Genomic DNA, 55,855 nt, shown 5'->3' on the forward strand with positions numbered 1-55,855 from the left:
CGGACGCCGCCGCCGAGGGAGGCGATCAGTCCCTCGGCGAGGACGATGGCGAGCATCGCCCAGATGGGCAGGCCGGGCAGTGCGAGGGCGGCGGTGGCGGCGGCGAAGGCCAGGGAGAGCGCCGCCAGCGTGGTGCGCGGGGCGAGCCGGTCGGCGCCGGAGAGGAACAGGGTGGCGCCCAGCACCTGGGCCAGTGCCGGGCCGAACATGCTCACCGCGGACAGCAGCGGCGAACCCGTCGCGCGGAACACCAAGGTGCCGAGCGCCAGGCCGCTCACCGTCTGGGCGGCGATGTTGGCCGAGGAGGAGAGGAAGAGGGGGCTGAACTCCGGGGTGCGGAAGAGGTCCGCGTAGCTCGTGCGGCGGGTGTCCGGCATGCGGGGAGTCTGGGCCGCCGCGGGGACCGGTCGTTATTCTTTCGCGTCCGTGCGAAACTCCGGCGGCGGGAACAGCCGGTGGGAGAGGCCGGCCGGATGGAGGGGAGGGTCCGGATGGAGGGAGGGGCCGGATGGGCTGGTGGCAGATCAACGCCGACACCCTCGCGCGCAGCCGTTTCGTCGTCTCGCCCTTGGCCGAGACCTTCGCGTGCCTGAAGCTGCTGCACGCCGGGGTGGCCGCGCACCCGGGCGAACGGACCTGGCTCGACGCCCGGCTGCCCGCGTACCGGCGCCGGCTCGCGGACGATCCTGTGACGGCGCTGCTGGTCCGCTCGGGCCTCGGCCGGGAGTGGATCGCCGACTTCCTCACGCCCACCCCGCGCGAGCGCGAGAGCTTCGAGGAGGGCGTCGCGCGCGTCCGGGCGACCGGCCCCGCCGTGGCCCGCGCCGACCTGGCCGTCTCCCTCGGCGGTGTGCTGCCCGCCGCCCTGGACCGGGACGACCTGCCCGAGCGCGCCGCCGCGCTGCTGGAGCACGTCTGGGCCGAGGCCGTACGGCCCGACTGGGAGCGGCGCCGTCGTGTCCTGGAGGCGGATGTCGTCGCGCGGACGGCGCGGGTCAGCCGGGGCGGCTGGGCGGCGGTGCTCGACGCGCTGCGGCCCGGCACCCGCTGGCTGGGGGACAGCCGCCTCCAGATCAACCTGAACCCGTACCCGCCGCGCGACCTGTCCGGGGCCGAGCTGGTCCTGGTGCCCGTCACCCCGCAGCGGCAGGGCTGGGTGGCGTGGGAGGAACCGGAGCGGTACGCGGTGGTCTACCCGTGCACGGGTGCCCTCGCGGACGACGGTGCGCGGACCGTGCCCGCGGCACTGGGCGCGCTGCTCGGTCCGGCCCGCGCGGGTGTGCTGGTCCTGCTGGGCTCCCCGATGAGCACCAGCCAGCTGGTGGGGGTGACCGGGCAGGCCCTCGGCTCGGTCGGACGGCATCTGCGGGTGCTGCTGGACGCCGGCCTGGTGGAGCGGCGCCGGGCGGGGCGCTCGGTGCTGTACTCACGGACGGCGGCCGGGGATGTGCTGGTCGAGGCGGCGACCGGGGAGGCGCCCGCCAAGACAGCGGCCGGAGACGTGCCCGCCAAGACAGCGGCCAAAGAGGCGCCCGCCAAGACAGCGGCCGGAGACGTGCCCGCCAAGACAGCGGCCGAAGAGACGCCCGCCAAAACAGCGGCCGAAGAGACGCCCGCCAAGACAGCGGCCGAAGACGTGCCCGCCAAGACAGCGGCCGGAGACGTGCCCGCCAAGACAGCGGCCGAAGAAGCGCCCGCCAAAACAGCGGCCGAAGAAGCAGCCGCCGAACAGCCACCGGGCGAACGCCCGCCGAAGCGGACACCGGGAGGGTGGCCGGCGAGGCCGAAGCCGGGGAGGCGGCCGGGGGAGCTGTCACCCGGCGGGGCTAGCATCCGGGCATGACGACCTCAGAGAACGCGCGCAGCAGCGAAAGCCTCCCCCTCGACGTCGGGATCGACGCCCTCCAGGGCGGGTCCGCCGACCTCTCCCAGTACGCGGGCCGGGTCGTACTGGTGGTCAACGTGGCCTCCAAGTGCGGGCTCACCCCGCAGTACGCCGGTCTGGAGCGGCTGCACGAGCGGTACGCGGAGCAGGGCTTCACCGTCCTCGGCGTGCCCTGCAACCAGTTCATGGGCCAGGAGCCCGGCAGCTCGGAGGAGATCGCCGAGTTCTGCTCGGCGACGTACGGCGTCACCTTCCCGATGACCGAGAAGGTCGACGTCAACGGCGATGACCGCCACCCGCTCTACGACCGCCTGACCGGCTTCGCCGACGCCGAGGGGCACAGCGGGGACATCCGCTGGAATTTCGAGAAGTTCCTGATCGGGCGGGACGGCAAGGTCGCCGCCCGGTTCGCGCCGCAGACCGAGCCGGAGGCGGCCGAGGTCGTGACGGCGGTGGAGGCCCGGCTGGCGGGCTGAACGACCGGACCGGACCGGCCGGCGGGCCGGTTGACCTTCCCCCTGGGTCAGGCCCGAGCGTCGTCGTCGCCGGGCGGAGCAGCCGTCCGGCGACGGAGGATGACGACGTGGACGACGCGCGCGACGACGGGTGGCTGACCATCGGGGCGTTCGCCGAGAGGGCCCGCCTGTCGGCCAAGGCCCTCAGGCTGTACGACCGGATGGGCCTGCTGGCGCCCGCCCGGGTGGACGAGGCCACCGGCTACCGCTACTACCGCGCCGGCCAGGCGGAACGCGCCCGGCTGGTGGCGCTGCTGCGCCAGTTGGACATGCCGCTCGCGCAGGTCGCGGAGGTGGTCCACGCGGACGGGCCTCGGGCCGCCGCCCTGCTCGACGCCTACTGGGCGGGAGTGGAGGCCCGGGTGGCCGGGCAGCGCACGCTCACCGAGCACCTCCGTGGACGACTGTCGGGGAGGAGCTCCGAGATGTACGCGAGGTTCGAGGTCGAGACGGTGGACGTGCCCGAGCAGGTGGTGATCAGCGAGAGCCGGCACACGCTGGCGGCGGAACTGCCGGCGTGGATCGGCGCCTCGCTGGGGCGGCTGGAGGAGGCGGCCCGCGGCTGCGGAGGGGTGACGGCGGCGCCGTACGTCGTCTACCACGCCGAGGTGTCCGTGGAGAGCGACGGCCCGGCGGAGTCGTGCGTCCCGGTGGCCGACGAGGAGGCGGCCCGCGCGTGGTGCGAGGAGCGCGGACGGGCCTGGCGGACGCGGGTGCGGGTGGAGCCGGCCGGGCGGCTGGCCTACACCCGGATCACCAAGGCGCAGGTGGCGCATCCGCAGATCCTGACCGCGTTCGAGGCGGTGGAGGCGTGGATCGCCGATCAGGGACTGACGGCGGCGGGACCGTGCCGCGAGGTGTACTTCGCCGACTGGGAGGCGGCGGGTCCCGAGGACCCGGTGTGCGACATCGCCTTCCCCGTGAGGTGAGGTGAGGTGAGACAGAGCCCTCTCGGCAAGGTCGGCGAACTGGTCGAGAGGGCTCCGCCGTCGATGCTGCCGGGCGGTGCGTGGAGTCGTTCCTCGGGGGCCTTGGGGGTTACTCCTTGACCGACCCCACGAACGCGTTCCACGCGTCGGCGGGGAAGGCGAGGACCGGGCCCTCCTGGACCTTGGAGTCACGGACGGCGAGCGCCGCCACGACGGGTGACCGGACCTCGACGCACGCGCCGTTTCCTCCGGAGTAGGAGGACTTGGTCCACGATTCCTGGGCGCCCTGACGAATTGCCATGTCTGCTCCGATGGCGAGTTGCTGAGTGCGGTTTACGCCAATGACGTGTGATCTTTGGCGTGATCGACGCTACTCGCTGACCTTCCCGTACGGAGCAGCCATTCACTCGACCGGATGGCATATTCCAGGTGAGTCTTCCAGTACCGCCAGCCAGGGGTGTAACATCCGCCCCTTCTCAGCGCGCGTACTCCTTCGCCACATCCTCGATGCGCTGGCGGGACTGCTCCACGTTGAGCGCCTGCGCCCGCAGATGCTCGTACATCACCGTGTACTTCTGCACATCCAGCGCCTTCTCCAGGTACAGGTCGCTGGTCACGCCCTCGATGTAGACCACGCTGGAGTCGGCCGCGTCGGCGAACTCCAGGATCGAGTACTGCCCGTTGATGCCGGGGTGCGCCCCGACGTCGAACGGCAGCACCTGCACGGTGATGTGCGGCAGCTGCGACATCTCGGCGACGTGCTCCAACTGCTCCCGCATCACCTGCCTGCCGCCCACCACGCGGCGCAGGCTGGCCTCGTCGAGCACCACCCACAGCCGCAGCGGGTTGTTCTGGGCGGAGATGCGCTCCTGGCGCCGTATGCGGACCTGCACCCGTTTCTCGATGTCGGCGACCGACGTCTCCGGCAGGGCGCCCTGGATGAGCGCCTCGGCGTACGCCCGGGTCTGCAACAGCCCGGTGATGATCTGCGGTTCATAGGTCCGCAGCGACTCCGCGTCGGTCTCCAGGCCGATGTAGACGCTGTACGGGATGTCCCCGAAGGCGTGCCACCAGCCCTGCTGGCGCGAGTCCTTGGCCATCTGCATCAGCGAGTCGACGATCCGCTGGTCCTCGACCTCGTAGACCCCGCACAGGTCGCGGACGTCGCGCTGGCTGATGCTGCGCCTGCCGTTCTCCAGGCGGCTGATCTTCGACTGCGAGACCAGCAGCCGCTCCGCCACCTCCTCGGCCGTCATGCCCTTGAGCTCACGGAGCCTGCGCAGCTCCTGGCCCAGCCGACGCCGCCTTACGGTGGGATTGACACTCGACGCCACGGAACGTGCACCTCCGGCTGCGTGACTCATACTTGCCACTTTGCGTATCTGCTGCTGAGCAGACTGCCACCAAGGTGGTTTCTACCGCTGGCAAACGGTCCATATGCGCCGCGTACACGCCCGTTCGGGACGCCACCCGTACACATGGCCGCGCGGGGCGGCGGGCCGGGCCGCCGTCCGGGCATGCCGGACGTACGGTCGGTCCCGCCGCCCCGCGCGGACCTGCGGCTCCCGTGACCGGGCTTGGGGACTGGCGGTGCGGCGGTGCGGTACTGCGTGTGCGTCACTGCGGTGCGGTGCGGCTCAGTGGGCCACCGCACGCGCCATGGATCCGTGGCGTGGTTGCGCCGGAACACCGCGGGCGGGTTCCGGAGCGGGCCTGCCACCGGGTCCGGCGGCCTGGCGGCCGGCCGGGGCGGCCGGAGCGCGGCGTGGCTGCGCCCCCGCGCCGTTCTGAACGTCCATCACCGCGTGCGCCACCAGGCCGCCCATGGGGTCGTGCCTGATGAGGTCCCGCAGGCGGGACCGCGACGAACGTCCTTCGTTGCCCGGGTAGAGGTGCTTGCCGAGACCGACCGCGTGGGCCAGCGCGGCGAGCGCCGCGGTCCGCGGGTCCGGCGGAACGCCGGTGCGGATCGCCGAGTCGAGGCGGGCCTTGATCTCCCTGCTGATCGCCGTGTCCGTCGCCTGATAGCGAGTCGTCGGCAGCACCCCGCACATCTGGCCCTCCACGGCATGCACCATGCCGCATCGCTCCAGATGCGAGAGATAGGTCTGGCGCAGCCCCAGGCGGGGCCCGCCAATCCAGTTGACCGCCCGTACGGGAGCGCCACGCCTTCGCAGCAACTCCAACGCGCAGTCCAGTGTTGGATCTCCTGTCGGCCGTGGTGCCACCACGGCGATACGATCCCCGTCTGGGGCTATCCGTCCGGCCAGCGCCAGCTCGACCAGCTGCGCTCCGGCCAGACCCAGGTCGAGCGACTGCGGCTGTGCGGTGGTACCCGTGGTCGGGTCCAACGCCAGCAGCAGAAGCTCCTCCGGAAGTGTTCTGCGGCTCCTGCCCATCCATGCCTCCCCGCGTGGATGAGAGACAGGGTGACCCCTCTCACATTGGTCTGTCGAGGGTGCGTGACCTGTTTGTAGTGGAACCAGTAGGTATGTCGTTCTCGTCTTCCGCGTGGGTTCCCCCCGTACACAGGACACTGGTAAATGGTTTCGGTACGGGATCGGCAGCGCGCACGGCACGTGCGGCGCATGGAGGAGGCATCGGTGGCGGGCGAGTCCCCCGACAGGTCGAAGCAGCGCGAGTCGTCGGAAGAACCGACGTCGGGGAGCGCGGGTCCGGTTCCCGAGGCCAGGACCGAGGCGAGCGAGGCACGCGATCCGCGGCTGGCGGTGTCGCGGGAGGACGCGAGGTCCTCGGCGTCCGCCGGGTCCGACGACACGGAGCGCCCCCGCGGGGGCGTGGACACGGCGACCCGGGTGCTGTCGGTCCGCGAAACGGAAACGGAAACGGAGACGGACGAGGCGGGGTCCGCCGAGGAGGAGACGGACGAGGTGGCCGCGGAGGCGGGGTCCGTCGACGAGGACGAAGAGAGCGACGAGGGCGAAGCCTCCGAAGCCTCCGACGGCTCCGACGGCTCCGACGGCTCCGACGGCTCCGAGGAAGTGGATACGCCGGACAAGTCCGAGAAGCCGGATACGTCCGCCACGTCCGAGGCCAAGGGCGACACCGAGGACGACGCCACCCCCAGCGACGGGCGCCTGCGGGACGCCGTCGCGGCCTGGGTGGCGACCGCGGACGAGCGGGCCGCCGCCAACGCGCGCCTGGAGTCCCGGGGCGCCGCCGAGGACCCCGAGGCCCCCAAGGAAGCCGAGGACGCCGAGAAGGGCACCGAGGCGCCCGAGAAGGACGCGGAGGACGACGGCGCCCCCTCGGACTCGGACGCCGGGACGGACGCGGACAGTGAGCGTCCGGTCGATCAGCCCACCGCCGTGTTCCAGACGCGACCCGCCAAGCCCTCCGTCGACCAGCCCACGACGATGCTGAAGCTGGGCGACGCCGCCCCCGCACCCAAGAAGTCCGACAAGAACAACAAGGACGAAAAGGACGACAAGGGCAGCGAGGGCGACAAGAGCGACGAGCCCGGCGAAGCCGAGCGGACCAGCAAGTTCGTGGCGCTGCGGCACCTGGACGACCCGTCGACGCGCCGGCCGCCGGAGCGCCCGAAGGCCCCGACCGCCCCGAAGGCCCCGTCCGAGCCCTCCAAGGCGCCGCAGGCCCCCCGCAACGCCCCCACCGCCAACGTGCAGCAGGTCGGCCCCGAGCGGACGACACAGCAGCCACTGCCGCCGAAGCCTCCGCTGGACCTGCTGGCGGAGCTGACCAACACCCCGCCGCCCCCGGAGACCCCGCTGCGGACGACGGTGCGCCGGGTCAAGATCTGGACGCCGTTGGTCGTCCTGCTGCTGATCGTCTTCGCGGTGGCGCAGTCGATGCGCCCGCTGCCCGCACCCACCCTGGACCTCACGGCCGAGGACAGCTTCACGTTCGAGGGCGGCAAGCCGGACATCCCCTGGCCGTCCAGCGGGCAGGCCGCGCTGGACGTGCAGGGCATCGGCACCTTCGGCTCGTCCGGCGACCAGAAACCCGTACCGATCGCGAGCGTCGCCAAGGTCATGACCGCGTACGTCATCCTGCGCGACCACCCGCTCAAGAGCGGCGCCGAGGGTCCGAAGATCAAGATCGACCAGGCCGCCGAGGACCAGTCGCAGGCGGGCCAGGAGTCGACGGTCAACGTGTTCGCGGGCGACTCGATCTCGCAGCGCGAGGCCCTGGAAAGCATCCTCATCGCGTCCGCGAACAACGTGGCGCGGCTGCTCGCCCGCTGGGACGCGGGGTCCGAGAAGGCGTTCGTCGAGAAGATGAACGCCGCCGCCGAGGACCTCGGCATGACCAACACCACGTACACCGACCCGTCGGGCCTGAACAACACCACCGTGAGCACCGCCGTGGACCAGGTGAAGCTGGCCAAGGCGGCGATGACGGAGCCCGCGTTCCGCGAGGTCGCCGCGATGATGTCCTACGACGACTACAAGGGCGTCAACCACTCCAACTGGAACCACCTGGTCGGCCACAACGACGTCGTCGGCATCAAGACCGGCACCACCACCTCCGCGCTCGGCAACCTCGTCTTCGCGGCCAAGAAGGACGTCGACGGCGAGACCCGGACCATCGTCGGTGCCGTGGTGCGGCAGCCGGCGGGCGGCGCGGACAACACCATCCTCGGTGCCGCGCTGGACTCCAGCGACAAGCTGATCCGGGCCGCGCAGGACACCCTGGAGTCGTCGACGATCGTGAAGAAGGGCAGCGTCGTCGGGTACGTCGACGACGGTCTCGGCGGCCGCACCCCGGTCGTCGCCACCCAGGACGTCAAGGCGGTCGGCTGGGCCGGGCTGACCGTGAAACTGACGTTCAAGGCGGACGAGGTGCCGCACACGGCGAAGGCCGGGACGAAGGTCGGCACCCTCGCGGTCGGCGACGGCGGCAGCAGCGGCGCGGTGAAGGTGCCGGTCGCCCTCCAGGACGACCTCGCCGAGCCCGGCTTCACGGACAAGCTCACCCGCGTGGGCTGACGTCGGGCCGGGCCCGGGCCCGGCCCGACGCCTCCACGCCCCCGTGGCCGACCGGCCGCGGGGGCGTTCGCGTGGGGCGCCGAAAGTGAGGAGGCCACGGTGCGGGCGTGCGTGCTAGCGTCACGAAACGGGGCAGGTCGCCGGTCGCCGGAACGGGACACGGCCCAAAGCAGAAGACGGGACACGGGGAGTGCCTTCAGGTGGCCACTGCGGAGCCGACACGCGCCGACGACGCCGATTCGGGCCCGGGAGCCGGCCCGCGACCACGCGTACCCGCGCCGCGCGCGGAGGGCGACGGCCGTGACCCCGGACACACGGACGCGCAGGGTCCCGACGAGGACCGCCCGCAGGCGCCGTCCCCGATGAACGCCGCCTTCCACGCCGTCCGCGAGCGCATGCTGCGCCACCCTGTGCTGTCCGTGACCGTCCTGGCCGGCATCCTCCACGTCGTCTGGTTCTTCACGTTCGCGAACAGCGGCGGCGACCTCGCGGCACAGGACGCGTGGTCGGAGTTCGTCGGCCGGCACCCGGACTCGGCGTACAACCTCGCCTGGTACGGCGGCATGCACCCGGTGTCGTACAGCGTGGTCTCGCCGTACCTGATGTCGGTGCTCGGCGTGCGGACCACGATGATGATCGCGGGCACGGTGTCGGCGGGTCTGCTGACGATGATCCTGATCCGCAGCCGCGTGGTGCGCAATCCGCTGTGGGCCTCGCTGGCGGGGCTGTTCGGGCTGCTGGGCAACGCCGCGTCGGGCCGGGTGACCTTCGGCCTCGGCATGATGTTCGGTCTCGGCGCGGTCGCCGCGGTCTTCTGCTGGCCCTACCGCTGGCGGTACGAGCGCTGGGCCAAGGGGCTGTGCGCGGCGCCGCTGGCCGCGCTGTCCACGATGGCGTCGCCGGTCTCGGGCCTGTTCGTGGGCCTGGTGGCGGTCTCGCTGTTCCTCCAGAAGCGGCGGCCGGGCGCCTGGTCGCTGGGGCTGGCCCCCTCGGCGGTCGTGGCACTGTCGGCCTGGCTGTTCCCCTTCTCCGGCACGCAGCCGATGTCCTTCGGTTCGGCGGTCCTGCCGGTCCTGTACGCGGGCCTGGTCTACGCGTTCGTGCCGCGCACGTGGACGACCGTGCGGATCACGTCGGCGGTCTACGGCCTGTCCGTGCTGCTGGTCTGGGTGATCAGCTCGCAGATCGGCTCCAACATCACGCGGCTGGCGATGCTCTTCGCCGGGGTGGCACTGGTGGCGGCGCTGCCGTTCACGGTGCCGAAGTCGCGCAAGTGGTACGCGCTGGTGGTCTCGCTCGTCGGCTTCGTGGTCTGGATCGGCTTCAAGTCGGCCGACGACGTCGTTCACACCACACCGGCCGCCTCGTGGGCGCGGGAGCTGGCGCCGCTCATCAACGAGTTGAACGAAGTCGGTGCGGAGAAGGGCCGGGTGGAGGCCGTACCCGCGCGCTCCCACCGGGAGGCCTCGGCGCTCGCGCCGTACGTGAACCTGGCCCGCGGCTGGACCCGCCAGGCCGACATGGAGCGCAACCCGCTCTTCTACGACGACACGCTCAACTCGGCGAACTACCACGACTGGCTGAAGCGATGGGCCGTGCACTATGTGGTGCTGCCCAAGGACGAACCGGACGGCGACGGCGGCAAACGCGAGCGGGAGCTGCTGCAGCGGGGTCTGCCGTACCTGAAGCAGGTCTGGGGAGACGCCAACTGGCAGTTGTTCCAGGTGATCGACCCGACGCCGCTGGCCGAGCCCGACGCGGTCGTCCAGCGGGCCGAGCAGGACGAGTGGGTGATCGACGTGCAGCGGCCCGGCCGCGTCCTGATCCGGATGCCGTACTCGCCGTGGCTGAGCCTCGTCGACGCCGAGGGCAAGAAGCTCGAACCGCCCCAGGAGACGGAGGCCTCCAAGAACGGTCCGGAGGGCACGCCGAAGACGTACGACAACGTCAACGGCTGTCTGACGGAGACGGAGGAGACCGCCGAGGGCGACGTGTGGACGACGCTCATCGCCCCCGAGGCAGGCACGTACCGGCTGTCGTCGCCGTACGGGCTCAAGCGGGGCACACCGTGCCCGGAGGAGCTGCGGTGAGCCCCCGGCGGAGAGATTCCGCGTCGTTCATGTAGGTGAACCGAGGTCAGCAAGCCGAACATTTTTACTCCCTCTTGACCTTCCCCTTCCTTGTCGTGCCCGCGTCGGCGCAACCACGATGAGCGGGCACTTCGCGCCCTGCCTCGCCCCTACCCGCCCCTACCCCGCTCGTGCGAAGTGCCAACCAGCTGAGCGGAGTTCACAAGGCGGACCCCGGAAGGGGGCACATGAACGGTCTCGACTGGTCCGTGCTCATCGGCTACTTCGCCGTCATGGTGGCGATCGGCGTGTGGTCGCACAAACGCGTGGACGACGTGAGCGACTTCTTCACGGCCGGGGGCAAGATGCCCTGGTGGCTGTCCGGCATCTCGCACCACATGTCCGGCTACAGCGCGGTGATGTTCACCGGCTATGCCGGCATCGCCTACACCTACGGGGTCACCTCGTTCGTGACGTGGTCGTTCCCCATCGCACTCGGCATCGCCATCGGCTCCAAGCTGTTCGCGCCGCGCATCAACCGGCTGCGCTCACGGCTGCACGTGGCCTCGCCGCTGGAGTACCTGAAGAACCGGTACAACCTGCCCACCCAGCAGGCGCTGGCCTGGTCCGGCATGCTGCTGAAGATCGTGGACGTGGCCGCGAAGTGGGCGGCCATCGCCACCCTGCTGTCCGTCTTCACCGGCATCAGCCTCAACCAGGGCATCCTGATCACCGGCGTCATCACGGGCATCTACTGCACGATCGGCGGCCTGTGGGCGGACGCGCTGACCGAGCTGGGCCAGTTCATCATCCAGCTGCTGGCCGGCGTGGCGATGTTCGTGGCCGTGGTGATGAAGCTCGGCGACTACGGCGGCTTCTTCGGCGTCTGGGACGAGCCCGCCCTCCAGGGCCACGGAAAGCCGCTGGTCGGCCCGTACGGAACGGTGTTCCTGCTGGCCTTCCTCTTCATCAAGCTCTTCGAGTACAACGGCGGCATGCTCAACCAGGCCCAGCGCTACATGGCCACGTCCAACGCCCGCGAGGCCTCCCGCTCCGCGCGGCTGTCGGCGGTGCTCTGGCTGGTCTGGCCGCTGGTGCTGTTCTTCCCGATGTGGATGTCGCCGCTGCTGGTGGAGTCGCAGAAGCCGGACGGTTCCGACTCGTACGCCCTGATGACCGAGCAGTTGCTGCCGCACGGGCTGCTCGGCCTGGTCATCGTCGGCTTCTTCTCGCACACCATGGCCATGTGCTCCTCGGACGCCAACGCCATCGCGGCCGTGTTCACCCGGGACGTGGCACCGGTGCTGTCGTCGCGGGCGCGGGAGTGGGGGCAGCGCGCCGGGCTGCTGGCGGCGCGGCTGACGACGGTGGTCTTCCTCGGGCTGTCTATGGCGGTGGCGACCCAGGTCGACTCGCCGACCTTCAAGGACATCATCACGGTGGTCATCAAGTGGGTCGCCGGACTGATGGGCCCGATCGCGATCCCGATGATGCTCGGTCTGCTGCGGCCCTTCCGCCGCTCCGGCCCGACGGCCGCGCTCACCAGCTGGGGGCTCGGGCTGCTCGCCTTCTGGCTGGTCAACTACCCGATCAGCTGGAACGTGGAGGGCGGGGTGCCGCTGGAGTACCAGGTCTCCATCCCGCTGGCGGTCTCCCTGGTCCTGTACATCGTGGTCGGCTACCTCAAGCCGGAGGACACTCCGGAGCGGCTGGCGATCATCGAGCGCGTCAACACCGACGACGACGGCGACGTGTCCGCCGCGACGGCCGCGATCCCGAAGCCGGCGCCCGGGGTCGGCGACGCGAAGGCGGGCAGCAGGGTGGGCGACTAGCCCGGCGCGTGCGTCTGCGGCCGGCGCCCGCGACCACGGGCGCCGGCCGGGGGCGTCGGGCTCAGTGAACTTCCTGGATGCGGATCTGGTTTCCGGCCGGGTCGCGGAAGGCGCAGTCGCGGATGCCGTACGGCTGCTCGGTCGGCTCCTGCACGATCTCGGCGTTCCCGGCGCGCAGCTTCTCGAAGGTCCCGTCGAGGTCCTTGGTGGCCAGCAGCAGCCACCCGTAGGTGCCCTTGGCCATCATCTCGGCGACGGTCCGCCGCTCCGCCTCGGTGATCCCGGGGTCGGCGGCGGGCGGCGCCAGCAGCAGCGAGATGTCCGGCTGACCGGCGGGCCCGACGGTGATCCAGCGCATCGCGCCCTGCCCCACGTCCTGCCGGACCTCGAACCCGAGGACGTCGCGGTAGAACACCAGCGACGCGTCCGGGTCGTCGTGCGGGAGGACGGTGGTGTGAATGCTGATACCCATGCGGGCCACGCTAGCGGGGCGGGCCTGCCGAATCCTTCACTGAAACATGTCGCTGCCGCAGAGCGCGTGACTTAGGTCACTCTACGGTGGCATCCGTGCTCGGAGCGTATGACTTTCATGGCTCGACCGCGCCTGTTTCTGCGCCGGTTTGTTATGTCCTCGCCGCATGGAATTACGCATTCCGGTCACGTTGCGTGAACGGGACGCAGACCCGGATTACACCTAAATCCGTTTACCACCGGATCACGCGTGCCTATGGTCGGTGTCGATCAGGCGGGGGCCTCAGGGGTACTCCGCAGCCCTGGAGTGAAAAGAGATCCTGATGATCAAATCGTTGGTCCGCACAGCTGCCGCCGGTGCGGTCCTGGCCACGACGCTTGCAGGTACCGCGTCGACGGCCCAGGCGAGCGAATCTGCCGTTCTGGTCAGCAACAAGACCATCTCGCTTCCGGGCGGACGGGGCACCATGACCTTCATAGACGACGGGGACATGTTCCAGGTCTGCGACACGAAGGCAGATGGATACGGCGTATCGGGCCGCTTGATCGACAACAACTACAACCAAAAGCTCTACATTACCGATGGTGGCGACTCTGGCTGCGACAAGGCCGGCTACAACGTCGGCCAAACTGGCTCGTTCCAAATGCAGCTGTCGTGGGACGGCGACGGCTACGACGTGAAATCCGAGTGGTTCAACGAATAACCCGGATCTCTGTCCCGGTTCGAATGGCCCTAGCCACGCGGATAGCGGGCCAGCCAGCCCGGGGACGAGCCCGCCGGGCCGTGCAGGGCCGGGCCCTGGGTCATCTCCATCGCGAAGTCGTCGGCCAGTTCGAGGAGCGTGGCCCTGCCCTCCAGCTCGGCCAGCCAGGCCGGGGGCAGGGCCGTCTCGCCGTGCAGTGCGCCGAGCAGGCCGCCGGTGAGGGCGCCGGTCGCGGCGGAGGGGCCGTCGTGGTTGACGGCGAGCCGCAGTCCGTGCCGTACGTCCTCGCCGACCAGGGCGCAGTACACAGCCGCGGCGACCAGTCCCTCCGCCGCGCCCTCGCCGATCAGCTCGGTGACCCGCGCCGGGGTCGGCAGTCCCTGCCGTACCGCGCCGAGCGCGTGCTGGAGGGCCTCCGTCACGGCCTGGTGGCCCGGCCGGGCGACGAGCAGCGCGAGCGCGCGCTGCACCGCCGCGTCCAGGCTCTCCCCGCGCGCCAGCCCGTGCACGATCACGGCGTACGCGCCCGCCGCCAGGTACGCGGTGGCGTGACCGTGGGTCTGCGCCGCGCACTCCACGGCCAGCTGGGCGACCAGCTGCGGCTCCCAGCCGACCAGGAGGCCGAAGGGCGCCGATCGGGCGGCCGCCTCGGCCCCGCGCTCACCCGGGTTCTTGGGCGCCTCCGGCGTGCCCATGGTCTCGTCGCCGAGCCCGAGCAGCAGCGCCTTGGGAGCGTCCCGGCGGACGTACAGCCACTCCTCGTGGGCCAGCCAGCCGTCGTCCTTGCGCCGCAGGTCGGGACCCCAGTCGCGCTGGGTGGCGGCCCAGCGCCGGTAGGCCCGGTGCAGGTCGGTCGGGGGATGCCAGGCGCCGGTGTCCCGCCGCACCTGGGCCCGTATCAGCCCGTCCACGGAGAACAGGGTGAGCTGGGTGAGGTGGGTGACCGCGCCGCGCCTGCCGTACGCGGGGGCCAGGTCGCTCAGCCCCTCCGCGCCGTGCTCCTCCCGGATCCCGTCGAGGTCCAGCCCGTCGACGGGTGCGCCGAACGCGTCCCCGACGGCCACACCGAGCAGCGTCCCGCGCACCCGGCTGCGGAAGTCCTGCTGCTCGGCACGCCCCCAGACGGCACCGGCTGTCGCGCCCACCAGGACCTCCCTTCGGCATCGACTTGGTCCGTACGTACGACGCCCAGCACTGTATTCGAAGGGAGAGGGTCGGTTCAGGGGCGGAACGGTGTGGAAACGTTCACGTCACCCCGCACGTCTCCCGGCAGCAGCGCACGAAGTCCTGGACGACGGGGTTGTCGTCGTCGGCGGGGGCCCAGGCGACCCCGACCGTGCTGGGACTCACCGAGCCGACGGGACGGTAGACGACGCCGGGGCGGGTGTAGAAGCGGGCCGCCGACTCGGGGGCGAGGGCGATGCCGTATCCGCTGGCGATCGCGGTGAGCCAGTCGTCCGGCTGCTCGGTGACGGCCCCGATGCGCACCGGGTGACCGTCGCGCTCGTCGGCGGCCAGCCAGTGCTCGCGCCAGGGACCCGTCCCCGGCGGGGCCGCCACGAAGGGCTCGTCCCACAGCTCGCGGAACTCGATCGTCTCGCGTCCGGCCAGGGGGTGTGACTCGGGCAGCGCCACGCACCGGGGCTCGCTGAACAGCTCCACCACCCGCAGCGCTTCCTGCCCCGGGAACGGCAGCCGCACCAGGGCGACGTCGACGTCCGCGTCGGCGAGTCCGGCGGACGGGTTCGACCACGCGGCCTGCCGCATCTCGGCCCGCCAGCCCGGCCGGCGCAGGGCGAAGGCCGCGATGATCGGCTGCGTCGCCTCGTTGGCGGCGCTGGCGAGGAAGCCGACCCGCAGCACGCGCGCCGCCCGGCTCGCCGTGGACCTCGTCTCCCGCAGTGCCCCTTCCCACCCGGCCAGCAGGGCGGGCACCCGCTCGGCCAGCGCCCGCCCCGGCGCGGTGAGCGTCATACCGGTCCGCGACCGCGTGAACAGCTCCACGCCGAGCCCAGCCTCCAACTGCCGGATCTGCTTGGTCAACGCGGGCTGGGACACGTACAGCCGCTCGGCGGCCCTGGTCAGGGTCCCTTCCTCCGCCACGGCCGCGAAGTACCGCAGCAAGCGGGTGTCGACATCCATGCCACCAGGTTATAGACGCAGGTATTGGACGTCGCGACGAGCGGTGGTGAGGCTGGATCCAGAGGGGGACGAGGAAGGAATTCGACTCGACCGGAAGGAGCGCCCGTGTTCACCGCCTACGTGGCCGTCACCGTCGTCGCGCTCGTCGCCAACGCCGGGATCGCCGTCGCGGACCTGCTGCGGGCCCGTTTCGTCCTCGCCAACTCGGCCGAGGTGGGGGTCCCCGCGGCATGGCTCCCGTGGCTGGCCGGCCTCAAGCTCGCCGGAGCCGCCGGGCTTCTCCTCGGCCTGTTCGGCGCCCGGCCCCTCGGCATCGCCGCGGGAATCGGCCTCGCCCTCTTCTTCGTCGGCGCGGTCGCCGCGCACGTCCGGGCGCGGGTCTTCCACAACATCGCGTTCCCGCTCGCCTACCTGGCGCTGAACAGCGTGGCGCTCGGCCTGACGTTGGCCGTGTGACCCGGTCTCACACCGGGCGGGCTCGCTGTCGAAGGGCCACGCGCTACGCCACCGCGTATCCCCCGGCACGGCCCTCACGGCAATCACGGCACCGCCCCGGTCGCTGGGCGCGGAAGGCGCGTTCGCAGCCGTCGCAGGTCTGGAGGGGGTCGGGGTGGCGTGGGCCGGGGGCCTGAGGGCGGGGTGCGGGGAGGGTCGGGGGGAGGTCGGCGGTGAGGCGGCGTTCCAGGAAGGCCGCCGGGTGGCGGATCGGCTCCTGGGGCAGGCCGGCCGCCAGGGTCCGCTCCACGGCGGTCGCGGGGACGCCGCGCTCCAGCCAGACGGTCACGGACGGGGCGAGGCGGCGTACGTCCCGCTCGGTGAGGAGCAGCCGGGAGTCGTGTAGGCGCAGACGGGCGAGCAGGTCGGTCGCGGGGGTGCGATCGGTCCCCGGGGCCGGGGTGGGACGTGCTTGCGCGGCGGCCGGAATCGCGGGCCCGGACGCGGGCGGCTCGGCGGCTGGCAGTGCGGCCGCCAGGAACGCGCGGGGCTTGTTGCGGGAGACCGTCCGGGTCACGACTCGGCCCGATGGAAGACGCTCCTTGGTGCGTGCGAGGTAGCCGTGCTCCTCCAACTCCCGCAGGGCCGCGGCGATCCTGATCTCACCCTCCGGGAACTTGCCCGCCAGCGTCTTGATCCCGACCGGCGCCCCGGCGGGCAGCGACTGGATGTGGACGGCCAGGCCGATCGCGGTCAGGGACAGCACGGGGTGCTGGAGGAGGTGGTTGCCGACCACGGTGAAGTTGTCGTGGTGCGGGTGGTTCTCGTGCTCGACGCCACCGGCGCGACGGCCGGACGCTGGGCGCGCGTGCGCGCTAGGGTTCTGCTCAGTCATCGGGAAGCTCTTCTCTTCCTTGGTGATCAGGCCCTCGCAGTGGGATGGCAGTCCCGGCGGGGGCCGAATCATGTCTGGTGTCGTTGCGGCAGACGCTGCACCATGAACGGCCCTCCGCGCCAGCCGAGTTGGTGATGTTCACTCCGGAGGGTGAGCGACGGGGACGGCAGGGGTGGGTTCGGTTCTTTCCCCGGTTCTTTGGTCTTTGGCGTCGCGTCCGGCCGGGTCGCGTCCGGGCACGATCCGGTGGGCGGGCGGGCCCAGTTGGCTCCAGAGGGCCCTCCCCCTCGACCGGGTCGTGGACATGCGAGATCCGGGGGCGCCAGAGAACCGATTCCCGGATCACGTGACCCAGCGTGGTCACCCGTCCCTACTCTGAACGGTGACGATCTCGACACCGAGGGTGACCACCCGGGAGGGCAAGACATGGAGGACGAGGAGTCCGAGGCCGTGCTCAGGACGGTCGGGCGGCAGGTCAGGATGTGGCGTGAGGCGGCCGGGATGACCCAGCCGGAGCTGGGCGCCGCGATCGGGTACGGCGAGGACCTGGTGTCCTCGGTCGAGCGCGGGCGGCGCATCCCCAAGCCGGACTTCCTGGACAACGCCGACGAGGCCCTCGGCGCGGGCGGCAAGCTCGCCTCGATGAAGGAGGACGTGGAGAAGGCCCGGTACCCGAAGAAGGTGCGGGACCTGGCCAGACTGGAGGACGAGGCGGTCGAGCTGGGGGCGTACGCCGGTCATCACATCCACGGGCTGCTGCAAACACCCGAGTACGCCCGCGCGTTGTACGCGATGCGCCGTCCGGCGTTCACGGAGGAGGAGGTCGACCGGTACGTCTCCGCCCGCATGGCGCGGAAGGCGGTCTTCGATCGCGTCCCCCGGGCCCAGCTCACCTTTGTCCAGGAAGAGGTGACGCTGCGGCGCCCGCTCGGCGGCAGAATGGTCCTCCGCCAGCAGCTCGAACACCTGCTGGAGGTCGGCGCGTTGAGGCACGTCGAGATCCAGGTGATGCCGACGGCGCGGGAGGATCACGCGGGGATGGCCGGGTCGCTTCAGCTGTTGAAGCTGCGAGGCGGCAAGGCGTTCGGGCACGCGGAGGGCCAACTGCACAACCGGGTCATCAGCGAGCCACACGAGATCCAGACCCTGGACTTGCGCTATGGGATCATCCGGTCGCAGGCACTCACGCCCCGTGAGTCACTGGCCTTCATCGAGAAAGTCATGGGAGAAGAGACATGACCCCTGCGCTGAAGTGGTTCAAGAGCAGTTACAGCAGCAATGATGGTCCCGAGTGCGTCGAGATCGCGATACCCCCCACCGCCACCACCATCCACGTCCGCGACTCCAAGGCCCCCGCCGCCGCCCGCCTCACCTTCACCGGCGCCTCCTGGACCGCGTTCGTGCACACCGTCACGACGGCCACCCGACGGGCGTAGTTCATGATCCGTTAGCGGCGCGACCGTCCGGGCGTTGAACGATCCCGGCCATGACGACGAAGACACGTGTCAGCATGGCCTGCGTCCTGTCGGCCGCCGCGCTCCTCGCCGGTGTCGCCGCCCCGGCCGCCACGGCCGCGCCCGCCGCCCACCACACGCACCCCGGCCACTCCGCGCGGCAGATACCGTTCACGGCCGCCGAGGTGACCGCGCGGGACGACGGCACGTACGAGATCACCTGGAAGGCGCCGGGGGTCCGCAAGGTCGCCGTCCGGGCGAACGGCCGTACCGTCGCCGTGGGCGGCGCCAGCGGCCGGGTCACCGTGCGGGGGCTGCCCGGCGCCGACCGGCAGTGGTTCGACCTGGTTCCGGACCGGGGGCAGCGGCTGCGGCTGGCCGACCGGCTGATCCGGCTGGAGGGCACGGTCAACTTCCGCGACGCGGGCGGCTACCGCACCGGCGACGGGCAGTGGGTGCGGATGGGCGCGGTGTACCGCACCGACTCGCTCGACAAGCTCACCGACGCCGACCTGGCGAAGCTGAAGCGGCTCGGCATCCGCGTCGACTACGACCTGCGCACCGCCTCCGAGCGCAGCTCCGCGCCCGACCGCCTCCCCAAGGGCGTCCGGTACGTGGTGGCGGACGTGCTCGGCGACGACTCGCCCGTGTTCTCCATGCCGGAGACGGCCGCCGAGGCCGAGCAGATGATGATCGACGGCGAGAAGGCGATGGTCAGCGGGGAGAGCGCGAAGGGCGCGTACTCCACCGTTTTCGCCGGGCTGGCCCGGGACGCCGACGGCACCCTGTACCACTGCACCGCGGGCAAGGACCGCACCGGCTGGGCGAGCGCCGCCCTGCTCACCGCGCTCGGTGTACCGCGCGAGACGGTCATGGCGGACTACCTCGCCTCCAACGAGTACCGCGCCGAGGCGAACGCCGCCGCCCTGGCCGCGATGCCCGCCGAGCAGGCCGCGGTCTACAAGCCGATGCTCGACGTGCGCGCTGCGTACCTGAACTCCGGTTTCGCCGAAGTCGAGGCCGCCTACGGCTCGTTCGCCGGGTACGAGAAGAAGGCGCTGGGTCTGGACGCGCACGAGCTGCGCCGGCTCAAGGATGACCTCCTGGTCGGCTGAGCACGAGCGGCATGGGGAAGGGTGGGGTCATGACCACCACCAGACACCCCCTTCCCCTGCGCCTCGCCGCCACCGTCCTCACCGGCGTCCTCGCCCTCTACATCGCTCTCGTCGCCTTCGGCAACATCACCGACTTCGGGACGAACCGGGACTTCGTGCGCCATGTCCTCGCGATGGACACCACGTTCAAGGACGACGACCTGATGTGGCGGGCGATCACCAGCAAGGGGCTTCAGGACGCCGCGTACGTCGCGATCATCGTGTGGGAGACGGTCGCCGCGCTCGTACTGATCGGCGCGACCTGGCTGTGGATACGCCGGGACCAGGCCACCGCGCGGCGACTGACCACCTACGGCACCCTCATGCTGATGCTGCTCTTCGGAGCCGGGTTCATCGGGATCGGCGGCGAGTGGTTCGCCATGTGGCAGTCCGCGGACTGGAACGGGCTGGACGCCGCGACCCGGGTCTTCCTGATCAGCGGCGTCGTGCTGATCGTCGCCCACCTGCCCTCCGGCGGCGGCGAGGCTAGCCGACGACCGTGACCTTCGTGCCGGTCGTCGCGAAACTCCAGACGGCCGTACCGTCGGGCTTGTGGAGCCGTATGCCGCCCGTCTTCGTAGCGGAGTCGGGCGGGGGCGGCGAGGAGCCGTCGACGGCGTTGGAGAAGGCGACCGAGACGCCGTCCTCCTGGGCGAAGTAGACGATCTGCTCGATCTGCACCCCGTCGGAGCCGGTCGTGGCGCCCTCGACCCGGCTGCTGACGGTGTAGGTGCCCGGGTCGGGGTCGACCGTGCCGGGCCACACCGTGAACGTCCGCCGGGTGGCGTCGCTGGCGTCGATCAGCCAGACCCGCTTCTGGTCGAGCGAGTACACGACCCGTCGCCCGGTGCCGGAGCCGTCCGGTACCCGGGCCGGCGCGGTCTCCTTCGGCGACGGGTCCTTGCCCGCGGAGGCCGTGGGGGCGGGCTCGGTCGCCGCGGCGGTGGGATGGGGCCCCTGGTCCGCCTGCACGGCCAGGAAGGTCACCGCCGCGATCGCGCCCACGGTCAGACCGGAGACCCACGCCCATGAGGGAAGTCGGGCAGGCACGGGCACGCATCTCCTCAGCGATCATCTACGGGACCCCGGCACACCTGGGGCCAGATCATCGTACTGCGCGCCCGCCCAGCCCCCGTCCGCCCGCCCGCGCCTCAGTCCAGCACCGGCAGCAGCTGGGGCAGGTGCCCGTCCGAGTCCCGCGCCGCCCGCTGCCGCTCCTCGGGCACCGGCCCGTACAGCGTGGTCCGGGGCTTGGCCGGGCGGCCCGCCGCGTCCGCGACCGCGATCAGGTCCTTGACCGACTTGTACGAGCCGTAGGACGAGCCCGCCATGCGGGAGATCGTCTCCTCCATGAGGGTGCCGCCGAGGTCGTTGGCGCCGGAGCGGAGCATCTCCGCCGCACCCTCCGTGCCCAGTTTGACCCAGCTTGTCTGGATGTTGGGGATGTGCGGGTGGAGGAGGAGGCGGGCCATCGCCGTCACCGCGCGGTTGTCGCGGACCGTCGGGCCGGGCCGCGCGATGCCCGCCAGGTACACCGGCGCGTTGGTGTGGATGAAGGGGAGCGTCACGAACTCCGTGAAGCCGCCCGTGCGCTGCTGGATGCCGGCCAGCGTGCGCAGGTGGCCCAGCCAGTGGCGGGGCTGGTCGACGTGGCCGTACATCATGGTCGAGGAGGAGCGCAGGCCCAGTTCGTGAGCCGTCTCGATCACCTCGATCCAGGTGGCCGCCGGCAGCTTGCCCTTGGTCAGGATCCAGCGGACCTCGTCGTCGAGGATCTCCGCCGCCGTGCCCGGGATCGAGTCCAGGCCCGCCTCCTTGGCCGCGCTCAGCCACTCGCGGATCGACATGCCGGTGCGGGTCGCGCCGTTGACGACCTCCATCGGCGAGAAGGCGTGCACGTGCATGCCGGGGACCCGGGCCTTCACCGCCCTCGCGATGTCGAAGTACGCGGTGCCCGGCAGGTCCGGGTGGATGCCGCCCTGCATGCAGACCTCGACCGCGCCCACGTCCCACGCCTGCTCGGCGCGGTCGGCGACCTGGTCCAGGGAGAGCGTGTAGGCGTCGGCGTCGGTGCGGCGCTGGGCGAAGGCGCAGAAGCGGCAGCCGGTGTAGCAGACGTTGGTGAAGTTGATGTTGCGGGTGACGATGTACGTCACCTCGTCGCCCACCATCGACTTCCGGACGTCGTCGGCCACCTTGCACAGGGCGTCCAGCGCCGGGCCGTCCGCGTGCAGCAGGGCCAGCGCCTCGTCGTCCGTCAGCCGCGTCGGGTCGTCGGCCGCCGTGGCGAGCGCGGCGCGCACGTCGGTGTCGATGCGCTCGGGGACCATGCCGGGCACGGCGGCCTCGCGCAGGGCCCCCCAGTCGCCGTACACCTCGTCGAAGTCGTCGCGGCGGTCCGAGGTGCGGCCCTCGGTGTCGATGGCGGTGTGCAGGTCGGTGCGGCCCGAGGCGGTGAACGCCTCGTCCGGTTCCTGCCAGGGGCGCCCCTCGACCGGCGCGTCCGGCAGCGCGAGCCCCGTCGCCGGGTCGGCGAGGGCCGCCACGTGCGGGCGCAGCCGCGGGTCCAGCCAGGGCTCGCCGCGCTGGACGAACTCCGGGTAGACGCAGAGACGTTCCCGCAGCTCGAAGCCGACCGCCCGGGACTTCGCGGCGAGTTCATCGATCTGCGGCCACGGGCGCTCGGGGTTGACGTGGTCGATGGTGAGCGGGGAGACCCCGCCCCAGTCGTCGATGCCGGCGCCGATCAGCCGCTCGTACTCGGCGTCCACCAGGTTGGGGGGCGCCTGGAGGCAGGCGGACGGGCCCATGATGTGCCGGGCGACGGCCACCGTGGCGACCAGCTCGTCCAGCTCCGCGTCCGGCATGCCGCGCATCGCCGTGTCCGGCTTGGCGCGGAAGTTCTGGATGATCAGTTCCTGGATGCCGTGGTAGGCGCGGGAGACCCTGCGCAGCGCGAACAGGGACTCCGCGCGCTCCTCGTAGGTCTCGCCGATGCCGATGAGCAGGCCCGAGGTGAAGGGGACGGAGGAACGGCCGGCGTCCTCCAGGACGCGCAGCCGCACGGCCGGCTCCTTGTCCGGGGAGCCGTGGTGCGGGCCGCCGGGCTCGGACCACAGGCGGGTCGCCGTCGTCTCCAGCATCATGCCCATGGACGGCGCCACCGGCTTGAGCCGCTGGAAGTCCGTCCAGGACATCACGCCGGGGTTGAGGTGCGGCAGCAGGCCCGTCTCCTCCAGGATGCGGACCGAGATGGCGCGGACGTACGCGATCGTGTCGTCGTACCCGTGCGCGTCCAGCCATTCGCGGGCCTCGGGCCAGCGGTCCTCGGGCTTGTCGCCGAGGGTGATGAGGGCTTCCTTGCAGCCGAGGGCGGCGCCCTTGCGCGCGATGTCGAGCACCTCGTCCGGCGACATGAACATCCCGTGCCCCGCCCGGCGCAGCTTGCCGGGGACGGTGACGAAGGTGCAGTAGTGGCACTTGTCCCGGCACAGCCGGGTCAGCGGGACGAAGACGCTCTTCGAGTACGTGATGACACCGGGCCGCCCGGCCGCCTCCAGGCCCGCGTCACGGACCCGGGCGGCGGACGCGGTCAGGTCGTCGAGGTGCTCGCCGCGCGCCTGGAGCAGCACGGCGGCCTCGGACACGTCCAGGGCGACGCCGTCCCGGGCGCGTTTGAGGGCGCGACGCAGGGAGTTCTCGGTGGGGCCGGCCTGGTCGGCGGGTCCGGTTCCGGAGGTCGCGGAAGTCGTCATCCTTCGAGCATACGAGCGCCGTGATCAGGGCGGGTTTCCCGTCGCTTTCCCGTCCCGCCGGCCCACCGCGCGGTTCCCGGCCCTCAATGCCCCGAACCCCTTTCCTTGCCCGGGAGTTCACGGCTCAATACGAGGGTTGCACGCACCACCCCTGCACCACCGATGTCATGACCGTGACGACACAGGGAGCAGCAGCATGTGCGAGGACGACAACGCCGGGATCGGCAGGCGCGCGGTGTTCGTGACGGGAGCCGCCGCCGCGCTTACGTTGGGAAGCGTGAGCTTCGCCACAGCGGCACCGCGGGAAGAGCGGAGGAGAACCGTGCGCGGCACCCTGCCGCCCGGCTCCCCCGACTTCGTCTACGTCCCCTTCGAAGTCCCGGCCGGAGTGCGCGAGATACACGTCGCCTACTCCTACGACCGCCCCGCCGTCCCGGCCGGCACCCAGGGCAACGCCCTCGACATCGGCCTCTTCGACGAGCGCGGCACCGAGCTGGGCGGCCGGGGGTTCCGCGGCTGGTCGGGCGGGGCGCGCACGGAGTTCTTCGTCCGGGCGGACGACGCGACACCCGGGTACCTCCCGGGGCGGATCCGGCCGGGCACCTGGCACGTCGCCCTCGGCCCGTACACGGTCGCCCCGCAGGGCCTGGCGTACGAGATCACCATCACGCTGACGTACGGCGAGCAGGTGGAGACCCCCCGAGCGGTGTACCCGCCCGAGCGGGCCCGGGGGCGGGGCCGTGCCTGGTACCGGGGCGACTGCCACCTGCACTCCGAGTACTCCGACGGCCGCTACACCCTCGCCGAGATCGCGGAGCTGGCCCGTGCGGCGGGCCTGGACTTCATCAACTCCTCCGAGCACAACACCCAGTCGGCACACGCGCACTGGGCCGGCCTCGCCGGGGACGACCTGCTGATCCTGCTCGGCGAGGAGGTGACGACCCGCAACGGCCACGTCGTCGCCCTCGGCACCGACCCCGGCACCTTCGTCGACTGGCGCTACCGGGCCCGGGACAACCGCTTCGGCCGTTTCGCCCGGCAGATCCGCCGCGCGGGCGGCCTGGTCGTCCCGGCCCACCCGCACGCCACCTGCATCGGCTGCAACTGGAAGTTCGGCTTCGGCGAGGCCGACGCGGTCGAGGTGTGGAACGGCGCCTACACGCCCGACGACGAGGTGGCGCTGGCCGACTGGGACGGCATGCTGGTCGCCTCGGTGCGGGACGGCGGCCGGAGCTGGATCCCGGCGATGGGCAGCAGCGACTCCCACCGCTCCCCCGACGTCGTCGGACGCCCGCAGACCGTCGTCCTCGCCGACGACCTGACGCGGGAGGCGATCCAGGAGGGCATCAGGGCCGGCCGGTCCTACGTCGCCGAGTCGTCGCGGCTGTCGCTGGCCCTCACCGCCTCCGGCGGCCGGGGCGAGCACGCCGGGATCGGTGAGCGGCTGCGCGTGGACCGCGACACCCCGGTCACCGTCCGCCTGGAGGTGACCGGCGCCCCGCGCTGCACGGTGCGCCTCGTCACCGACCAGGGGGTGCTGTTCACCGGCGACCCGCTGCCGGTGTCCGGTGCGGGCGTCGTGGAGTGGCGGACGACCGCCTCGTACGCGGCGTATGTACGGGCGGAGGTACGGCACGAGGCGGCGGCCGGTCCGCTGCCGGGGGCGCTGGCGGCGTTCACGAACCCGGCGTTCCTGGGGCGGTAGGCGTCCCGGGTGTTCCTGGGGCGGTAGGCGTTTCCGGTGTTCCTGGGGCGGTCGCCTCCCCCCGGCCCTCCTGCGGCGGGGACCGCCCCTCCGTCGTCGAGGTCGGCGACGACCGCGCGTGGTCGGAGGGACCGCACCCGACGTACGCACGGACCGGGACACGCTCCCGCTGCCCGGGGCCCTGACGGCCCTCACCAGCCCGGCGTCCCCGGGACGGTGGCTGCCCCTCCGTCGTCGAGATCGGCGACGACCGCCGCGTGGTCGGAGGGGCGGACGCCGTCGACGGGGTGGTCGCCGGCCCGCCGTACCGCCCTGACCCGGCCGAGACCGCCGGGTCCGGGCGGGCCGACGTACACGTGGTCGATCCGCGCGGACAGCCCGCCCGGCCCGTCGGGGTCCCCCGGGCCCCAGGTGCCGGAGGGCACGCCGGGCCCGGCGTGCAGCCAGGCGTCGTGGAGCCGCGCCGTCCGCAGCGGGCGCACCTCCGGGGAGTCGGGGCGGGCGTTGAAGTCACCGGTGACGACGGCCGGGAAGCCGGTGCCGTGCCGGTGCGCGGCGACGAAGTCCACCAGGGCCGCGACCTGTGCGCGCCGCGCCTCGGACGCGCCGGCACCGGAGTTGAGGTGGACGGTGCAGAAGGGCACCTGGTGACCGGGCGCGTCCAGCCGGACGTGGAACGCCAGCCGCCCGTCGTCGACCTCGTCGGGCGCCGGCAGCCGCAGCACCGCGCGCTCCACGACGGGCCAGCGGCTGAGCACCGCGGTGCCGATGCCGACCGAGCCGTCCCCGATCCGCCGCTGCCACCGCTCGGGCGCGGGCGAGGGCGCCCAGGCCCAGTGCAGGCCGAGTTCCCGCGCAAGCCACCCGGCGAGGTTCTCCCCGTCGTCGGCGGCCCACACCTCCTGGAGCCCGACGACATCGGGCCGCAGCTCCCGCAGCACGGCGAGGATCGCCTTCTGCCGGTCGGCCCACGCCCCGAACCGCCACCACAGATTCCACGTCACCACGCGCACACCCGCACCACCCGTCCGTCCGCCACGCCCGCCCCGCCCGTCCCCCAGAGGTTTTCCGGGAACATGGCGACACAAGAGACGGGAGAGTGAACGAATGATGTCGATGCCGTCCGACTCCGGGAAGCCGCCCCAGGCCGAGACACCCGGAGCCGAGAAGAAGTACCGGACCGTCACGGCCTTCCAGCGCCGCCTCAACACCGTCGTACGCAGACTGCCCGGCCAGACCCTCCTCGAGACCACCGGCCGCGTCTCCGGCCTCCCCCGCCGCACACCGGTCGGCGGACGCCGGGTCGGCGACGACTTCTGGCTGGTCTCGGAATTCGGCGAACGGTCCCAGTACGTCCGCAACATCCGCGCCGACCCGCGCGTCCGGGTACGCATCCGGGGCCGCTGGCACCAGGGCACGGCCCACCTCCTCCCCGACGACGACCCCCTCGCCCGCCTGCGCCGGCTCCCCCGTCTCAACAGCCTGGCGGTACGGGCGATGGGCGTCGGGACCGGGCTGCTCACGGTGCGGGTGGAGCTGAAGGGGTAGCGCCAGGTGAGGAAGGTGTGATCGCCGCCTCCCACAGCTGACGCAGTCGGCATGAACAAGGCAAACTGGCCTGGTTGCTCAGGATGTCTAGGGGGACGACGGCATGGACGGTGGACCGCGGGTTCCGGAGCAGCGGCGTCCCGGAACCCCGGCGGAACCGGACGGGTCGGCCGCGCTCCGGTTCGGCGTGCTCGGACCGGTGCGGGCCTGGCGGGGCGAGGGGGCGCTGGCCACCGGCTCCCCGCAGCAGCGCGCCCTGCTGGCCGCGCTGCTGCTCCGCGAGGGCCGCACGGCGACGGCGGCCGAACTGATCGACGCCCTGTGGGGCGAGGAGCCGCCGTCGCAGGCGCTGGCGGCGGTGCGGACGTACGCGTCCCGGCTGCGGAAGATCCTGGACCCCGGGGTCCTGGTGACTGAGTCCGGCGGGTACGCCGTGCGGGGTCTCGCCGAAGGGGCGCTGGACCTCGCGGCGGCCCAGGACCTGGCCACCGGCGCCGAGAAGGCGCGGACCGCGGGGGACCTGTGCCACGCCCGTGACGCGCTCCGCCGCGCGCTGGCGCTGTGGGACGGCGAGGTGCTGGCGGGCGTTCCGGGACCCTATGCGGAGGCGCAGCGCGTCCGGCTGGAGGAGTGGCGGCTGCAACTCCTCGAAACATGCCTGGACATGGACCTGGAGCAGGGCTGCCACGCGGAGGCGGTGTCGGAGCTGACGGCGCTCACGGCGGAGCACCCGCTGCGGGAGCGCCTGCGCGAGCTGCTGATGCTGGCCCTGTACCGCAGCGGCCGCCAGGCAGAGGCCCTCGCGGTCTACGCGGACACGCGGCGGCTGCTCGCCGACGAACTCGGCGTCGACCCCCGCCCCGGCCTCCAGGAGCTCCAGCAGCGCATCCTCCGGGCCGACCCCGGCCTCGCCGAACCGTCGGCCCCGGCCGCGGAGACCGTGTCGTCCCCGGTGCGTCCGGCGCAACTCCCGGCCACGGTGCCCGACTTCACGGGCCGGGCCTCCTTCGTGCGCGAGCTGAGCGACGTACTGTCCGCCGCGTCCGGGGACGGGAGCGGGAAGTCCGGCCGCGTCATGGCGGTCTCCGCGCTGGCGGGCATCGGCGGCGTCGGCAAGACCACCCTCGCCGTGCACGTCGCCCACCAGGCGCGGGCCGCCTTCCCGGACGGGCAGCTGTACGTCGACCTCCAGGGCGCGGGCGCGCGGGCGGCGGAGCCGGAGACGGTGCTGGGCTCGTTCCTCCGCGCCCTCGGTACGCCCGACTCGGCCATCCCCGACTCCCTGGAGGAGCGCGCCGCCCTCTACCGCTCCGTGCTGGACGGGCGCCGCGTCCTCGTCCTCCTCGACAACGCCCGTGACGCCGCGCAGGTACGGCCGTTGCTGCCCGGCACGGAGGGCTGTGCGGCGCTGGTGACGGCGCGGGTGCGGATGGTGGATCTCGCCGGGGCGCAGCTGGTCGACCTGGACGTGATGTCTCCCGAGGAGGCGCTGGCCCTCTTCACGAAGATCGTGGGCGAGGAGCGGGTGGCCTCGGAGCGGGAGGCGGCCCTCGACGTGGTCGGCGCGTGCGGCTTCCTGCCGCTGGCGATCCGCATCGCGGCGTCCCGGCTCGCGGCCCGCCGCACCTGGACGGTCTCGGTCCTCGCGGCGAAGCTGGCGGACGAGCGCCGCCGCCTTGACGAACTCCAGGCCGGTGACCTGGCCGTCAAGGCCACCTTCGAGCTGGGCTACGGCCAGCTGGAGCGCGCCCAGGCCCGCGCCTTCCGCCTCCTCGGCCTGGCCGACGGCCCGGACATCTCCCTGGCGGCCGCGGCGGCGGTGCTGGACCTCCCCGTGGAGGACACGGAGGACCTCCTGGAGACCCTGGTCGACACGTCCCTCCTGGAATCGGCGGCCCCGGGCCGCTACCGCTTCCACGACCTGGTCCGCCTCTACGCGCGTGCGTGCGCGGAGCGGGACGAGCATCCGCCGAGCGAGCGGGGGGCGGCGCTGTCGCGGTTGCTGGACTTCTATCTGGCGACGGCGGCGGGCATCTACGCGATGGAGCGCCCGGGCGACCGGTTGGTGGATCACCTCGAACCGACCCGGAGCGGCGGGCTGACGTTCACCGAGGGCGCCAAGGCCCTGGACTGGCTGTACACCGAGGGCGAGTCCCTGCTGGCCTCGGTGCGGCAGTCGGTCGGCACGGACCGGCTGCGGGTCGGCGTGGATCTTCTCTGGGCCGCCAAGGACCTGGCCGAGTCGGGCGCCAACTCACGCCAGTACGAGGCCACGGCCAACGCGGTGTGCGGGGCGGCCCAGGCCGTCGGGGACCGCCGTACGGAGGGACGGGCGCGGGCGACGCTCACCAACGTCCTCCTGGTGTCCGGCCGAATCCGGCAGGCAGAGGAGGAGGCGCGGCGCGCGATGGAACAGGCCGCCTCGGCACGGGACGTCGCCGCGGGCAGCTGGGCCGCCAACGACCGCGGGCTCATCTGCCTGCACCAGCACCGGTACGCGGACGGCAAGGTCTTCTTCGACGAGGCCATCCGAGGATTCAGCGCGGCGGGCAACAGGGCCGGTGAGGCGACGACCTCGTTCAACCTGTCGCGTGCCCATCTCGCCATGGGCAACATCGGCAAGGCGGTGGACATCGCCCGGGACGGCCTCACCCTGCTGGCGAAGCTGGGCAGGACGGTGCGCGTGGCCAACGGCCACTACGCGCTGGGCATGGCGCTCACCCAGGCGGGGCGGCACACCGAGGCCCTCGGCCAGTTCAACGACGCGCTGACCGTCTTCGTGGACCATCGCCAGCGGCTGTGGGAAGGGACCACGCACTTCCGGATCGCCGAGGCGCACGTGGCCGCCCACCGCGCTGCCCAAGCGGCGCAGCACGCCGAACAAGCCCTCGCCATCGGGTGCATCGGGGGCGACCGGATGCGTGGCAACGTCCTCACCCTCCTCGGACGTTCCCTCTCCGCGCTGGGCCAGGTGGACCGGGCGAGGGCCTGCTGGCGCGAGGCCCTGAAGCTCTACGAGGAGAACAGCGCGCCGGAAGCCGACGACGTGCGCGCCCTGTTGGCGCCCGCCGACGCGGCCTGAGACCGGCGCAACGGCAGCGTTCAGCGTTCGTTTATCTCCCTCCGCGATGCTTCCAATCGCCAGACCGTCGCGTCGGGGGGCAGACGGTCACTGGGGGAGCCGGCCGGTTAGTGTTCGGCTCCGAACGCCCGTCCGGTGGCCCTCGGGGGAGCTTCCGGACGGGCGTTCCGCATCCGACCTCGTCGTTGCAGAGGAGCACGAATCGATGAGCGAGCAGAAGGCCACGCCCGCGAAGCCGCTGGACAATCAGATGCCCACGCCGCCGGCCAAGGACGAAGCCATCACCACGATGGACAACCAGATGCCCACCCCGCCGGCCAAGGACGAAGCCATCACCACGATGGACAACCAAATGCCCACCCCGCCCGCCCTGGACCGGGACGGCAAGTAGACCTACTTCCCTCACCGGGGGGACGGCCGCGGCGGCGCGGAGGGGAGCCGCCGCGGCCGTGGTCGTGGTCGTTTAAATGCGTCGACAGCGCGCGCCGCGACCCGGCAGAGTGGCCGCCCGTGACGAGCAGTGAGCTGTGGAGCCGCGCGACCGCCGACCGCTACGACGCCGAGGAGGCCGAGAACTCCTCGGCCGCCGCCCTCGCACCGGCCCTCGATTTCCTCGCCGGGCTCGCCGGAGACGGCCGCGCCCTCGAATTCGCCATCGGAACCGGCCGCGTGGGGGTCCCGCTCAGGGAACGCGGCGTCCCGGTGGCGGGCATCGAACTGTCCGAGCACATGGCCGCCGTGCTGCGGCGGAAGGCCGACGAGGACACCCTCCCGGTGACCATCGGGGACATGGCGAAGACCGTCGTCCCCGGCGAATTCGCCCTGGTCTACCTCGTCTACAACACGATCTCCAACCTGCTCACCCAGGACGAGCAGGTCGAGTGCTTCCGCAACGCCGCACGCCATCTGCGCCCCGGCGGCCGGTTCGTCATCGAGCTGGAGGTGCCCCCGCTGCGGCGCCTGCCGCCCGGTCAGGTCGCGGTGCCGTTCGACGTGTCCGACCGGCACCTCGGTTTCGACACCTTCGACCTGGTCGAGCAGATCCTCGTCTCGAACCACTTCACCCGCGACGAGCACACCGGTCAGTACCGCCGCGACAACTCCCGGCACCGGTACGCCTGGCCGGCCGAACTGGACCTGATGGCCCGGATCGCGGGGCTCGAACTGGAGCGCCGGGTCGCGGACTGGGACGGGTCGCCGTTCGTCCAGGACTCCGGCAAGCACATCTCCGTCTGGCGCAAGCCGGCCTGAGCGCGCCCCGGATCAGGTGGTCCGGGCGGTCCCCGTCCCCTTCTCCGCGTCGAGGGCGTACACGCAGCGGTCCTTGCTGCACGCGTAGACGATGCCGTCGCGGACGACCGGGGAGCCGGTGATCTCGCCGCCGGTCGCCAGCTTCCAGCGGAGGCGGCCGTCGTCGGCCTTCAGGGTGTACAGCAGGTGGTCCGTGGACCCGAAGTGGATACGGCCCTCGGCGACCGCGGGGGCGCCCACGATGTCGCCGCCCGCCTGGAAGCGCCACTTGGGGGTGCCGGTGACCGCGTCCAGGGTGTAGAGGCCCTTGCCACTGCCGACGTGGACGTGGCCCGCGGCGACCAGGACCGGGTCGGTGGAGGAGCGGGCCTCGGTCGCGATGCGCCAGCGGTCGCGGCCGTCGGTGGCGTCCAGGGCGTACACCGTGCCGAGGTAGTCGGCGAGGTAGACGCCGCCGCCGGTCACCGCGGGGCCGGGGACGAAGGCGGGCGGGGCGAGGAAGACCGCGGGGGCCTCGAAGTGCCAGCGGACGTGGCCGGAGGCGACCTCCAGGGCGAGGACCCGGGTGCCGGCCGCGACGTAGACGTAGCCGTCGGGTGCCTGGGTGACGCGGACCGGGACGCCGCCGCAGGAGGCCGCGTCGCCGATGGGGTACGACCATCTCTCGTCGCCGGTGCGCGCGTCCAGGGCGCGCAGGCGGGCGTCCTGCCAGACGTACACCGTGCCGTCGTGGAGGACCGCTCCGGCCTCGGGGGACTCGAAGTCGGTCTGGGCGCCGGTGATCTCCCAGAGCTTCTGGCCGCCGGAGGTCTCCCACCCCTGGACGCCGCCGCCGCGGGTGGCGGTGACGACGGTGCCGCGGTCGGCCTGGAGGGAGTACACCCAGGCGTCGGTCTGGACGCGCCAGAGGTCGCCGCCCTCGCGGGCGTCCAGGGCGAACAGGGTCGGGCCGTCGGAGGCGTGGATACGGCCGTCCGCGACCGCCATCGACCAGGCGACGTCCCGGGTCTTGAAGCGGCGGCGTCCGGTGGCCACGTCCAGCGCGTGCACCTCGAAGGAGGTGACGTAGACGAGGTCCTCGGCGACGCGGGGGGTGCCCCAGACGTCGTTGGACATGCGGAAGCGCCAGGGGCGCCAGCCGGCCGGTGACGCCTCGGGCGGCGCGGTGGGCACGGGCGGGGCGGCCGGCAGCGCGGGGTCGACGCCGTTGACGCCGGGGCGCACCCGGGACCAGGAGGCGGTGAGGGCGGACTCCGGCGGGGGTGCCGCGACGGCGGCGGCGCGCATGTCGGCGACGCGCGGTCCGGGGCCGATGGGCACCTGCCCGCCGGCCAGCCGGACCGGTCCGGCGTCGGGCGCGCCGACTGGCGCCGGGACGGACGGTCCGCGCGTGGGCGGCGCCGGTACGACGGGGTCGTGCGCGGGCGGCGGCGGCAGTTGGGGCGACGGAACGGCCGGGCGTCCGCCGGACGGGCCCGGGCCGCGTCCGGCGGACGGAGCGGGCCGGCCACCGCGGCGGCCACCGCGGCGGCTCTCGATGAGACCCACCGCCCGCTCGGGCAGCCACGCCGACGCCGTACCGCTGTCGTCGGAGCCGGAGCCGAAGAGGTGCGGGGCGAGCTGGGCCTGGAGGTCGGCGGGGTTGGGGCGGCCGGCGGCCTCCATCTGCATGCAGGACTCGATGAGCGGACGCAGCTCGTCCGGGAGTCCTTCGAGATCGGGGCCCTCGCGCAGCAGCATGAAGACGGTCTCGACCGGATTGGCCCCGTGGAAGGGCGGGTGCCCGGTGGCGGCGAAGACCAGCATCGAGCCGAGCGAGAACACGTCACTGGCGCCGGTGACGCTGCGGGAGTCCTTCGCCTGCTCCGGGGACATGTAGGCGGGCGTGCCGACGGCGACGTTCGTCATGGTCAGACGGGTGTTCGAGACGCCGGACGCGATGCCGAAGTCGATCACGCGGGGGCCGTCCTCGACGACGAGGACGTTGGAGGGCTTGAGGTCGCGGTGGACCAGGCCCGCGCCGTGGATGGACTGGAGCGCCTCCGCGACGCCCGCCGCCAGCCAGCGCACCGCCTGGGCCGGGAGCGGGCCGCACTCGTTCACTATCTCCTCGAGGGAGGGCGCGGGAACGTACGCGGTGGCCAGCCACGGCACCGCGGCGCGCGGGTCGGCGTCGACCACGGCCGCCGTGTAGAAGCCCGAGACCGCGCGGGCCGCCTCCACCTCGCGCGTGAAGCGGACGCGGAACAGCTGGTCCTCCGCCAGCTCCGTGCGCACCGTCTTGATCGCCACGCGCCGCCCGGACGCCGAGCGCGCGAGGAAGACCAGCCCCATGCCGCCGGCCCCGAGCCGGCCCAGCACCTCGAACGGCCCGATCCGCCGCGGATCGTGCTGCATCAGCTGATCCACCACTTGCCTGCCCACCTCCCCGTACGGGCCGCGCCACCCACTTATGTACGCGACCGAAGTGCAGCGTCTCACCACCGCACCTGCGTGGCGCCACGCACCCTGATTCTTCCTGTCCGAGGCGCTGGTGGCGAACCTGGGGACAATCGGGGTGTCTCATCACATCCCGGGCGCCGGGGCTCCGCCGCCCGGTCCCGGTTCAGCGCTGGAGCAGCGCGAACGACGCCCCCTGGCCGTCCGAGACCACCGCCGCCCTCCCGTACGACGTCTCGAAGGGCGGGACCCGCACCCGGCCGCCGAGCCGGGCCACCGTCCCGAGGGCGGCCTCGACATCCCGGACCAGGAAGTGGACGAGGAAGTGCGGCGGCATCTCGGCGGGGAAGACGCCCGAGACCGGGGCGCGGCCGAAGTCGGGGTCGGCGTCCGGGCCGAAGAGGGCGTCGCGGAACAGGTCGCCGTAGAAGGCGTTCGCGGCGTCGGTGTCGCGGGCGTACAGCTCGGCCCAGGCGAAGGTGCCGGGCTCGTGCCGGCGCCCGAAGCCGGGGTGGCCGTCCGGCTCCCAGAGCGCGAAGACGGCGCCCTCGGGGTCGGCGGCGAGGGCGCTGGTGCCGAGGTCGCCGACCTCGTGGGGCGGGGTGACGACCTGACCGCCGGCCTCCCGGATCCGCCCGGCGAGCGCGCGGGCGTCCGGGGTGTGGAAGTACACGGTCCACACGGTGGGCATCCGGCCGTCCGTCTTGCGGACGAGACCGGCGACCGGCTCACCGTCCAGGGAGGCCCGCAGTGACTCCGTCGTCTCCTCGAAGGTCCAGCCGAACAGCTCGCCGTAGAAGCGTCTGCCCGCCTCGACGTCGGAGAGCTGGGCCTCCACCCAGCAGGGGGTGCCCTCCGGGCGGCCTGTGCCCTCCGGGCGGTCGGTGCCCTCCGGGCGGTCGGTGCCCTCCGGGCGGTCGGACGGACGGGCTGTCGCCCTCTTCTCGGATGCCCCGTTTTCAGCCATGCCGTCAACGTAGCCGCGTCGCCCGCACCGCGCAGACCGGCGCACCAGCGTCTCTCCGCGCGAAGGGCCTCTCAGGTCTCCGCGCAAAGGGCCTCTCGGGCCCTCGCACCCCATTTGCAGTCGGCCGAATCGCGCTCGGAACGCCCGTCGGTAAGCTGACGGCATGACAGGACAAGTGCGTACCGTCGACGGCCGCGTGGCCGGTCGACGTGGGCAGGCGACCCGGCAGAAACTGCTCGACTGCCTCAGCGAAATGCTCAGCTCCTCCCCCTATCGCGATGTCAAAGTCATCGATGTCGCCCGCAAGGCCGGCACCTCGCCCGCGACCTTCTACCAGTACTTCCCGGACGTCGAGGGCGCCGTGCTGGAGATCGCCGAGACCATGGCCGCCGAGAGCGCGTCGCTGGCCGGACTGACGGCGGGCCGTTCATGGGTCGGCAAGGCCGGCTGGCAGACGGCACAGGAACTCGTCGACGGATTCATGGAGTTCTGGCGGAAGAACGACGCGATTCTCCGCGTGATCGACCTCGGTGCGGCCGAAGGGGATAAACGTTTCTCCAAGATCCGCATGAAGATCCTCAACTCGGTGAACTCCTCCCTCGCGGACTCCGTCGCCGACCTCCAGGCCAAGGGCAAGGTCGACAAGGACGTGAACCCCGCGGCGATCGCGGGTTCCCTGGTCGTGATGCTCGCGGCCGTCGCCTCCCACCAGAAGGGTTTCTCCTCCTGGGGCGTCAAGCAGACCGAACTCAAGCCAAATCTGGCCCTGTTGATGTACCTGGGCGTCACCGGCAAGAAGCCCACGAAGTAGAAGCAGCACGAAGCGGTACCCGGGCAGTACGCCAGGCACCAAGCCCGTCAGCTCCCCCGCTTCCCCGCTCCACCACTTCGCCGCGCCTCCGGCACCACCTCACCTGCCCCGCCCGCCGACCGCCCGCCCGAACTCGGCGACCGTGTCCCGCGCCAGGCGTTCTCCGCACCAGGCCGCACCGACACGACGAACGACGCCTCGAAGTTCGGCCCCGCGACGGCCAGGATCGGGGAACAGCCCCGCACCCGGCCGGTGTTGTGCTCAACGCCGACGCCCGTAACCGCTGGAGGAGACCACGATGGCCCTGACCCGCGAAGAGCGTGAGAAGTTCCTGGCCGAACCGCACGTCGCCGCGTTCGCGGTCGACGCGGAAGCCGGCCGCGCTCCGCTGACCGTGCCGATCTGGTACCAGTACGAACCCGGCGGCGACGTGTGGATCATGACCGGCCTCGACAGCCGCAAGAACCAGCGGATCCGCGCCGCGGGCCGGTTCTCGCTGATGGTCGACCGGCTGGAGCCCACCATCCGGTACGTGTCCGTGGAGGGGCCGGTCGTGGACACGGTCCCCGCCACCGAGGAGAAGCTGCGGGAGCTCTCCGCCCGCTACCTCCCCGCCGAGAAGGTCGACGGGTACGTCGCCTTCGCCCTGGCGAACCACGGCGAGCAGGTCATCGTGCGGATGCGGCCCGAGCGCTGGGTCTCCTCCGACCTCGGCACGGTGTGAAGAGCGTCCACGAGCTGCTGCGGTCGCTGCGGGTGTGGGACCCCGCGGTCACCGAGCTGCCGCCCTTCGACCCGTCCGGCGCCCCGGGCGACCCGGTGGACCTGTTCACGCGCTGGTTCGCGGAGGCGGTGGCCGCCGGCCAGACCGAGCCGCACACCGTGTCGCTGGCGACGTCCGACGCCGACGGGCTGCCCGACGTACGCATCGTGATGCTGCACGGCGCGGACGCGGGCGGCTGGTCCTTCGCCACGCACGCCGACAGCCGCAAGGGCCGCCAGCTGGCCGGGCGCCCGTATGCCGCGCTCGCCTTCTACTGGCCGGTGCTGGGCCGCCAGGTGCGGGTGCGCGGCCCGGTCACCGCGGCGCCGGCCGAGGAGGCGATGGCCGACCTGCACGCGCGGTCGACGGGCGCGCTGGCCGCGGCCCTCACCGGCAGGCAGAGCGCGGAGCTGGACTCGCCGGACGAGCTGACCCGCGCCTCGGAGGCGGCCTGGCAGCGCGCCGCCCGCGAACCGACGGCACCCGCCCCGACCTGGACCCTGTACCGCCTCCGCCCGCACGAGGTGGAGTTCTTCCAGGGCGAGCCCCACAGACGCCACGTACGCCTCGCCTACCGGCGGACGGAGCACGAGACGGGCTGGCATCAGCGGCTGCTGTGGCCGTGAGCGGCGGGGCGTCGGGTCGGGCACGAGACTCCGGGACGCCGGGTCGGCGCGTCCGGCGTCCGTCAGCGTGCCGCCGGTGTCGGCGGTTCCGCGTCCGTGGCGATGCGGGCGTGGAGGTGTACGTCGCGGAAGCGGTCGTGGCGGCCGGTCTGGAACATGGCCTCGCGCAGCGTGCCCTCGCCGGGGTAGCCGCACTTCTCCGCGATGCGGCAGGAGGCGTCGTGGCCCACCGCGTGGCCCAGTTCCAGGCGGTGCAGGCCGAGTTCGGCGAAGGCCCAGCGCGAGGCGAGCAGCAGGGAGCGGACGGCGACGCCCCGGCCGCGGGCCTCGGGGAGCACCCAGTAGCCGACCCGGGCCACCTTCATCGGGCGGCTGATCTCGTTGACGCCCATGTGCCCCAGCGTCGCCCCGCTCTCCGCGTCCGTGACGCGGAAGGACACGGATCTGCCGCCGGCCTCGTCCCGGGCCCGGGCGCGCAGCGCCTCGCGGGCCCCCGCGAGGTCGGTCCACAGCTTGAGCGGGGTGTTCCAGCGCTGGAACTCGGGGTCCAGGCAGCCGCGGAGCCACGCCTCCACGTCGGCGTCGGAGTCCGGGTCCCAGGAGCGCAGGCGCAGACCGTGTCCGCGGGGTTCGGTCGGGGAGGGGTCGAGGGCGTGCGTACGTGTGTGGGCCATCCGGCCATTGAAGCGGACCCGCGCCGGTCGTGACCGATCCGCAACCGATTCCGGTCTTGACCGAGACCCATCAACCCGGAGCGCGATTACGCTCGCCGCATGGCCGACTCCACAGCGTCCGCTGAACCGCAGCCCGCACACCCCGCGGACCGCCCCGTGTACGTCATAGGCGCGGGTCCCGGCGGTCTCGCCGTCGCCCAGGCGCTGCGCGCCCGCGGCCTGCGGGCGGTGGTCCTGGAGCGCGCCGAACACGTCGGCGACTCGTGGCGGCGCCACTACGACCGGCTGCGGCTGCACACCACCCGGCGGCTGTCCGCGCTGCCCGGCCTCGCGATGCCGCGCAGGTTCGGGCGGTGGGTGTCCCGCGACGACGTCGTGCGCTACCTGGAGAAGTACGTCGAGTACCACCAGCTGGAGATCGTCACCGGCGTGGAGGTCTTCCGCGTCGAGCGGGCGTCCGGCGGCGGCTGGCTGCTGCACGCCTCCGGGGGGCGCGAGCTGACCGGGGCCGCGGTCGTGGTCGCCACCGGCTTCAACCACACCCCGCGCGTGCCGGACTGGCCCGGCCGGGACACGTACACCGGCGAGTTCCGGCACGCCGCCGAGTACCGCGACGCGGCCCCGTACGCGGGCCGGGACGTCCTGGTCGTCGGGGTCGGCAACACCGGTGCCGAGATCGCCGTGGACCTGGTGGAGGGCGGCGCCTCCCGGGTCCGGCTCGCCGTGCGCACGGCGCCGCACATCGTCCGCCGCTCGACCGCCGGGTGGGCGGCCCAGTACACCGGCATCCTGTGCCGGCGGCTGCCGGTCGCGCTGGTGGACCGGCTGGCCCGGCCGCTGGCCCGGATCAGCGTGCCCGACCTGTCGGCGCGGGGGCTGCCGCGGCCCGGCACCGGGCTCTACAGCCGGGTGGCCGAGGGTGCCATCCCGGTGCAGGACGTGGGTCTGATCGACGCGGTGCGCGGCGGCCGGGTGGAGGTCGTCGCCGCGGTGGACGGCTTCGAGGACGGCAAGATCCTCCTGGCCGACGGCACCCGTCTCGCCCCCGACGCGGTGATCGCGGCCACGGGGTACCGGCGGGGCCTGGAGGGCCTGGTCGGCCACCTCGACGTCCTCGACGACCGCGGCAGACCGCTCGCACGCGGCGCCGCCACCCCGCCCGACGCCCCCGGCCTGTACTTCACCGGCTTCACCAACCCCATCAGCGGCATGCTCCGCGAACTGGCGCTCGACGCGGAGCGGATCGCCAAGGCGGTGACGAAGCGGGAGGCAGGCCGGGTGTCCCGCCTGCCCGGCTAGTCCCTGGTGAGAATGCGCAGCTCACCGGCGTCCGGGTCGCCGAACAGCACGAACAGTTCGGGAGCCTGCTCGCTCCCACTGATCGTCCAGTGGGTCTCCTCCCCGCACCCCCCGTCGAGCCGGACCACGACGCCCTCGCGCTCGCCGTACGGGCCGCGGACCCAGGTGCCCGTACCGCTGCACCTGGTGTGGCCCCGGTACGTGTCGAAGTCGGGCCGGGCCGGGACCCGGGTCAGCTCGGCCCGACCGCCCGGGGCCAGTCTCAGTACCGCCCCGTGGTCTCCGCGCCAGTCTCCGACGAGCTGCCTGTCGGAGAGGGCGGGGGGCTCGTACTCGTCGGCCAGGGCCGCCACGCTCAGCCCGCCGACAACGAAGAGAACGAAGCAGACACCGGCCGCACGGAACCAGACGCTCCATCCGCCCCACGCCCGCTCGCGCAGTGGGGCGAGGAACAGGACGGGCAGAATCCCGGCGCCGGCGAACCACGGGAGCGTGTCCCGCAGCGGCCAGTCCCACACCATGTGTCCCAGCCCGGCCCAACCGGCTCCGACCAGCGCGGACGTCACCATGTGCCAGGCCCACTCGGGACCGCGCAGGCGGCGTCGGAGGAGACGGGCCGCGGTCGCGGCGGGCATGATCTGCGCGCTGGAGTGCAGGACTCCGAGGAGCGGCAGGATCAGCGGCACGCAGAGGATGCCGAAAAGGCCCTCGCCACGCCCGTAGTCGTCGTGCCCGGCGCTCACGAGGAACCACCACGCCAGCCAGACGAGCGGCAGCTGCGTCGCACACAGCGCCGCCGCCACGTTCCACTCGTCGTTCGACCACGTCAGGCGCCCGCGCCCGGCCATCCCCTGCCCCCACCCCATGCCCGCACCCTAAGACCCGCTCAGACCCCCGCGGCCACCGCGGTCGGCCGGCGGCGGATCACCAGGGCCATCAGGGCCGCCGCCGCGCACAGCGCGCCCGAGGCGTACCAGACCACGTCGTAGGAGCCGAAGGTGTCGCGGGCCACGCCGCCGAGGAAGGCGACGAGGGCGGCGCCCACCTGGTGGGAGGCGAGCACCCAGCCGAAGACGATCGCGCTGTCCTCGCCGTAGTGCTCGCGGCACAGGGCGAGGGTGGGCGGGACGGTGGCGACCCAGTCGAGGCCGTAGAAGACGATGAAGAAGATCATCGGGGGGTGCACGGTGGGCGCCAGCAGGATCGGGAGGAAGAGGAGGGAGACGCCGCGCAGGGCGTAGTACACGGCCAGCAGACGGCGCGGCTCGAAGCGGTCGGTGAACCAGCCGGAGGCGATCGTGCCGGCCACGTCGAACACCCCGATGACCGCGAGCAGCGAGGCGGCGGCCGTCAGCGGCATGCCGTGGTCGTGCGCGGCGGGCACGAAGTGGGTCTGGATCAGGCCGTTGGTGGAGGCGCCGCAGATCGCGAAGGTCCCGGCGAGCAGCCAGAAGGGCCCGGTGCGGACGGCGGAGAACAGCACCGTGAGCGCACGGCGGGCGGCGCCGGGGACGGGCGCGGGCTTCTCGACGAACTCCTCGGATCCGTACGGCTTCTGCCCGACGTCGGCCGGGTGGTCGTGCAGGAGGAGCCAGACGAAGGGGATGACGGCGAGCGCGGCGAGGGCGACGGTGACGGCCGCCGGGCGCCAGTCGTACGTCTCGACGATCCAGGACAGCAGCGGCAGGAAGATCAGCTGTCCGGAGGCGGAGGCGGCGGTGAGGACGCCGGTGACCAGCCCGCGCCGCTCGGTGAACCAGCGGTTGGTGACGGTGGCGGCGAAGGCCAGGGCCATGGAGCCGGAACCGAGACCGACCAGCAGGCCCCAACAGAGGATGAGCTGCCACGCGGAGTCCATCCACACCGTCAGTCCGGAGCCGAGCGCGATCACGGCGAGGGCGACGGCGACCACCCGCCGGATGCCGAAGCGGTCCATGAGCGCGGCGGCGAAGGGCGCGGTCAGCCCGTAGAGCGCGAGGTTGACGGAGACGGCGGCGCCGATCGTGCCGCGCGACCAGCCGAAGTCCTCGTGCAGCGGGTCGATGAGGATGCCGGGGAGGGAGCGGAAGGCGGCCGCACCGATGATCGTCACGAAGGTGACGGCGGCGACCCACCAGGCGCGGTGGATGCGCGGGCGGCGGCGCGGCCCGGCGGGCTCAGGCCGGTGTACGGATGCTGCGGCGGCGTCGGTTGTCTGGGTCACGTCATTGAGCTTCGGGCAGCGGACCCGTCCGAACGAGTGGCCCGAAGGTCAGTGTTCGCTAGGATCGGGCCATGACGCCCGACAGCCCGCCCCGCCCGCACCGTGTCGTCGTCCTGGCCCTGGACGGCCTGCTCCCCTTCGAACTGGGCATCGCGCAGCGCATCTTCGGCCTCGCCCGCGACGAGCGGAAGCGCCCGCTGTACGAGGTGGTGACCTGCTCGGTCCGGCCGCCGGGCCCGGTCGAGACGGACGCCGACTTCGCGATCCTGGTCGGGAACGGCCCCGAGGCGCTGGCCACCGCCGACACCGTCGTCGTCCCCGCCTCCTACGAGCTGGGCCCGGTCTACGACGACGGGGTGCTGACCGGGGAGCTGGCCGCCGCGCTGGGTCTGATCCGGCCCGGCACCCGGCTCGTCGCGATCTGCACGGGCGGGTTCGTACTGGCCGCCGCCGGGTATCTGGACGGCCGTCCGGCGACCACGCACTGGTCCTCCGCCGAGCACTTCCAGCGGCTGTTCCCGCAGATCAGGGTGGACGCCGACGTGCTGTTCGTCGACGACGGCGACGTGCTCACCTCGGCCGGGGTCGCGGCCGGCATCGACCTGTGCGTGCACATCGTGCGCCGCGACCACGGCACGGCGGTCGCCAACGAGGTGGCCCGCCGCACCGTCGTACCGCCGCACCGGGACGGCGGGCAGGCGCAGTACATCGAGCGGCCGGTGCCCGATCCGCAGCAGTCCTCCACGACCGGTGCCCGCGCCTGGGCGCTCGGCCGCCTGGGCGAGCCGATCCAGCTGCGGGACATGGCGGCCCAGGAGTCGATGTCGGTACGCACCTTCACGCGCCGCTTCCGCGAGGAGGTCGGCGTCAGTCCGGGCCAGTGGCTGACCCGGCAGCGGGTGGAACGGGCCCGGCACCTGCTGGAGTCCACCGTTCTCTCCGTCGACCAGGTGGCCCGGGACTCGGGGTTCGGCACGGCCCAGTCGATGCGGCAGCACCTCCAGGCGGCGCTGGGGGTCACGCCGACCGTGTACCGGAGGACCTTCCGGGCGGAGTTGTCCACAGCCTGTGGAGAATGAGCGTCCGGGCGAGGGCGTACGGAGATGTGTCGGCCGGCGGCGCGGCGCTGTCGCCCCGAGCGCGGCATCGCGCGCCACCACCCGACTCCGGCGCTCCCGTCCGGCTCCCGTCGCCCCCGGGGGAACCGCCGCCGAATCACGACCCACACTCGTCGAGGGCCCCGTCACCGGGCCCTCGTCGTCCCCTCGCGGCGAATCGTTGTCGTCAAGCGTGAGGAAACGGTCACGATCCGTCAACCAGCCAGGGGTGTTTCATCCCTTGCGTCCACGTTCGTCGGGGACGCGCACGGAAGCACGCCCGGCGCACTGCCGCGTCACCGCCGGCCGCTACACGACTTCGTACGCGTACCCCTCGTACGCCACCGCGCCCCCGCCGCTCCCGCACACGGGGGTGGTCTCCGCGCGTTCGGCGCAGCGGTCCAGTTCGCACCAGATGCGCTTGCCGGTGCCCTCCCGGCTCCAGCCCCAGCGGTCGGCGAGCCCGTCGACGAGGGCGAGGCCCCGGCCGCCCGTCGCCTCGTCGCCCACACAACGGGGCACCGGGGCCAGGTCGCTGGCGTCGTCCACCTCAAGACGGACGGTGATCTCCTCGGGTTTCCCCGGCTCCCCCGGCTCCCCCGGCTCCCCCGGCCCTTCGGGCTCTCCAGGCGCGGCCTCCGGCAGTACCAGCCGGAGCACGGCCGAACGGCCCGTGTGCACCACGGCGTTGGTGACCAGCTCGGAGACGAGCAGGACCAGCGTCTCGGCGAGTGACTCGTCGGCCCGTATCGCCGACCCGGCGAGCCGTGAGCGCGCCCACCGCCGGGCACGTCCCACTTCCGAGGGGTCGGGCCTGACCTCCAGCTGCACTTGAAGCATCTGCACCGCTCACACCATCCGAACCGGCGGACACAAAGGCTCGCGCCTCACGTGGGCCACGATCGTAGCCATTCTCAGCATGGCCAGATCAACGGCCGGGGACGGGATCACGGACCGTGATTCCGTTGTGGGACAGCATGGTTGACGTACAGTCACCCCAACAAGCGCTTCGGGCATATTCCAGCGCGAAGGAGTACCCGTGCGGCATACTGTGCGACGCGCATTCCGGGGAGTCGAACAGGCGGCGGCCGACGGCCTTTCCGCCCTGCGGGGCAAGGCGCGCACCGCCGGTTCCGGAGCCGCCCCCGGGGCTGCTCCGGCACGGCTGGCGCTCGCGACCACTCGCATCCCACACAAGGTACCGGAGCGTGGCACCGACTCCGGTCCGTTACGGGTGACACGGTGGACACAACCCGGTATCAACGCTCAGTGACACCGCTCTGCCACGATCCGCGACATCCGTTGCCTACTCGGGCACGGTGAAGTACTGCGCGAAGGCCGGGACGATCTCCGCCTCGCCCACCTTGTCGTCGCCGTCCGCGTCGAGACCGCCGGCGACCTCACGCGCGGTGTCCTCGGGCACGCCGAGCGCGGTGAGCAGGCGCGCGGTCTCCGCGACGGTGGCGGATCCGTCGCCGTCCGCGTCGGCGACGTACAGCGCGGCGTGCAGGAAGGGGCGGGCGATCTCGGCGAACCGCTCCGGCTTGTCCCGCAGGCGCTTGACCGCCCCGGTGACGAATTCCGCACGGGTGATGCGCTGGTCGCCGTCCCGGTCGGCGATGCCCGCGAGCCCCTGCCAGAGGGCCTCCGCGCCGCCGTAGAGGGCCTGCCCCTTGTCGGACCGGGCCGCGACGCCGAACTCGGCGAGCAGCGCCTTGGCCGCCCCACTGAAGTCCGAACGGTCGATGTAGCCGTTGCCGTCCTGGTCGAAGATGCTGAACCGCGCGGCGATCCTGCGCTCGTACTCGCTGTTGACCATGGTTCTTCCGGCCGCCTCACGTCGGTGTCGGGTGCGTGTCGCCCGGAGCGTACGACGCCGGGCGCCGCCGCGGGCACGACTTACGCGGACAGGGGGTTGCGCGAACAGGGATTACGCGGACAGGGGCCGCGGCTCGTCCCCGGTCGCCGAGGCGAGGTCGGGGTGGCAGTCGAAGAGGCGGCGCACTCCCAGCGCGCCGAGGACGCGGTTGACGTGGGAGCCGTCGGCGGCTCCCTGGGCCGGCAGTATCAGGCGCAGCCGGCCCTGGCAGGAGCGGATGAGCCGCCGGGAGGCGATGAGCACCCCGACGCCGCTGGAATCGCAGAACAGGACCTCGGAAAGGTCCAGGACAAGGCTGTGCCGCCCCTCGGCGACCTCGTCGTGCACGCGCTGCCGCAGCACCGGTGACGTCACCAGATCCAGTTCGCCCGACACCTGGAGCACGGCCCACTGACCCTGCTCGCCGCCGGTCACATTGAACGTCACCACCATGCCCTTCATTCGCCGGAACGTCTGGAATCAACAGGTTCACCCGAAACGGAAGCCATGCCTTCGCTTCTTGGCCGCGCGCCTGCCCAGCGGCCGTTCCCGCAAACACCTGCCCGGAAACGGGGCCCGATCAGAAGAGGCTTGTTTCCGACTGTTTCGATCCTGTTCGGTCTCTTCCGATCTTTCTCGATCGGATTCGGTCCACAGTCGAGGGTAGTAGAACCCCTTATCACCCGTGGCGGGCCGGGGGCGCACATTGCCACAAAGGGGCGTGCGCTGTCGGACGTGCCGACTACATTCGGGGAGAGAACGGCCGCAGGCTGGACGGCGGAGGGAACAGGGGGTGGAGGGCCGCATGGCGAAGAGGGACGTGCCGATGCGCTGGGACCGCAAGATGCAGCAGCGACTCGCCCGCGGCGAGGCCGCCGCCCTGGGCGAGCTGTACGACCGGTTCGCCTCGCTCGTGCACGGTCTGGCACACCGCGTGCTCGACGACGAGCGTGCCGCCGACCGCATCACACGCGACGTCTTCGCCCACGTCTGGGAGCACCCCGACGCCTACGACCCCCGGCAGGGGCCGCTGCGCACCTGGGTCGCCACGCTGACCCACCGTTTCGCCGTCCAGCGGCTGCGGGCCACCGAGACGGCCGCCCTGGCCCGCGGGGGCCCGGGCACCGCCGAGGAGCTGGAGCTGAAGGTGCGCCACGCCTCGGTCGCCGCCCGCGCCGACTACATCGTCCAGTCCATGCCGGCCCCGCTGCGCGCCGCCCTGGAGCTGGCCTACTTCCAGCGCCGCGACTACCGCCAGACCGCCGCCGACCTCGGCGTCACGGAGGACGAGGCCCGCCGCCGCCTGCGCCTGGGCCTCCAGCTCCTGTCCACCGCGCGCGACGCGGCCACCGCCCCACAGCCGCCCGGGGCTCCGCCGGGATACGGGGGTGCGGCATGACGGCCCACGACGAGAACGACGAGGACGCCGCCGCGGGCATGTCCGGCGGCCCCGGCGACCTCGGCGACCTCGGCCTCCCCGGCGACCTCGGCGTCCCCGGTGGTGCTGCCGGAATCGGCGGTGCCGGAGTGCCCGGTGGTTCCGGTGAATCCGGTGGTTCAGGCGGATCCGGTGGTTCAAGTGATTCCGGCGGTTCCGGTGGTTCCGGTGGTTCCGGTGAAGGGCACGGCGGTGGGCCGCGGATACCGTCGCCCCGGGTCTCCGTCGAGGACGGTGACCGGGCGCTGCCCGATGTGGTGCCGGCCGTGCTGGAGCATCACGTGCTGACGTCGCTGCTCGGTGCGTGGGCCCTGGCCGCCTGCTCGCCCGAGGAGGCGGCGGCCGTCGAGGAGCACATCGGGGACTGCGCCGCCTGCGCCGACGAGGCGCTGCGGCTGCGGGAGGCCGTCACGCTGCTCCAGCGCCCCGAGAGTCTCGACCTGGACCCCGCCCTGCGCACCCGCGTCCTGGACGGCTGCCTGGAGCGGCGCCCGCCCCGCATCCCGGTGCCCGAGTGGGCCACCCCGTACGACGCCGAGACCGCACGGCTGGACGCGCTGCTCCAGGACATCGGGGACGCCGACTGGCACACGCCGGTCCGGCTGCGCTGGTTCGAGGCCGACGGCCCCGCGAGCCGCCGCACCACGGTCGCCGGGGTCCTCGCCCACCTGCTGACGGTGGACGGCACGGTAGCCGTCGCCCTGGGCCTCGCCGACCCGATGGGCGACGTCACCGCGCCCAGCCGCGTACCGGCCGCCCGCACCGAGGCGTACTGGCGGGCCTCGCACTACCCTCCCACCCGCCTGGTACGGGCACCCTGGCGGGAGCAGAGCCACGACATCGTGCGGACCGCGTCGTTCACCGGGGACGCGGGCGGGATGCCGGTCTCGTACGGCGACTTCGAGCTGCCCCTGCGGGACGCGATGCTGGACCGGGCTTTCGAGTGCTGGGTCCACGCGGAGGACATCGCCGAGGCGGTGGACTATCCGTACGGGCCGCCCTCCGCGCGCCATCTCAACCGCATGATCGACCTCGCGGCCCGGATGCTTCCGGGTGCGCTGGCCGCCCGGCGCCGGGCCGGTCTGGCCACGCCCGGCGTCCGCCCGCACCTGGTCCCCGCGGGGGAGCCCGGGCGCAGCCTGCGGCTGGAGATCGAGGGTTCGGGCGGCGGTGAGTGGCTGATCCCGCTCGACTCCCCCGGCGCGGTGGGCTCCGCCGATCACGAGGTGGCTCATGTGGCCCTGGACGGTGTGGAGTTCTGCCGGCTGGCGGCGGGCCATGTGCCGCCGGCGGATGCGGCGGCGGGGCAGTTGGGGGACCGGGAGGCGATCAGGGACGTGCTGTTCGCCGCGGCGAGCCTGAGCAGGATGTAGGGGCGGGTCGCGGGTTCGTCGGCGGGTGCGGGTGATCGGTGGCCGGTCGCGCAGTTCCCCGCGCCCCTGAAGGGGCGCACACCGCACGTACTTCAAGGGGCGCGGGGAACTGCGCGAGCAACCACCCACACACCCGCACCCGCACCCGCCGACGCGACGGAACCCCCCGCCCCGCTAGGCGAAAACGACCGTCCGGCGCCCGTTCAGCAGAATCCTCCGCTCCGCGTGCCACTTCACGGCCCGCGCCAGCGCCTGGCACTCCACGTCCCGGCCCACCGCGACCAACTGGTCCGGCGTGACATCGTGGCCGACCCGCTCGACCTCCTGCTCGATGATCGGCCCCTCGTCGAGGTCGGCCGTCACGTAGTGCGCGGTCGCGCCGATCAGCTTCACGCCCCGCGCGTGCGCCTGGTGGTACGGCTTCGCGCCCTTGAAGCTCGGCAGGAAGGAGTGGTGGATGTTGATGATCCGGCCGCTGAGCTGCTTGCACAGGTCGTCGGAGAGGACCTGCATGTAGCGGGCCAGCACGACGAGTTCGACGTTCTCCTCGCGCACGATCTCCAGAACCCGTGCCTCGGCCTCCGCCTTGGTGTCCTTCGTCACGGGAATGTGGTGGAAGGGGATGTCATAGGACCCCACCAGCTCCGCGAAATCGGTGTGATTGGACACCACCGCCGCGATCTCCACCGGCAGCGCCCCGATCCGGGCCCGGAACAGCAGGTCGTTCAGGCAGTGGCCGAACCTGCTGACCATGAGCACGATGCGCATCTTCTCGTCGGCCCGGTTGATCTGCCAGTCCATGTGGAAGGCGTCGCCGATCGCCGTGAAGCTGGCGCGCAGCTTGTCCACGGTCACCGGGGCGTCGGCCGAGAAGTGGACCCGCATGAAGAACAGACCCGTGTCGTGGTCGCCGAACTGCTGGCTGTCCTCGATGTTGCAGCCGGTCATGAAGAGGTAGCTCGACACGGCGTGCACGATGCCCTGCTTGTCGGGGCAGGACAGGGTGAGGACGTACTGGTCGGCCGGGACGGCGGCCGAGGGCACGGCGGCGGAGGACTGCTCGTTCATGCAGGACAGGGTCCCATATACGGCCCGCCGGCCCGAGCGCCGTCCCGCCAGGCGGACCGCCCCGGACCGACTCGGAACGAGCTCGGACCGCCCTCAGACCGCCCTCAGACCGCCCGCGTCATGATCTGCAGCAGCTCCAGCGAGCGCGGCTCGGTCTCCGGGTCCTCGCCGTCGCTGGCGGCCAGCCGCACGTGCGCGTCGCGAGCGGCCCGTACCGCCTCCGGCCAGTCCGGGTGGTCGAGGTAGGCGTTCACCGCCGCGTCGGGCCCCACCTGGTGCATGATCCGCAGGACCCGCAGCACGGCGGTGTCCACCAGCGCCGCCTCCTGCGAGTCGCGGAAGACCGTGCCGACGTACTTCTCGGCGGACCAGTGGTCCAGCCAGGTGTCCTCCACCAGCCGGTACACCGCGTCGGTGACGTCGCCGTAGCCGTCGATCCCGGCCAGCCAGACATCGCGCTGGAAGGCGGGCGCGGAGAGCATGTGCAGCGCGGAGCGCACCTGACTGCGCCAGCGCCACCACGGCATGTCGTTGAGTGGCATGCCGCCCATGGTGGAGGAGCGACGGCCGCGACGGGAAGACTTCTCCGAACCTTGCACGGTCATCGATCGTACGTTCCTCTTCACGGGCGCCCCACCGGCCCCCGCAATTCACCTCCGCGTCACCACGTGTTGACCGCAGGTCACTTCCAGGTTGGCCGCGTGAGGGAATCGTGCGGGTACATGACCGGCAGGCGACCCATCCGCAGCGCACACCCCGGCGGCCTCCGCCGCCGCTTCCGGGCCACCCGCACCGGCGTCCTGTCCGCGGGCGCGCTGGCGGCATGCGTGTCGTTCGCCGTCGGCTGCGGGGTCGTCCCCGGGGTGACGGGGGGCTCCGGGGACGACCCGATCACCGTGATGACCTGGGCGCCGCAGGACACCGGCGCGACCAACAAACCCGGCATGCCCGCCCTCGCCCAGGCCTACGCCCGCTGGATCAACGACCGGGGCGGCCTCGACGGCCGCAAGCTCAACGTCCTCACCTGCAACGACCACAACGACAGCGTGACCGCCGCCAAGTGCGCGCGCCGCGCCGTCAAGGAGAACGCGGTCGCCGTCGTCGGCTCCTACAGCCAGCACGCCGACTCGTTCTTCCCCGTCCTCGAGGGCGCCGGCATCCCGTACATCGGCGGCTACGGCATCACCAACACGGAGTTCACCAGCCCGCTGTCGTACCCGGTCAACGGAGGACAGCCCGCACTGCTGGCCGGCCTCGGCAGCGCGCTGGCCGGTCCCTGCGGGCCGGTCACGCTGGTGCGCCCCGACACGATCGCCGGCGACCAGCTGCCGGTGCTGCTCGACTCGGGCCTGACCTCGGGCGGGCACGAGCGGGCCCAGGACCAGCGGGCGGCGGAGGACGCCACGGAGTACGGCGGCCAGTCCCAGCTGGCGCTGGAGCGGACGGCCACCGGCTCCGCGGACCCGGGATGCGTGGTGCCCGTCCTCGGGGACCGCACCGGAACCTTCATGGACTCCTTCCGCCGGGCCCGCGAGGACCACCCCGAGGTACGCACCGCGACCGTGCTCGGCAGCGTCGACCAGAGCACGATCAACGCGAGCGGGGGGCCGTCCGGGCCCTACGAGGGGGCGTACGTCACCGGCTGGTACCCGTCGGTGAGCGACCCCGCCTGGAGCGGGATGAAGAAGGTGATCAAGGAGGAGGCGTTCGGCGACAACGACGTCGACGCGGCGGACGCCGGGGTGCAGACCACCTGGATCGCGTACACCGTGCTCAGCGAGATCGTCGCCTCGCTCGGCGACGGCGAGGTGAGCGCCGGCTCCGTCCGGCGCGCCCTCGACGGCGGGCTGAAGGTCGGCACGGGCGGGCTCACGCCGTCCCTCCAGTGGACCTTCGCCGACAAACTGGCCTCCGTCGGCTTCCCGCGCCTGGTCAACGCCGAGGTCACCCTCCAGGTGGTGCGGGAGGGCCGCCTGGTCTCGGCCCGCGAGGGCGCCGTGGACACCACCCGCGTCCTGCAGAACGCCGACGTGACCTGAGCGGGCCGGGGGTCCGGCCCGCCCGCCGGGTCACAGCTGGGTGGGCCCGCGCTCCGTCAGGCCGTACTGCTTGGCGATCTTGTTCCACAGCCCCGCGGCCGTGGCCTTCTCCTTGCTCGCCGTGCCGCTGGCCCGGTTTCCGGCCTGCGTGTGGCTGGTGGTGCGGGCCGCGCCCTTCTTGCAGCCCTTCTTGCCGGCCGTCTGGTCGGCCCAGGCCGCGTAGTGGTTGTCGGCCGACGCCGAGGCCTGCCAGGCCTTGTTGAGGGCGGTGGTCAGCTCGGCGTGCTGGGGCAGCTTGTCCACGGGCAGCTTGGCGAGGCTCTCGACCAGCCCGGTGCGCTGCTTGGCGGCCTCGCGCAGGTCCTTGGCCGCCTGGGGCAGGTTGTCGCAGGACTTCACGTCGCCGACGGCGTTGATCACGGTGGTCCGGCCGGTGCCGCTCTCGGCGAGCAGCTTGTCCAGCTCCACGGCCTGCTGCCGGACCGGGTCGGCGGAGGCCGGGGCGGAGGCCGACGCGGACTCGGAGGCCGGGGCCGTGGCGGAGACCGGCTGGTTCTCGCTCTTCTCGTCGTCGCCGCCTCCGCCGGCCATCATCGCGCCGGCGCCGACGCCGACGACGGCGATGGCCACGCCGACGGCCGCGATGAGCGGCAGCCGTGAGCGGCCGGCGCCGCCCCGGCCGCCGTCGCCGTTCCCGCGCCGCCTGCCACCGCCGGCGCCGCCGCCCGGGCCCTGCGGGGCGTACATCGACTGACCGGCCCCGTGGTGCGGCTGCGGCTCGTCGAAGCGGGGCATCTGCTGCGTGGCGGAGGCCGGGCCGTCGGCGCCGGGGGCGCTGCGGAAGAGGTTGTCGAACTCGGCGGGCGGCTGCCGGCCCTCGTCACCGCCGGGCGCGGCGCCGTAGGGGGCACCGGCGGGGCCGCCGGGCACGGGCGCGATGTACTGCGTGGCCTGGGCGTCGGGATGGGCCTCAGGGTGGGCGGCGGGAGCGGGCTGGTGTCCGGCCGCGGGCTGCTCGGGGTACTGCGGTGCGCGGCCGAGGAACTGCGTCGACTCGGCCTGCGACTGCGCGGGTCTCTCCGGCGGCAGCGCCCCCGGACCCGCGGGCGGTATGTGCGGTATGTACTGCGTGGCGCCCTCGTCGGCGGATGCGGCGACCGGCGGTATGAACTGGGTCGCGCCCTCGTCGGCGGGCGGCAGCGGCGGGAACGCCTGGCCCTGGTGGGGCTGCGGCTGCGGTTCGGGCTGCTGGTGGGGCTGCGGCTGCGCGTAGGGCGGCTGCGCGCCGTAGGACTGCTCGCCGTAGGGCTGCTCACCGTAGGACTGGTTCCCGTAGGCCTGGTCGCCGTAGGACCCGCCGTCGGCCGGGGTGCCGTATGCCGGGGGCTGCGCGCCCTCCGGGGGGAGCGGGCCGGGGCCCGCGCCGGCCGGGGGCGGCAGGGCTCCGTGCGTCTGCGCCCGCGGCTGCTCCGGTCCGGTCTGTGCGGGCGGCCAGGCGTGCGGCTCCGAGGGCTGCGCGGGCGGCTGGGGGGCCTGCTGCTCCGGGGTGCCCCAGGGCTGGGCGTCGGCCGGGGTGGACCAGCCCTGGCCGGAGTGCGGGCTCTGCTGCTCGGGGCCCCAGGGCCGGTCCCACGCCTGGCCGCCGGGTGGCGCCGAGGCGGGCACGGGTCCGCCGGCCGACGGGCCGGCGGAGCCGCCGGTCATGCCGGGCAGCAAGGGCTCGCCACCGTCCGAGGGCAGCACGATGCCTTCGTGCGCTTGCCGCGCCGAGGGCTCCTCGCCCTGTCCACTCTGCGTCACCGGGACTCCTACGAATGGGGGACCTTCGGAATCGTCGGCTCACGCTACCGGGTCCCCCGAGCCCACTGCCACGCCGCATGGGGCGTCCACTCTTTCCCTGTGACGGCAGTAACAAAACCGGGCCGCGGCACGCTGTTCATGTTCCTTCGCGGTCACCACACCGTGGTTTCACACGTGTTCACGCGTCCGCGGCCCGTCCGTTCACGCGGCGGCCTGCAGATCCAGCCGGGCCCCGAACTCCCTGACCACGGCTTCCTCCCGGTAGGGCTCCAACCGGGCCTGGAAGTCCTCCAGGTACTCGGCGCCCCGGTTGGAGCGCAGCGTCCCCAGGATCTCCACGGCCTTCGTCGCGGTGTTGCAGGCCTGTTCGATCTCCCGCTGCTGCACCTGCGCCGTGGCCAAGAGCACATGCCCGATGGCCCGCCTGCGCGCCCGCGACTCGGGGTGGCCGTCCAGGGACTGCCGCGCGTAGCGCGCCGCCGCGTCGGCCTGGCCGAGGTCCCGGTGACAGTGCGCCAACTCGTCGGCGAGGTACGCCTCGTCGAAGTGCCTGATCCACACCGGGTCGTCGCCGGAGGCCGGATCGGCCGCCTCCATCGCGCCGACCGCCCGCCCGGCCGCCTCGTGGGCCGACCGCACGTCGCCCAGGAGCGCGTGCCCGCGGGCCTCGGCGGCGTGGAACATCGACTCCGCGCGGGGCGTCACCCGGCCGCGCGCGCCCTCCTGCGCCGCCCGCGCCAACTGCGCGATCTCGCGCGGGTTTCCGAGCTGCGCGGCCAGGTGGCTCATGGACGCGGCCAGCACGTAACCGCCGTAGCCGCGGTCACCGGCCGCCTGCGCGAGCCGCAGCGACTGGATGTAGTACCGCTGGGCGAGGCCCGGCTGGCCGGTGTCGACGGCCATGTATCCGGCCAGCTCGGTCAACCGGGCGACCGTGGCGAACAGTTCGCGCCCGACCGCCTCCCGGTAGGAACCCGCCAGCAGCCCGGAGACCACGCTGTTCAGGTAGTGCACGAGCACCGGCCGGACGTGTCCGCTGCCGTACTGGTGGTCCAGGTCCGTCAGCGCCTGGGTCATCGCCCGCACGGCCGCCACGTCGGACGGCCCCACCCGCGGCCCGGCCGAGCGCGACACCTGCGAGTCGGGGGCGGAAATCAGCCAGTCCCGGCTGGGTTCGACGAGCGCGGAGGCGGCGACGGACGAACCGGACAGGAAGTCCCGGCGCCCCACGTCGCTGCGCCACAGCTCGCAGACCTGCTCGATGGCTCCCAGTACCGTCGGCGAGAACTGGAGGCCGACGCCGGACGCGAGGTTCTTGCCGTTGGCCATGCCGATCTCGTCGATGGTGACCGTGCGGCCGAGCTTGCGGCCGAGCGCCTCGGCGATGATCGCCGGTGCCCGGCCCCGCGGTTGCTGTCCGCGCAGCCAGCGGGCCACCGAGGTCTTGTCGTACCGCAGGTCGAGACCGTGCTCGACCCCGCACACGTTGACCCGGCGGGCGAGGCCCGCGTTCGAGCAGCCCGCTTCCTGAATGAGCGCCTGCAGTCGTTCGTTCGGCTGCCGCGCGACGAGAGGCCTTGCGGCCATGGCGTAACCCCCATGCGGTCTCTTGCGGTCTCGATGCTGTCCCGGCGGATCGTGGGACGGAACGGATCCGGCCGTGAAGATCAATGCCCAGTCGATGTGCCGACAATGCGAGACTTGCGAAGCTTGCACTGCTTACGAGGATTGCCGGGGTAACGGACGGAGCCGGCCCCAGACGTGGCTACCCAGCTCCCGCGGCGAATCCTCCTGCGCGCCCCCACGTATGCGCCCGTGCGCCCCGGATGCGGAATCGATGCCCCTCCCCCGCGCACTCGACCCCCGTAACCCGGGGTGAGCACGGGAGTTGTGTTCCACGTGGAAGAGACCATCCAGGCCACCGAAGCCGCCCAGATCCCGCAGCAGCGCGGCACATCGCTGCTGGAGACCGCCGTTCGCTACGCCGAGGAGCGCCACTGGGACGTGTTTCCCGGTACCTGGCTGGTAGCCGCCGACGGGGTGCAGCACTGCTCCTGCGCGGACCCGGCGTGCGCCGCCCCGGGCGCGCACCCGGCGCGCGAGGACTGGGCGGCGCAGGCGACGGGCAGCGCGACCGTGGCCCGCCGGATGTGGCAGAAGCAGCCGACGGCGTCGATCCTGCTGCCCACGGGGCGGACGTTCGACGCGGTCGACGTGCCCGAGACCGCGGGGTTCCTGGCGCTGGCCCGGATGGAGCGGATGGAGCTGACGCTGGGGCCGGTGACGCTGACGCCGGACCGGCGGATGCGGTTCTTCGTTCTGCCGGGTGCGGGGGTGAAGGTGCCGGATCTCGTGCGGCGGCTGGGGTGGGCGCCCCGGGCCCTTGATCTGGGGGTGCTCGGGGAGGGGGCGTACGTGGCGGCGCCGCCGACGCGGGTCGGGACGTCGGGGGCGGTGCAGTGGGCCTGTCGGCCGACGCCCGCGAACCGGTGGTTGCCGGATGTGGAGGAGTTGGTGTCGCCGTTGGCGTATGCGTGCGGGCGGGATCGTTAGGGGCGCCTTCTCGTCTGCCGGGTTGCTCGTCTTTCGGCGGCTGCGGGCAGTAGCTGGTTGATCGCGCAGTTCCCCGCGCCCCTTCGGGGCGCTGTTCCCCCGTAGGGTGCGAGACCGACGGAGGGAGACGTGGTGAGTGACAGTGCCGTGCGGGTGCGGGGGCTCTGGAAGCGGTTCGGGCAGCAGATTGCCGTGGGTGGGATCGATCTGGAGTTGCCGGCGGGCAAGTTCATCGGTCTGGTCGGGCCGAACGGGGCCGGGAAGACCACCACTCTCTCGATGGTGACCGGGCTGCTGCGTCCCGATCAGGGGTCGGTCGAGGTGGTCGGGCACGACGTGTGGCGCGATCCGGTCGAGGTCAAGGCCAGGATCGGGGTGCTGCCCGAGGGGCTGCGGCTGTTCGAACGGCTGTCGGGGCGGGAACTGCTCGGCTACACCGGCCGGTTGCGCGGGCTCCCCGGTGACGAGGTCGACAAGCGGGCCACGCAGCTGCTGGACGTGCTCGACCTGACCGGCGCCCAGCACAAGCTGGTCGTCGACTACTCGACCGGCATGCGGAAGAAGATCGGGCTCGCGGCCGCCCTGCTGCACAACCCGGAAGTGCTCTTCCTGGACGAGCCGTTCGAGGGCGTCGACCCGGTCTCCGCACAGACCATCCGGGGCGTCCTGGAGCGCTACACCGCCTCCGGCGCCACCGTCGTCTTCTCCTCCCACGTGATGGAGCTGGTGGAGTCGCTCTGCGACTGGGTGGCCGTCATGGCCGCCGGCCGCATCCGCGCCACCGGCACGCTCGCCGAGGTGCGCGGCGAGGCGGCCTCGTTGCAGCAGGCGTTCCTCGAACTCGTCGGCGCCGGAGGGCGGGACGCCGGTTCCGACCTGGACTGGCTGGGCGGCGGGTCCCGATGAACACGCAGACCCCGCTCGTCACGTCCGGCACGTCCGCCGCGCCGGCCGCGCCCGCCTCCGTCACCGCCGTCTTCGTGCGGCTGAAACTGTCCCTGCTGCGCAACGGACTGCGGCAGTCCGGCGGGCGGCGGGCCGCGTACATCGCGTCGGCCGTCGCCGTCCTGCTCTTCGCCGCGCTCCAGCTGATCGGCCTGGTCGCGCTGCGCGGGCACGCGCACGTGGGGTCGCTGGTCGTCCTGCTGGCGGCCGTGCTGGGGCTCGGCTGGGCGGTGATGCCGCTGTTCTTCCCGGGCGGCGACGAGACGCTCGACCCGACCCGGCTGGTGATGCTGCCGCTGCGGCCCCGGCCGCTGGTCCGGGCGCTGCTCACGTCGTCGCTGGTGGGCATCGGGCCGCTGTTCACGCTGTGCATGTTCGCCGGGTCCGTGGCCGCGGTCGCGCGCGGCGGGGCGGCGTACGCCGTCGGCGTCGTGGCGGCGGTGCTCGCGCTGCTGGTGTGCGTGACCCTGGCGCGGGCCGTCGCCGCGGCCAACGTACGGCTGCTGACCAGCCGCAAGGGGCGCGACCTGGCGGTGCTGAGCGGTCTGGTCGTCGCGGTCGGCGCGCAGCTCGTCAACTTCGGCGCGCAGCGGCTGGGTTCCTCCGGGCTCGAACAGCTCGACCCGGCGGCCGACGTGCTGCGCTGGGTACCGCCCGCGTCGGCGGTCGGCGCGATGGACGCGGCGAGCGACGGCGCGTACGGCACCGCCCTCGCCCAGCTCGCGCTGACCGCGGCGGCCCTGGTGCTGCTGCTGTGGGTGTGGGCGCGCCATCTGACGCGGCTGATGACCACGCCGGACGGCTCCACGCTCCAGAGCGACACCCGGCCGGTGCGCGAGCGCGGCTCCTCGGGGCTCGCCCGGCTGCTGCCCGCGGGCCGCACCGGTACGACGATGGAGCGCACCCTGCGCTACGTGTGGCGCGACCCCAAGACCAAGGCGGCCTGGGTGACCTCGCTGGCCATCGGCCTGATCGTGCCGGTGTTCAACGCCTGGCAGGGCACCGGCTCGGTCTACTTCGCCTGCTTCGCCGCGGGGATGCTCGGCATCCAGATGTACAACCAGTTCGGACAGGACACGTCCGCGTTCTGGATGGTCGCGATGACG

Annotated in this window: 50 protein-coding genes and 1 pseudogene (2 of these 51 only partly in view); 28 read left to right on the forward strand and 23 right to left on the reverse strand. The window is 72.7% G+C overall.

Going from position 1 to position 55,855, the window contains the following annotated elements:
- Window positions 1–377: the beginning of an MFS transporter gene (locus ACFW01_RS04720; protein ID WP_384502378.1), read on the reverse strand. It extends 835 nt beyond the left edge of the window; 377 of the gene's 1,212 nt are visible here — the first part of the coding sequence; its start codon is at window positions 375–377; the stop codon falls past the left edge of the window.
- 131 nt (window positions 378–508) lie between these two features.
- On the opposite strand from ACFW01_RS04720, the pseudogene ACFW01_RS04725 reads away from it, so the two are divergent.
- The 3 genes and pseudogenes from ACFW01_RS04725 to ACFW01_RS04735 all read left to right on the forward strand — a co-directional run.
- Window positions 509–1,471: pseudogene (locus tag ACFW01_RS04725) on the forward strand (ArsR family transcriptional regulator); the annotation flags it as partial.
- Between the two features lie 368 nt (window positions 1,472–1,839).
- On the forward strand, window positions 1,840–2,361 hold the full coding sequence (locus ACFW01_RS04730; RefSeq protein WP_234957182.1) for a glutathione peroxidase: 522 nt from the start codon (window positions 1,840–1,842) through the stop codon (window positions 2,359–2,361).
- Window positions 2,362–2,468: 107 nt separating this feature from the next.
- Window positions 2,469–3,329: a MerR family transcriptional regulator gene (locus ACFW01_RS04735; RefSeq protein ID WP_384502379.1), complete on the forward strand. Its 861-nt coding sequence runs from the start codon at window positions 2,469–2,471 to the stop codon at window positions 3,327–3,329.
- Window positions 3,330–3,438: 109 nt separating this feature from the next.
- Here ACFW01_RS04735 and ACFW01_RS04740 read toward each other — a convergent pair whose 3' ends face one another.
- The 3 genes from ACFW01_RS04740 to ACFW01_RS04750 form a co-directional block, all read right to left on the reverse strand.
- Window positions 3,439–3,630 (reverse strand): DUF397 domain-containing protein, encoded by a 192-nt coding sequence (locus ACFW01_RS04740; RefSeq protein ID WP_125492736.1) that lies wholly within the window; start codon window positions 3,628–3,630, stop codon window positions 3,439–3,441.
- Window positions 3,631–3,805: 175 nt separating this feature from the next.
- Window positions 3,806–4,663: a helix-turn-helix transcriptional regulator gene (locus ACFW01_RS04745; protein WP_234957180.1), complete on the reverse strand. Its 858-nt coding sequence runs from the start codon at window positions 4,661–4,663 to the stop codon at window positions 3,806–3,808.
- 303 nt (window positions 4,664–4,966) lie between these two features.
- Entirely contained in the window at window positions 4,967–5,728 is a 762-nt protein-coding gene (locus ACFW01_RS04750; RefSeq protein WP_122619708.1) for a GPP34 family phosphoprotein, read from the reverse strand.
- Between the two features lie 144 nt (window positions 5,729–5,872).
- Between ACFW01_RS04750 and ACFW01_RS04755 the strand changes: the two genes are divergently transcribed.
- The 3 genes from ACFW01_RS04755 (at window position 5,873) to ACFW01_RS04765 (ending at window position 12,200) form a co-directional block, all read left to right on the forward strand.
- The gene (locus ACFW01_RS04755; protein ID WP_384502380.1) at window positions 5,873–8,299 is read left to right on the forward strand and encodes a D-alanyl-D-alanine carboxypeptidase; all 2,427 of its coding nucleotides are present in this window, start codon (window positions 5,873–5,875) and stop codon (window positions 8,297–8,299) included.
- A 200-nt stretch (window positions 8,300–8,499) separates the two neighbouring features.
- Window positions 8,500–10,389 carry an MFS transporter gene (locus tag ACFW01_RS04760; RefSeq protein ID WP_234957178.1) on the forward strand — a complete coding sequence of 630 codons (1,890 nt, stop codon included), beginning with the start codon at window positions 8,500–8,502 and terminating at the stop codon, window positions 10,387–10,389.
- A gap of 227 nt (window positions 10,390–10,616) precedes the next feature.
- Window positions 10,617–12,200, forward strand: a complete 1,584-nt coding sequence (locus tag ACFW01_RS04765) for a sodium:solute symporter family protein (RefSeq protein ID WP_234957177.1) — start codon at window positions 10,617–10,619, stop codon at window positions 12,198–12,200.
- A gap of 61 nt (window positions 12,201–12,261) precedes the next feature.
- On the opposite strand, the gene ACFW01_RS04770 is transcribed toward ACFW01_RS04765, so the two are convergent.
- Window positions 12,262–12,672, reverse strand: coding sequence for a VOC family protein (locus ACFW01_RS04770; RefSeq protein WP_234957176.1), 411 nt, complete (start codon window positions 12,670–12,672; stop codon window positions 12,262–12,264).
- Window positions 12,673–12,994: 322 nt separating this feature from the next.
- Here ACFW01_RS04770 and ACFW01_RS04775 point away from each other — a divergent pair, with 322 nt between their 5' ends.
- Complete coding sequence (locus tag ACFW01_RS04775; RefSeq protein ID WP_384502381.1) at window positions 12,995–13,375, forward strand: hypothetical protein; 381 nt, start codon at window positions 12,995–12,997, stop codon at window positions 13,373–13,375.
- Window positions 13,376–13,404: 29 nt separating this feature from the next.
- Here the strand turns inward: ACFW01_RS04775 and ACFW01_RS04780 are convergent, their stop codons facing one another.
- Entirely contained in the window at window positions 13,405–14,520 is a 1,116-nt protein-coding gene (locus tag ACFW01_RS04780) for an ADP-ribosylglycohydrolase family protein (RefSeq protein ID WP_384502382.1), read from the reverse strand.
- Window positions 14,521–14,620: 100 nt separating this feature from the next.
- On the reverse strand, window positions 14,621–15,517 hold the full coding sequence (locus ACFW01_RS04785) for a LysR family transcriptional regulator (RefSeq protein ID WP_384502383.1): 897 nt from the start codon (window positions 15,515–15,517) through the stop codon (window positions 14,621–14,623).
- Window positions 15,518–15,622: 105 nt separating this feature from the next.
- On the opposite strand from ACFW01_RS04785, the gene ACFW01_RS04790 reads away from it, so the two are divergent.
- Entirely contained in the window at window positions 15,623–15,973 is a 351-nt protein-coding gene (locus ACFW01_RS04790; RefSeq protein ID WP_384502384.1) for a DoxX family protein, read from the forward strand.
- A 43-nt stretch (window positions 15,974–16,016) separates the two neighbouring features.
- Here the strand turns inward: ACFW01_RS04790 and ACFW01_RS04795 are convergent, their stop codons facing one another.
- A complete protein-coding gene (locus tag ACFW01_RS04795; protein WP_384502385.1) occupies window positions 16,017–16,847 on the reverse strand; it encodes a helix-turn-helix domain-containing protein in 831 nt (276 codons plus the stop codon).
- Between the two features lie 426 nt (window positions 16,848–17,273).
- Between ACFW01_RS04795 and ACFW01_RS04800 the strand changes: the two genes are divergently transcribed.
- The 4 genes from ACFW01_RS04800 to ACFW01_RS04815 are packed head-to-tail and all read left to right on the forward strand — an operon-like array spanning window position 17,274 to window position 19,958.
- Window positions 17,274–18,086, forward strand: a complete 813-nt coding sequence (locus tag ACFW01_RS04800) for a helix-turn-helix transcriptional regulator (RefSeq protein ID WP_234957167.1) — start codon at window positions 17,274–17,276, stop codon at window positions 18,084–18,086.
- Entirely contained in the window at window positions 18,083–18,283 is a 201-nt protein-coding gene (locus ACFW01_RS04805) for a DUF397 domain-containing protein (RefSeq protein ID WP_234957166.1), read from the forward strand. The genes ACFW01_RS04800 and ACFW01_RS04805 overlap by 4 nt, the downstream gene beginning before the upstream one ends.
- Window positions 18,284–18,333: 50 nt before the next feature.
- On the forward strand, window positions 18,334–19,416 hold the full coding sequence (locus ACFW01_RS04810; protein ID WP_384502386.1) for a tyrosine-protein phosphatase: 1,083 nt from the start codon (window positions 18,334–18,336) through the stop codon (window positions 19,414–19,416).
- Window positions 19,417–19,445: 29 nt separating this feature from the next.
- The gene (locus ACFW01_RS04815; RefSeq protein WP_234957164.1) at window positions 19,446–19,958 is read left to right on the forward strand and encodes a DUF2165 domain-containing protein; all 513 of its coding nucleotides are present in this window, start codon (window positions 19,446–19,448) and stop codon (window positions 19,956–19,958) included.
- On the opposite strand, the gene ACFW01_RS04820 is transcribed toward ACFW01_RS04815, so the two are convergent.
- Window positions 19,942–20,505: a hypothetical protein gene (locus ACFW01_RS04820; protein WP_234957163.1), complete on the reverse strand. Its 564-nt coding sequence runs from the start codon at window positions 20,503–20,505 to the stop codon at window positions 19,942–19,944. The genes ACFW01_RS04815 and ACFW01_RS04820 overlap by 17 nt on opposite strands.
- Window positions 20,506–20,606: 101 nt before the next feature.
- Window positions 20,607–23,210, reverse strand: a complete 2,604-nt coding sequence (locus tag ACFW01_RS04825) for a bifunctional FO biosynthesis protein CofGH (RefSeq protein ID WP_384502387.1) — start codon at window positions 23,208–23,210, stop codon at window positions 20,607–20,609.
- Window positions 23,211–23,406: 196 nt separating this feature from the next.
- On the opposite strand from ACFW01_RS04825, the gene ACFW01_RS04830 reads away from it, so the two are divergent.
- Window positions 23,407–24,915 (forward strand): CehA/McbA family metallohydrolase, encoded by a 1,509-nt coding sequence (locus tag ACFW01_RS04830; RefSeq protein WP_384502388.1) that lies wholly within the window; start codon window positions 23,407–23,409, stop codon window positions 24,913–24,915.
- Between the two features lie 191 nt (window positions 24,916–25,106).
- On the opposite strand, the gene ACFW01_RS04835 is transcribed toward ACFW01_RS04830, so the two are convergent.
- Window positions 25,107–25,928 carry an endonuclease/exonuclease/phosphatase family protein gene (locus ACFW01_RS04835; RefSeq protein ID WP_384502389.1) on the reverse strand — a complete coding sequence of 274 codons (822 nt, stop codon included), beginning with the start codon at window positions 25,926–25,928 and terminating at the stop codon, window positions 25,107–25,109.
- Between the two features lie 97 nt (window positions 25,929–26,025).
- Here ACFW01_RS04835 and ACFW01_RS04840 point away from each other — a divergent pair, with 97 nt between their 5' ends.
- The 4 genes from ACFW01_RS04840 (at window position 26,026) to ACFW01_RS04855 (ending at window position 30,796) form a co-directional block, all read left to right on the forward strand.
- Window positions 26,026–26,463, forward strand: coding sequence for a nitroreductase family deazaflavin-dependent oxidoreductase (locus tag ACFW01_RS04840; protein WP_384502455.1), 438 nt, complete (start codon window positions 26,026–26,028; stop codon window positions 26,461–26,463).
- A 103-nt stretch (window positions 26,464–26,566) separates the two neighbouring features.
- Entirely contained in the window at window positions 26,567–29,545 is a 2,979-nt protein-coding gene (locus ACFW01_RS04845; protein WP_384502390.1) for a BTAD domain-containing putative transcriptional regulator, read from the forward strand.
- Between the two features lie 205 nt (window positions 29,546–29,750).
- Window positions 29,751–29,936: a hypothetical protein gene (locus ACFW01_RS04850; RefSeq protein WP_234957158.1), complete on the forward strand. Its 186-nt coding sequence runs from the start codon at window positions 29,751–29,753 to the stop codon at window positions 29,934–29,936.
- A 119-nt stretch (window positions 29,937–30,055) separates the two neighbouring features.
- Window positions 30,056–30,796, forward strand: coding sequence for a class I SAM-dependent methyltransferase (locus tag ACFW01_RS04855; RefSeq protein ID WP_234957157.1), 741 nt, complete (start codon window positions 30,056–30,058; stop codon window positions 30,794–30,796).
- 12 nt (window positions 30,797–30,808) lie between these two features.
- Here ACFW01_RS04855 and ACFW01_RS04860 read toward each other — a convergent pair whose 3' ends face one another.
- Window positions 30,809–33,208, reverse strand: coding sequence for a PQQ-binding-like beta-propeller repeat protein (locus ACFW01_RS04860; RefSeq protein ID WP_234957156.1), 2,400 nt, complete (start codon window positions 33,206–33,208; stop codon window positions 30,809–30,811).
- A gap of 193 nt (window positions 33,209–33,401) precedes the next feature.
- On the reverse strand, window positions 33,402–34,202 hold the full coding sequence (locus ACFW01_RS04865) for a VOC family protein (RefSeq protein ID WP_384502391.1): 801 nt from the start codon (window positions 34,200–34,202) through the stop codon (window positions 33,402–33,404).
- 175 nt (window positions 34,203–34,377) lie between these two features.
- Here ACFW01_RS04865 and ACFW01_RS04870 point away from each other — a divergent pair, with 175 nt between their 5' ends.
- The 3 genes from ACFW01_RS04870 (at window position 34,378) to ACFW01_RS04880 (ending at window position 36,402) form a co-directional block, all read left to right on the forward strand.
- Window positions 34,378–35,013 carry a TetR family transcriptional regulator gene (locus ACFW01_RS04870; RefSeq protein WP_234957308.1) on the forward strand — a complete coding sequence of 212 codons (636 nt, stop codon included), beginning with the start codon at window positions 34,378–34,380 and terminating at the stop codon, window positions 35,011–35,013.
- A 298-nt stretch (window positions 35,014–35,311) separates the two neighbouring features.
- Entirely contained in the window at window positions 35,312–35,737 is a 426-nt protein-coding gene (locus ACFW01_RS04875; RefSeq protein WP_234957155.1) for a pyridoxamine 5'-phosphate oxidase family protein, read from the forward strand.
- On the forward strand, window positions 35,734–36,402 hold the full coding sequence (locus ACFW01_RS04880; RefSeq protein ID WP_234957154.1) for a pyridoxal 5'-phosphate synthase: 669 nt from the start codon (window positions 35,734–35,736) through the stop codon (window positions 36,400–36,402). The genes ACFW01_RS04875 and ACFW01_RS04880 overlap by 4 nt, the downstream gene beginning before the upstream one ends.
- A 62-nt stretch (window positions 36,403–36,464) precedes the next feature.
- On the opposite strand, the gene ACFW01_RS04885 is transcribed toward ACFW01_RS04880, so the two are convergent.
- Window positions 36,465–37,076 carry a GNAT family N-acetyltransferase gene (locus ACFW01_RS04885; RefSeq protein ID WP_384502392.1) on the reverse strand — a complete coding sequence of 204 codons (612 nt, stop codon included), beginning with the start codon at window positions 37,074–37,076 and terminating at the stop codon, window positions 36,465–36,467.
- Between the two features lie 99 nt (window positions 37,077–37,175).
- Here ACFW01_RS04885 and ACFW01_RS04890 point away from each other — a divergent pair, with 99 nt between their 5' ends.
- Entirely contained in the window at window positions 37,176–38,375 is a 1,200-nt protein-coding gene (locus ACFW01_RS04890; RefSeq protein ID WP_234957152.1) for an NAD(P)/FAD-dependent oxidoreductase, read from the forward strand.
- Here the strand turns inward: ACFW01_RS04890 and ACFW01_RS04895 are convergent.
- Window positions 38,372–39,241 (reverse strand): hypothetical protein, encoded by an 870-nt coding sequence (locus ACFW01_RS04895; RefSeq protein WP_234957151.1) that lies wholly within the window; start codon window positions 39,239–39,241, stop codon window positions 38,372–38,374. The genes ACFW01_RS04890 and ACFW01_RS04895 overlap by 4 nt on opposite strands.
- Before the next feature lie 20 nt (window positions 39,242–39,261).
- Window positions 39,262–40,578, reverse strand: coding sequence for an MFS transporter (locus tag ACFW01_RS04900; protein WP_234957150.1), 1,317 nt, complete (start codon window positions 40,576–40,578; stop codon window positions 39,262–39,264).
- A gap of 71 nt (window positions 40,579–40,649) precedes the next feature.
- Between ACFW01_RS04900 and ACFW01_RS04905 the strand changes: the two genes are divergently transcribed.
- Window positions 40,650–41,657, forward strand: coding sequence for a helix-turn-helix domain-containing protein (locus ACFW01_RS04905; RefSeq protein WP_234957149.1), 1,008 nt, complete (start codon window positions 40,650–40,652; stop codon window positions 41,655–41,657).
- Window positions 41,658–41,984: 327 nt separating this feature from the next.
- On the opposite strand, the gene ACFW01_RS04910 is transcribed toward ACFW01_RS04905, so the two are convergent.
- The 3 genes from ACFW01_RS04910 to ACFW01_RS04920 form a co-directional block, all read right to left on the reverse strand.
- Complete coding sequence (locus tag ACFW01_RS04910; protein ID WP_384502456.1) at window positions 41,985–42,506, reverse strand: ATP-binding protein; 522 nt, start codon at window positions 42,504–42,506, stop codon at window positions 41,985–41,987.
- A 475-nt stretch (window positions 42,507–42,981) separates the two neighbouring features.
- A complete protein-coding gene (locus tag ACFW01_RS04915) occupies window positions 42,982–43,494 on the reverse strand; it encodes an EF-hand domain-containing protein (protein ID WP_234957148.1) in 513 nt (170 codons plus the stop codon).
- Between the two features lie 111 nt (window positions 43,495–43,605).
- Window positions 43,606–43,986: an STAS domain-containing protein gene (locus ACFW01_RS04920; protein WP_122619774.1), complete on the reverse strand. Its 381-nt coding sequence runs from the start codon at window positions 43,984–43,986 to the stop codon at window positions 43,606–43,608.
- 352 nt (window positions 43,987–44,338) lie between these two features.
- Here ACFW01_RS04920 and ACFW01_RS04925 point away from each other — a divergent pair, with 352 nt between their 5' ends.
- Window positions 44,339–44,932 carry a sigma-70 family RNA polymerase sigma factor gene (locus tag ACFW01_RS04925; RefSeq protein ID WP_122619773.1) on the forward strand — a complete coding sequence of 198 codons (594 nt, stop codon included), beginning with the start codon at window positions 44,339–44,341 and terminating at the stop codon, window positions 44,930–44,932.
- Window positions 44,929–46,344 carry a maleylpyruvate isomerase N-terminal domain-containing protein gene (locus tag ACFW01_RS04930; protein ID WP_384502393.1) on the forward strand — a complete coding sequence of 472 codons (1,416 nt, stop codon included), beginning with the start codon at window positions 44,929–44,931 and terminating at the stop codon, window positions 46,342–46,344. The genes ACFW01_RS04925 and ACFW01_RS04930 overlap by 4 nt, the downstream gene beginning before the upstream one ends.
- Before the next feature lie 174 nt (window positions 46,345–46,518).
- Here the strand turns inward: ACFW01_RS04930 and purU are convergent, their stop codons facing one another.
- Together purU and ACFW01_RS04940 are read right to left on the reverse strand one after the other, a co-directional pair.
- Window positions 46,519–47,412, reverse strand: a complete 894-nt coding sequence (purU, locus tag ACFW01_RS04935) for a formyltetrahydrofolate deformylase (protein WP_234957146.1) — start codon at window positions 47,410–47,412, stop codon at window positions 46,519–46,521.
- 104 nt (window positions 47,413–47,516) lie between these two features.
- A complete protein-coding gene (locus tag ACFW01_RS04940; protein ID WP_234957145.1) occupies window positions 47,517–48,017 on the reverse strand; it encodes a hypothetical protein in 501 nt (166 codons plus the stop codon).
- Between the two features lie 117 nt (window positions 48,018–48,134).
- On the opposite strand from ACFW01_RS04940, the gene ACFW01_RS04945 reads away from it, so the two are divergent.
- The gene (locus ACFW01_RS04945; RefSeq protein WP_234957144.1) at window positions 48,135–49,451 is read left to right on the forward strand and encodes an ABC transporter substrate-binding protein; all 1,317 of its coding nucleotides are present in this window, start codon (window positions 48,135–48,137) and stop codon (window positions 49,449–49,451) included.
- A 30-nt stretch (window positions 49,452–49,481) separates the two neighbouring features.
- Here ACFW01_RS04945 and ACFW01_RS04950 read toward each other — a convergent pair whose 3' ends face one another.
- Window positions 49,482–51,251 (reverse strand): hypothetical protein, encoded by a 1,770-nt coding sequence (locus ACFW01_RS04950; RefSeq protein ID WP_384502394.1) that lies wholly within the window; start codon window positions 51,249–51,251, stop codon window positions 49,482–49,484.
- 201 nt (window positions 51,252–51,452) lie between these two features.
- Window positions 51,453–52,838: a transcriptional regulator gene (locus ACFW01_RS04955; protein ID WP_234957142.1), complete on the reverse strand. Its 1,386-nt coding sequence runs from the start codon at window positions 52,836–52,838 to the stop codon at window positions 51,453–51,455.
- Between the two features lie 312 nt (window positions 52,839–53,150).
- Between ACFW01_RS04955 and ACFW01_RS04960 the strand changes: the two genes are divergently transcribed.
- The 3 genes from ACFW01_RS04960 to ACFW01_RS04970 all read left to right on the forward strand — a co-directional run.
- Window positions 53,151–53,804, forward strand: coding sequence for a bifunctional DNA primase/polymerase (locus ACFW01_RS04960; protein ID WP_234957306.1), 654 nt, complete (start codon window positions 53,151–53,153; stop codon window positions 53,802–53,804).
- A gap of 129 nt (window positions 53,805–53,933) precedes the next feature.
- The gene (locus tag ACFW01_RS04965; protein WP_384502395.1) at window positions 53,934–54,710 is read left to right on the forward strand and encodes an ABC transporter ATP-binding protein; all 777 of its coding nucleotides are present in this window, start codon (window positions 53,934–53,936) and stop codon (window positions 54,708–54,710) included.
- Window positions 54,707–55,855: the 5' portion of a transporter gene (locus tag ACFW01_RS04970; protein WP_384502396.1), read on the forward strand. The gene runs 492 nt beyond the window's last position; only the first 1,149 of its 1,641 coding nucleotides appear in the window; it begins with the start codon at window positions 54,707–54,709; the stop codon falls past the right edge of the window. Before ACFW01_RS04965 ends, ACFW01_RS04970 begins: the two co-directional genes overlap by 4 nt.

It is taken from the genome of Streptomyces sp. NPDC058985 (genome assembly GCF_042740985.1).
Taxonomy (GTDB): Bacteria; Actinomycetota; Actinomycetes; order Streptomycetales; family Streptomycetaceae; genus Streptomyces.

Bases quoted from the DNA above. Each gene is read 5' to 3' on its own strand.
- ACFW01_RS04730 (WP_234957182.1), top strand. From the start codon at position 1,840: ATGACGACCTCAGAGAACGCGCGCAGCAGCGAAAGCCTCCCCCTCGAC.
- ACFW01_RS04740 (WP_125492736.1), bottom strand. From the start codon at position 3,630: ATGGCAATTCGTCAGGGCGCCCAGGAATCGTGGACCAAGTCCTCCTAC.
- ACFW01_RS04750 (WP_122619708.1), bottom strand. From the start codon at position 5,728: ATGGGCAGGAGCCGCAGAACACTTCCGGAGGAGCTTCTGCTGCTGGCG.
- ACFW01_RS04755 (WP_384502380.1), top strand. From the start codon at position 5,873: ATGGTTTCGGTACGGGATCGGCAGCGCGCACGGCACGTGCGGCGCATG.
- ACFW01_RS04765 (WP_234957177.1), top strand. From the start codon at position 10,617: ATGAACGGTCTCGACTGGTCCGTGCTCATCGGCTACTTCGCCGTCATG.
- ACFW01_RS04770 (WP_234957176.1), bottom strand. From the start codon at position 12,672: ATGGGTATCAGCATTCACACCACCGTCCTCCCGCACGACGACCCGGAC.
- ACFW01_RS04775 (WP_384502381.1), top strand. From the start codon at position 12,995: ATGATCAAATCGTTGGTCCGCACAGCTGCCGCCGGTGCGGTCCTGGCC.
- ACFW01_RS04785 (WP_384502383.1), bottom strand. From the start codon at position 15,517: ATGGATGTCGACACCCGCTTGCTGCGGTACTTCGCGGCCGTGGCGGAG.
- ACFW01_RS04795 (WP_384502385.1), bottom strand. From the start codon at position 16,847: ATGACTGAGCAGAACCCTAGCGCGCACGCGCGCCCAGCGTCCGGCCGT.
- ACFW01_RS04800 (WP_234957167.1), top strand. From the start codon at position 17,274: ATGGAGGACGAGGAGTCCGAGGCCGTGCTCAGGACGGTCGGGCGGCAG.
- ACFW01_RS04805 (WP_234957166.1), top strand. From the start codon at position 18,083: ATGACCCCTGCGCTGAAGTGGTTCAAGAGCAGTTACAGCAGCAATGAT.
- ACFW01_RS04810 (WP_384502386.1), top strand. From the start codon at position 18,334: ATGACGACGAAGACACGTGTCAGCATGGCCTGCGTCCTGTCGGCCGCC.
- ACFW01_RS04815 (WP_234957164.1), top strand. From the start codon at position 19,446: ATGACCACCACCAGACACCCCCTTCCCCTGCGCCTCGCCGCCACCGTC.
- ACFW01_RS04825 (WP_384502387.1), bottom strand. From the start codon at position 23,210: ATGACGACTTCCGCGACCTCCGGAACCGGACCCGCCGACCAGGCCGGC.
- ACFW01_RS04830 (WP_384502388.1), top strand. From the start codon at position 23,407: ATGTGCGAGGACGACAACGCCGGGATCGGCAGGCGCGCGGTGTTCGTG.
- ACFW01_RS04840 (WP_384502455.1), top strand. From the start codon at position 26,026: ATGTCGATGCCGTCCGACTCCGGGAAGCCGCCCCAGGCCGAGACACCC.
- ACFW01_RS04845 (WP_384502390.1), top strand. From the start codon at position 26,567: ATGGACGGTGGACCGCGGGTTCCGGAGCAGCGGCGTCCCGGAACCCCG.
- ACFW01_RS04850 (WP_234957158.1), top strand. From the start codon at position 29,751: ATGAGCGAGCAGAAGGCCACGCCCGCGAAGCCGCTGGACAATCAGATG.
- ACFW01_RS04865 (WP_384502391.1), bottom strand. From the start codon at position 34,202: ATGGCTGAAAACGGGGCATCCGAGAAGAGGGCGACAGCCCGTCCGTCC.
- ACFW01_RS04875 (WP_234957155.1), top strand. From the start codon at position 35,312: ATGGCCCTGACCCGCGAAGAGCGTGAGAAGTTCCTGGCCGAACCGCAC.
- ACFW01_RS04885 (WP_384502392.1), bottom strand. From the start codon at position 37,076: ATGGCCCACACACGTACGCACGCCCTCGACCCCTCCCCGACCGAACCC.
- ACFW01_RS04890 (WP_234957152.1), top strand. From the start codon at position 37,176: ATGGCCGACTCCACAGCGTCCGCTGAACCGCAGCCCGCACACCCCGCG.
- ACFW01_RS04895 (WP_234957151.1), bottom strand. From the start codon at position 39,241: ATGGGGTGGGGGCAGGGGATGGCCGGGCGCGGGCGCCTGACGTGGTCG.
- ACFW01_RS04905 (WP_234957149.1), top strand. From the start codon at position 40,650: ATGACGCCCGACAGCCCGCCCCGCCCGCACCGTGTCGTCGTCCTGGCC.
- ACFW01_RS04915 (WP_234957148.1), bottom strand. From the start codon at position 43,494: ATGGTCAACAGCGAGTACGAGCGCAGGATCGCCGCGCGGTTCAGCATC.
- ACFW01_RS04920 (WP_122619774.1), bottom strand. From the start codon at position 43,986: ATGGTGGTGACGTTCAATGTGACCGGCGGCGAGCAGGGTCAGTGGGCC.
- ACFW01_RS04925 (WP_122619773.1), top strand. From the start codon at position 44,339: ATGGCGAAGAGGGACGTGCCGATGCGCTGGGACCGCAAGATGCAGCAG.
- ACFW01_RS04930 (WP_384502393.1), top strand. From the start codon at position 44,929: ATGACGGCCCACGACGAGAACGACGAGGACGCCGCCGCGGGCATGTCC.
- purU (WP_234957146.1), bottom strand. From the start codon at position 47,412: ATGAACGAGCAGTCCTCCGCCGCCGTGCCCTCGGCCGCCGTCCCGGCC.
- ACFW01_RS04940 (WP_234957145.1), bottom strand. From the start codon at position 48,017: ATGACCGTGCAAGGTTCGGAGAAGTCTTCCCGTCGCGGCCGTCGCTCC.
- ACFW01_RS04945 (WP_234957144.1), top strand. From the start codon at position 48,135: ATGACCGGCAGGCGACCCATCCGCAGCGCACACCCCGGCGGCCTCCGC.
- ACFW01_RS04955 (WP_234957142.1), bottom strand. From the start codon at position 52,838: ATGGCCGCAAGGCCTCTCGTCGCGCGGCAGCCGAACGAACGACTGCAG.